50 protein-coding genes (2 of these 50 running past the window's edge) are annotated in these 57,671 nt (G+C 59.7%); 30 read left to right on the top strand and 20 right to left on the bottom strand.

Going from position 1 to position 57,671, the window contains the following annotated elements:
* Both HU743_RS10800 and HU743_RS10795 read right to left on the bottom strand, forming a co-directional pair.
* A protein-coding gene (locus HU743_RS10800; protein WP_186648592.1) for a DUF6543 domain-containing protein crosses the window boundary here: on the bottom strand, nucleotides 1-23 show its 5' portion. The gene continues 7,288 nt to the left of window position 1, outside the view; 23 of the gene's 7,311 nt are visible here — the first part of the coding sequence; it begins with the start codon at nucleotides 21-23; its stop codon lies beyond the left edge, outside the window.
* A gap of 159 nt (nucleotides 24-182) precedes the next feature.
* Entirely contained in the window at nucleotides 183-7,382 is a 7,200-nt protein-coding gene (locus HU743_RS10795) for an NEL-type E3 ubiquitin ligase domain-containing protein (RefSeq protein ID WP_186648591.1), read from the bottom strand.
* Between the two features lie 169 nt (nucleotides 7,383-7,551).
* Between HU743_RS10795 and HU743_RS10790 the strand changes: the two genes are divergently transcribed.
* Nucleotides 7,552-7,770, top strand: coding sequence for a DUF2970 domain-containing protein (locus tag HU743_RS10790; RefSeq protein WP_186546439.1), 219 nt, complete (start codon nucleotides 7,552-7,554; stop codon nucleotides 7,768-7,770).
* 6 nt (nucleotides 7,771-7,776) lie between these two features.
* Here the strand turns inward: HU743_RS10790 and HU743_RS10785 are convergent, their stop codons facing one another.
* Nucleotides 7,777-8,850, bottom strand: coding sequence for an ABC transporter substrate-binding protein (locus tag HU743_RS10785; protein ID WP_186648590.1), 1,074 nt, complete (start codon nucleotides 8,848-8,850; stop codon nucleotides 7,777-7,779).
* 522 nt (nucleotides 8,851-9,372) lie between these two features.
* Between HU743_RS10785 and HU743_RS10780 the strand changes: the two genes are divergently transcribed.
* Complete coding sequence (locus HU743_RS10780; RefSeq protein ID WP_186546441.1) at nucleotides 9,373-11,031, top strand: nitrite/sulfite reductase; 1,659 nt, start codon at nucleotides 9,373-9,375, stop codon at nucleotides 11,029-11,031.
* The gene (locus HU743_RS10775) at nucleotides 11,015-11,509 is read left to right on the top strand and encodes a DUF934 domain-containing protein (protein ID WP_186623387.1); all 495 of its coding nucleotides are present in this window, start codon (nucleotides 11,015-11,017) and stop codon (nucleotides 11,507-11,509) included. The genes HU743_RS10780 and HU743_RS10775 overlap by 17 nt, the downstream gene beginning before the upstream one ends.
* A gap of 69 nt (nucleotides 11,510-11,578) precedes the next feature.
* On the opposite strand, the gene sohB is transcribed toward HU743_RS10775, so the two are convergent.
* A complete protein-coding gene (gene sohB / locus HU743_RS10770; protein WP_186648589.1) occupies nucleotides 11,579-12,610 on the bottom strand; it encodes a protease SohB in 1,032 nt (343 codons plus the stop codon).
* A gap of 204 nt (nucleotides 12,611-12,814) precedes the next feature.
* Here sohB and HU743_RS10765 point away from each other — a divergent pair, with 204 nt between their 5' ends.
* On the top strand, nucleotides 12,815-13,525 hold the full coding sequence (locus HU743_RS10765; protein ID WP_186648588.1) for a histidine phosphatase family protein: 711 nt from the start codon (nucleotides 12,815-12,817) through the stop codon (nucleotides 13,523-13,525).
* Nucleotides 13,526-13,588: 63 nt separating this feature from the next.
* Nucleotides 13,589-13,906 carry an SCP2 sterol-binding domain-containing protein gene (locus HU743_RS10760; protein WP_016774477.1) on the top strand — a complete coding sequence of 106 codons (318 nt, stop codon included), beginning with the start codon at nucleotides 13,589-13,591 and terminating at the stop codon, nucleotides 13,904-13,906.
* A 102-nt stretch (nucleotides 13,907-14,008) separates the two neighbouring features.
* On the opposite strand, the gene HU743_RS10755 is transcribed toward HU743_RS10760, so the two are convergent.
* Nucleotides 14,009-14,503 carry an RES family NAD+ phosphorylase gene (locus HU743_RS10755; protein ID WP_186546445.1) on the bottom strand — a complete coding sequence of 165 codons (495 nt, stop codon included), beginning with the start codon at nucleotides 14,501-14,503 and terminating at the stop codon, nucleotides 14,009-14,011.
* Nucleotides 14,500-14,976: an antitoxin Xre/MbcA/ParS toxin-binding domain-containing protein gene (locus tag HU743_RS10750; protein ID WP_186648587.1), complete on the bottom strand. Its 477-nt coding sequence runs from the start codon at nucleotides 14,974-14,976 to the stop codon at nucleotides 14,500-14,502. Before HU743_RS10750 ends, HU743_RS10755 begins: the two co-directional genes overlap by 4 nt.
* 409 nt (nucleotides 14,977-15,385) lie before the next feature.
* On the opposite strand from HU743_RS10750, the gene HU743_RS10745 reads away from it, so the two are divergent.
* The 4 genes from HU743_RS10745 (at nucleotide 15,386) to HU743_RS10730 (ending at nucleotide 20,391) form a co-directional block, all read left to right on the top strand.
* The gene (locus tag HU743_RS10745) at nucleotides 15,386-17,119 is read left to right on the top strand and encodes a hydrogenase maturation protein (protein WP_186648585.1); all 1,734 of its coding nucleotides are present in this window, start codon (nucleotides 15,386-15,388) and stop codon (nucleotides 17,117-17,119) included.
* 77 nt (nucleotides 17,120-17,196) lie between these two features.
* On the top strand, nucleotides 17,197-18,060 hold the full coding sequence (locus HU743_RS10740; protein ID WP_186546697.1) for a LysR family transcriptional regulator: 864 nt from the start codon (nucleotides 17,197-17,199) through the stop codon (nucleotides 18,058-18,060).
* A gap of 112 nt (nucleotides 18,061-18,172) precedes the next feature.
* Entirely contained in the window at nucleotides 18,173-19,318 is a 1,146-nt protein-coding gene (locus HU743_RS10735) for an SRPBCC family protein (protein WP_186648583.1), read from the top strand.
* Nucleotides 19,315-20,391: an SMP-30/gluconolactonase/LRE family protein gene (locus HU743_RS10730; RefSeq protein ID WP_186648581.1), complete on the top strand. Its 1,077-nt coding sequence runs from the start codon at nucleotides 19,315-19,317 to the stop codon at nucleotides 20,389-20,391. Before HU743_RS10735 ends, HU743_RS10730 begins: the two co-directional genes overlap by 4 nt.
* A 101-nt stretch (nucleotides 20,392-20,492) precedes the next feature.
* Here the strand turns inward: HU743_RS10730 and HU743_RS10725 are convergent, their stop codons facing one another.
* Both HU743_RS10725 and HU743_RS10720 read right to left on the bottom strand, forming a co-directional pair.
* Entirely contained in the window at nucleotides 20,493-20,657 is a 165-nt protein-coding gene (locus HU743_RS10725; RefSeq protein ID WP_186546450.1) for a hypothetical protein, read from the bottom strand.
* A gap of 98 nt (nucleotides 20,658-20,755) precedes the next feature.
* Nucleotides 20,756-21,004, bottom strand: coding sequence for a hypothetical protein (locus HU743_RS10720; RefSeq protein ID WP_186648579.1), 249 nt, complete (start codon nucleotides 21,002-21,004; stop codon nucleotides 20,756-20,758).
* A gap of 203 nt (nucleotides 21,005-21,207) precedes the next feature.
* Between HU743_RS10720 and HU743_RS10715 the strand changes: the two genes are divergently transcribed.
* A complete protein-coding gene (locus tag HU743_RS10715) occupies nucleotides 21,208-21,729 on the top strand; it encodes a DUF4142 domain-containing protein (RefSeq protein ID WP_186546452.1) in 522 nt (173 codons plus the stop codon).
* A 58-nt stretch (nucleotides 21,730-21,787) separates the two neighbouring features.
* On the opposite strand, the gene HU743_RS10710 is transcribed toward HU743_RS10715, so the two are convergent.
* Nucleotides 21,788-22,051, bottom strand: a complete 264-nt coding sequence (locus HU743_RS10710) for a hypothetical protein (protein ID WP_186636306.1) — start codon at nucleotides 22,049-22,051, stop codon at nucleotides 21,788-21,790.
* Nucleotides 22,052-22,239: 188 nt separating this feature from the next.
* Here HU743_RS10710 and HU743_RS10705 point away from each other — a divergent pair, with 188 nt between their 5' ends.
* Complete coding sequence (locus HU743_RS10705) at nucleotides 22,240-22,695, top strand: VOC family protein (protein ID WP_186648577.1); 456 nt, start codon at nucleotides 22,240-22,242, stop codon at nucleotides 22,693-22,695.
* 96 nt (nucleotides 22,696-22,791) lie between these two features.
* Here the strand turns inward: HU743_RS10705 and HU743_RS10700 are convergent, their stop codons facing one another.
* On the bottom strand, nucleotides 22,792-24,684 hold the full coding sequence (locus HU743_RS10700; protein ID WP_186648575.1) for a sigma-54-dependent Fis family transcriptional regulator: 1,893 nt from the start codon (nucleotides 24,682-24,684) through the stop codon (nucleotides 22,792-22,794).
* 246 nt (nucleotides 24,685-24,930) lie between these two features.
* Here HU743_RS10700 and HU743_RS10695 point away from each other — a divergent pair, with 246 nt between their 5' ends.
* The 5 genes from HU743_RS10695 to HU743_RS10675 all read left to right on the top strand — a co-directional run bounded on the left by HU743_RS10695 (nucleotide 24,931) and on the right by HU743_RS10675 (nucleotide 30,123).
* Nucleotides 24,931-26,754 (top strand): NAD(P)/FAD-dependent oxidoreductase, encoded by a 1,824-nt coding sequence (locus HU743_RS10695; protein ID WP_186648573.1) that lies wholly within the window; start codon nucleotides 24,931-24,933, stop codon nucleotides 26,752-26,754.
* A gap of 150 nt (nucleotides 26,755-26,904) precedes the next feature.
* Nucleotides 26,905-27,471, top strand: coding sequence for a GNAT family N-acetyltransferase (locus HU743_RS10690; protein ID WP_186648599.1), 567 nt, complete (start codon nucleotides 26,905-26,907; stop codon nucleotides 27,469-27,471).
* An 85-nt stretch (nucleotides 27,472-27,556) separates the two neighbouring features.
* Complete coding sequence (locus HU743_RS10685; RefSeq protein ID WP_186546457.1) at nucleotides 27,557-28,465, top strand: LysR family transcriptional regulator; 909 nt, start codon at nucleotides 27,557-27,559, stop codon at nucleotides 28,463-28,465.
* Nucleotides 28,466-28,636: 171 nt separating this feature from the next.
* Nucleotides 28,637-29,560 (top strand): NADP-dependent oxidoreductase, encoded by a 924-nt coding sequence (locus tag HU743_RS10680; RefSeq protein ID WP_186648572.1) that lies wholly within the window; start codon nucleotides 28,637-28,639, stop codon nucleotides 29,558-29,560.
* A 230-nt stretch (nucleotides 29,561-29,790) separates the two neighbouring features.
* Nucleotides 29,791-30,123 (top strand): hypothetical protein, encoded by a 333-nt coding sequence (locus tag HU743_RS10675; RefSeq protein WP_186648570.1) that lies wholly within the window; start codon nucleotides 29,791-29,793, stop codon nucleotides 30,121-30,123.
* Between the two features lie 496 nt (nucleotides 30,124-30,619).
* On the opposite strand, the gene HU743_RS10670 is transcribed toward HU743_RS10675, so the two are convergent.
* Together HU743_RS10670 and HU743_RS10665 are read right to left on the bottom strand one after the other, a co-directional pair.
* Nucleotides 30,620-33,709 carry an efflux RND transporter permease subunit gene (locus HU743_RS10670; RefSeq protein WP_186648568.1) on the bottom strand — a complete coding sequence of 1,030 codons (3,090 nt, stop codon included), beginning with the start codon at nucleotides 33,707-33,709 and terminating at the stop codon, nucleotides 30,620-30,622.
* A complete protein-coding gene (locus HU743_RS10665) occupies nucleotides 33,706-34,815 on the bottom strand; it encodes an efflux RND transporter periplasmic adaptor subunit (RefSeq protein ID WP_186648566.1) in 1,110 nt (369 codons plus the stop codon). Before HU743_RS10665 ends, HU743_RS10670 begins: the two co-directional genes overlap by 4 nt.
* 127 nt (nucleotides 34,816-34,942) lie before the next feature.
* Between HU743_RS10665 and HU743_RS10660 the strand changes: the two genes are divergently transcribed.
* Nucleotides 34,943-36,400 (top strand): efflux transporter outer membrane subunit, encoded by a 1,458-nt coding sequence (locus HU743_RS10660; protein ID WP_186648564.1) that lies wholly within the window; start codon nucleotides 34,943-34,945, stop codon nucleotides 36,398-36,400.
* A 65-nt stretch (nucleotides 36,401-36,465) separates the two neighbouring features.
* Here the strand turns inward: HU743_RS10660 and HU743_RS10655 are convergent, their stop codons facing one another.
* The 3 genes from HU743_RS10655 to HU743_RS10645 form a co-directional block, all read right to left on the bottom strand.
* Complete coding sequence (locus HU743_RS10655) at nucleotides 36,466-37,737, bottom strand: outer membrane protein transport protein (protein ID WP_186648562.1); 1,272 nt, start codon at nucleotides 37,735-37,737, stop codon at nucleotides 36,466-36,468.
* 181 nt (nucleotides 37,738-37,918) lie between these two features.
* Complete coding sequence (locus tag HU743_RS10650) at nucleotides 37,919-38,545, bottom strand: TetR/AcrR family transcriptional regulator (protein WP_186648560.1); 627 nt, start codon at nucleotides 38,543-38,545, stop codon at nucleotides 37,919-37,921.
* 132 nt (nucleotides 38,546-38,677) lie between these two features.
* Nucleotides 38,678-40,000: an APC family permease gene (locus HU743_RS10645; RefSeq protein ID WP_186648558.1), complete on the bottom strand. Its 1,323-nt coding sequence runs from the start codon at nucleotides 39,998-40,000 to the stop codon at nucleotides 38,678-38,680.
* Between the two features lie 175 nt (nucleotides 40,001-40,175).
* Here HU743_RS10645 and HU743_RS10640 point away from each other — a divergent pair, with 175 nt between their 5' ends.
* Nucleotides 40,176-41,120 (top strand): chromate resistance protein ChrB domain-containing protein, encoded by a 945-nt coding sequence (locus HU743_RS10640; protein WP_186648556.1) that lies wholly within the window; start codon nucleotides 40,176-40,178, stop codon nucleotides 41,118-41,120.
* Complete coding sequence (gene chrA / locus HU743_RS10635; protein WP_186648554.1) at nucleotides 41,113-42,471, top strand: chromate efflux transporter; 1,359 nt, start codon at nucleotides 41,113-41,115, stop codon at nucleotides 42,469-42,471. Before HU743_RS10640 ends, chrA begins: the two co-directional genes overlap by 8 nt.
* 147 nt (nucleotides 42,472-42,618) lie before the next feature.
* On the opposite strand, the gene HU743_RS10630 is transcribed toward chrA, so the two are convergent.
* Entirely contained in the window at nucleotides 42,619-43,767 is a 1,149-nt protein-coding gene (locus HU743_RS10630; protein WP_186648552.1) for a nickel/cobalt efflux transporter, read from the bottom strand.
* A gap of 7 nt (nucleotides 43,768-43,774) precedes the next feature.
* Entirely contained in the window at nucleotides 43,775-44,080 is a 306-nt protein-coding gene (locus HU743_RS10625; protein ID WP_186546469.1) for a metal-sensing transcriptional repressor, read from the bottom strand.
* Between the two features lie 107 nt (nucleotides 44,081-44,187).
* Here HU743_RS10625 and HU743_RS10620 point away from each other — a divergent pair, with 107 nt between their 5' ends.
* The 5 genes from HU743_RS10620 (at nucleotide 44,188) to HU743_RS10600 (ending at nucleotide 48,366) form a co-directional block, all read left to right on the top strand.
* The gene (locus tag HU743_RS10620) at nucleotides 44,188-44,547 is read left to right on the top strand and encodes a hypothetical protein (protein ID WP_186648550.1); all 360 of its coding nucleotides are present in this window, start codon (nucleotides 44,188-44,190) and stop codon (nucleotides 44,545-44,547) included.
* A gap of 47 nt (nucleotides 44,548-44,594) precedes the next feature.
* Nucleotides 44,595-45,332: a HupE/UreJ family protein gene (locus HU743_RS10615; RefSeq protein WP_186648548.1), complete on the top strand. Its 738-nt coding sequence runs from the start codon at nucleotides 44,595-44,597 to the stop codon at nucleotides 45,330-45,332.
* A 12-nt stretch (nucleotides 45,333-45,344) separates the two neighbouring features.
* The gene (locus HU743_RS10610) at nucleotides 45,345-46,022 is read left to right on the top strand and encodes a transmembrane anchor protein (RefSeq protein ID WP_186648546.1); all 678 of its coding nucleotides are present in this window, start codon (nucleotides 45,345-45,347) and stop codon (nucleotides 46,020-46,022) included.
* Between the two features lie 898 nt (nucleotides 46,023-46,920).
* Nucleotides 46,921-47,433, top strand: coding sequence for a nuclear transport factor 2 family protein (locus HU743_RS10605; protein ID WP_186648544.1), 513 nt, complete (start codon nucleotides 46,921-46,923; stop codon nucleotides 47,431-47,433).
* A gap of 465 nt (nucleotides 47,434-47,898) precedes the next feature.
* Nucleotides 47,899-48,366, top strand: a complete 468-nt coding sequence (locus tag HU743_RS10600; RefSeq protein ID WP_186648542.1) for a metallophosphoesterase family protein — start codon at nucleotides 47,899-47,901, stop codon at nucleotides 48,364-48,366.
* A 228-nt stretch (nucleotides 48,367-48,594) separates the two neighbouring features.
* Here the strand turns inward: HU743_RS10600 and HU743_RS10595 are convergent, their stop codons facing one another.
* The 3 genes from HU743_RS10595 to HU743_RS10585 form a co-directional block, all read right to left on the bottom strand.
* Entirely contained in the window at nucleotides 48,595-48,831 is a 237-nt protein-coding gene (locus HU743_RS10595; RefSeq protein ID WP_238351723.1) for a hypothetical protein, read from the bottom strand.
* Between the two features lie 254 nt (nucleotides 48,832-49,085).
* Entirely contained in the window at nucleotides 49,086-49,910 is an 825-nt protein-coding gene (locus HU743_RS27455) for a PDZ domain-containing protein (RefSeq protein WP_186648540.1), read from the bottom strand.
* Nucleotides 49,911-50,251: 341 nt separating this feature from the next.
* Nucleotides 50,252-51,184 carry a LysR family transcriptional regulator gene (locus HU743_RS10585; protein WP_186648539.1) on the bottom strand — a complete coding sequence of 311 codons (933 nt, stop codon included), beginning with the start codon at nucleotides 51,182-51,184 and terminating at the stop codon, nucleotides 50,252-50,254.
* 145 nt (nucleotides 51,185-51,329) lie between these two features.
* On the opposite strand from HU743_RS10585, the gene HU743_RS10580 reads away from it, so the two are divergent.
* The 6 genes from HU743_RS10580 to HU743_RS10555 form a co-directional block, all read left to right on the top strand.
* Nucleotides 51,330-52,376: an oxidoreductase gene (locus tag HU743_RS10580; RefSeq protein WP_186648538.1), complete on the top strand. Its 1,047-nt coding sequence runs from the start codon at nucleotides 51,330-51,332 to the stop codon at nucleotides 52,374-52,376.
* Nucleotides 52,377-52,434: 58 nt separating this feature from the next.
* Entirely contained in the window at nucleotides 52,435-53,745 is a 1,311-nt protein-coding gene (locus tag HU743_RS10575; RefSeq protein WP_186648537.1) for an MFS transporter, read from the top strand.
* Nucleotides 53,746-53,887: 142 nt separating this feature from the next.
* Nucleotides 53,888-54,790 (top strand): bestrophin family ion channel, encoded by a 903-nt coding sequence (locus tag HU743_RS10570; protein ID WP_186619125.1) that lies wholly within the window; start codon nucleotides 53,888-53,890, stop codon nucleotides 54,788-54,790.
* A gap of 33 nt (nucleotides 54,791-54,823) precedes the next feature.
* Nucleotides 54,824-55,435, top strand: coding sequence for a transferase (locus HU743_RS10565; protein ID WP_186648536.1), 612 nt, complete (start codon nucleotides 54,824-54,826; stop codon nucleotides 55,433-55,435).
* A 206-nt stretch (nucleotides 55,436-55,641) separates the two neighbouring features.
* Nucleotides 55,642-56,769 carry a mechanosensitive ion channel family protein gene (locus HU743_RS10560; protein WP_186648535.1) on the top strand — a complete coding sequence of 376 codons (1,128 nt, stop codon included), beginning with the start codon at nucleotides 55,642-55,644 and terminating at the stop codon, nucleotides 56,767-56,769.
* A gap of 96 nt (nucleotides 56,770-56,865) precedes the next feature.
* Nucleotides 56,866-57,671 carry the 5' portion of a methyltransferase regulatory domain-containing protein gene (locus HU743_RS10555; protein WP_186648534.1) on the top strand. The gene runs 736 nt beyond the window's last position, so only the first 806 of its 1,542 coding nucleotides appear in the window; it begins with the start codon at nucleotides 56,866-56,868; its stop codon lies off the right edge, out of view.

Here is a 57,671-nt window from a genome sequence, read left to right as displayed (position 1 = left end):
GGGTTGGGTGGGATAGCGTCCATGATCACTCCTTTTTCAATGGAGCGACCAGCAGACCATCTCAGGACACGACGACTGCGGTATCCAGATATCGCATGATCGGGAGTAGGTAACAGGGTGTGTGCCCGCACCGCGGCGAGGAGGAAAGCCGCCTCGCCGCAGATGCCCCTCATGTCAGAGCTTTACGGCCGCCATGAAGGGCCCGGCTGCGGTGAATCACGACCCGGATGCTCCGCGACAAGGCCCTGCAGGTCGTTGACCACTCGACGGGTCAGCTCAATAAGGCTCTGTATGCGTTGGGACTCAATCGTAAAGCTCGCCTGAACCAGCTGCCGCTCGTATTGATCGTTGTCGATCTCCCCGCTTTCCAGCCGATCCTGTGTCTCGCTCAAGAGCTGATAGCCCTGCTCAGCGACGGCGGCATCGATTGCGTCCATTTCCGGCTGATAGTTTTCTTGCAAATAGGTGAGCCAGTAATCGCGCGACAGCATGCTCTCCAACAGTGCATCGGTTTGCTCCGCTGCCATGATCGAAGCCCGGGTTGTCGCCTGAAGCTCGCCACTGATCGGACGGTCGAAAGACATATGCGAGGGTTGTCCCGGCAACTCGATGCCGTCGTCCCAGCCGCGGGTCATCCCGATGCGATAACTCAGGCGCACTTCCGCAGGATCACTGCCCGGCTTCGCGGCTTGCGCCTCGGCCAGTGCCTCAACCCTTTCCAGGCGAAACAACTGCCGCGAGGTCCTTAACAGCGCCTGCCCTCGGCGCACGGGTTGGTTCAGCGGAATGTCGAGCAAGACGCGATAGACAGACACCCGCACTTCCATTTCACTGAACGCGAGTATCCGCCCGTCGATGCAGGTGCCATGGGTCTCGGCCCCCTGGAACAGCAGCTCTCGCAGCTCGGTGTTTTCACTCGCCGCTTGCATGACATCCCATAGTCGATGTGTGAGGTCGGCCGGTATCTGCCGGAACTCCTCGGTTAACCGCAGGAACCGGATCAACTGAAAAAAACGCTCATGGCCCGGCTCTTGCGCCAACTGCGTCCAAATCGCGCGGCGCGTCGCAATCAAGTGGGCAGGTGTGTCAGCCAGCCATGGCTCAAGTGCCCTGGGCGAGACATCGTAGACGGGTGACAAAACGTCTTCGGCAGGCAAGACGATTGCGCCAATGTCAACGTTGTCGGGTTCTGGAGAACTCTCGCCGCTGCCATAGATGCGCTCATCGACCATCGCGTCAATTTCGGTGCGAGAAACGCCCAGCGCATAGTTCGACTGATTCATTCGGGTGTGGTGCCGAAGGCGCTGCAGTGCGGTCAGTGACAGGTTGGGGTTCCCGGACAGGTCAGTACCGACAACCAGGTTCGGGTATTGGCCACGAAAGAGATTCGGCGGAATTTCCGCGATGCGATTGCCACTCAGAATCAACGTGTGCAAGCGCGGAGCTTGCAAGACTGCCGCAGGCCACTCGCCCAAGCGGTTATCGCTTAAATCAAGGGTATCAAGGACGCCCAAGTCAGGCGCGGTGAACGCGGTTAACTGGTTATTGCCCAGATAAAGTCTTTGCAGCCGGTTGCTCAGCAGAGGATGAAGACGCGTCGCGCTGGCAAGGTTGCAGCGCTGCATGTGCAGCGCGACCAACTGATCCATCTGCAGCACCGCATCAGGTATCAGCGCCAGCTCATTGTCGCTGAGGTTCAGCACTTCAAGGTTGGCGAATGCAGCGAGAAACCCGTTAGCGCCCTGCCCGGTCATTCCCACGCCCCTCAGATTCAGCGTCACGACTCTGGGTAGCGGCGTTACCAGCACCGGCAGATCGCCGATTGGCAAATTTTCCAGCTGCAGCTCCACATAGGACCTGCCGGGAGGGATCGTCAGCCCGGTGAGCCAGGCTTCCCTGATGCGCTGCGCTGCAATCTGCCGACCTTGCGCCGTGACGCGGCGTGTGCCGATGCCCCTCTCACGGGTATACAGCCAGTCGTTCAACTGGCGTGTCAGCGCCTCGAAATTGTGCTGCCACTCGCTGATGTGCACATCGATTTGTTCAATGCTCATCCCCGCCGCTCGCCACTCTCGCACATTGCGCTCAGCCAGCGCTTGCGTCACGAGCGGGTCCAGACGCTTCAAGCGCGTGACAAATCCAGCCTCGTCCACAGCGATGGGGCCTGGTTCGGGAAGCGGCAACAGCCGTTCAGCCAGGGAGGCGCCTGTTTCCCCCGGCGGAAATTGCGCCGGCAACGGTTCTGCGGCGAAACGCGCCAACGTGCCACGGCGCAGCCCCTGTGCCTGCTCGATGCGCTGCATCGCCGCTGCGAAGGCTGCCTGACCCGCTGCGTTGAAAGGGTTACCGCTGAAATGGCTCCTGAGCAGAAGATCCGGGTCACTCAGTACGTGCTGCGGTAACTCGGCAATCTGGTTGTCGCGCAGGTCGAGCCAGGCCAACCGCGGCAGGTTTTCGGCGCCTGTGGGCCAGGCGTGCAACGACGTTGCCCTCAGGCTCAGCGCTTGCAGTTCGGGCAAGCCACTGACGTCCAGCGTGTGCAGACGGTTATTGCTCAGATTCAGGTATCTGATGTGCTGCAATCGGTCGATTTGCGCTTGCACTTCCGGGCCGAGGCGATTGCGCGAGGCATCCAGTCGCGTCAGCTCAGGCAGTTCATCGCTGGCAAACGGCAACTCAGTAAAACCGTTGCCGCTGATTTCAAGGGTTTCAGTAGCGCTGAACGCACGGATAAAACGGCGCGCCTGGGCCGCAGGCACGTCCAGCCCCCCCAGGCGCAACGTGCGCACGTGGGGAAAACTGCCGGCTGGCAGCGACGCCAGCGCCCTGATGGGTTCGACACCTGCGCCCAATGAGAGATTGATTCCCCTCTCAGGCCACTCAAACGTAGCAACATCGGCGGTCAGGCCATAACGTTGACGAACCGCGCCCAGCCAGCTGTTGTTAAGGGCACGTAACATTTCGGCGTTGCCGCCTCTGACCGCTGGCACCCGCGGCGTTGTGGTGCGCCAGCCATCTGCCTGGACGGGTGGGTAAAACAGCTCAAAAATCTCCTCATGCTCCGCTCTGATCTGTCTGATCGCCGCGAGTCGCTCTTGCGCAGATGGCCAAGCGGCACTGAGTGCTTCGGGCAAGGCCGCCACCGACTCCGGCTCAAGGGCCATGGCGTCGAGTTCTGCAAGGCAATACTGGCTGACCATCTGGTCCACATCGACCAGATGCCCCAAGGGACCGGAGTAGCTGCTCACATACTCGTACGCGCGCATGAATGCTGCCGGGGAGATGTGTGACCAGTCCAGCGACAGCCCGGACCAAAGCCGCTCATGCCCACTGTACATCGACTCCGGTATTGAACTGATTGCGGTGCGCGAGAGGTCCAGCCATTTAAGTTGCTCAAGTTGCTCAACGTAACCAGGCCATTGCCATAAGGCATTGGGGGCGTCTATTCGCAACCGTCGCAACCCGGTCAGTGGCGTCAGGTCCAGTGACTGCAAGCGGGTTGAATCCAAGCCTGAATAATCGATGTGCAGTTCTTCCAGCGTCGTGAGTGCGCGCAGTCTGGGTGCAAAATCCGCAGACAGCGAGGGCGCGTGGCTGGTGAAGCGCAGACGGGTAAGCCCGGATAAGCGGGTGACTGCTTCGGGCAAGGTGGTGAGCGGCGCGTGGTTAACGATCGGCTGGCCTGCGCCGTGCTCAAGATCGCCAATCGATAGATCCGTGACGCCGGGAAACTGCGTTAGAAACCCATCGGCATTGGCGTCTGTCATGCCGGTGCCGCGCACCGAGAGCTCACGCACATGGGCAAGGGACTGGGTCAGCCGCGGCAGCGGCGTATCACACACCAGCGACAGGCGTGTCGCTTCGGCGGCTTGTGCACTTTGTGCGGCCTGTGCGGCCAACGGAGCATTGCGCCAGGCAGCCCTGATTTGCCGGGAAAACTGCACGCGCTGCTGTTCCGCCCGCTGCCCCATCGGCTCAGCCTGCCAGTGTTCAAGCGTGTGATTAAGCGCATTCCACTCACTGCGGCGTTCAGCCAGCACGGCGAGAACGTCCCTTTCGCTGAGACCAGCTTGTTCGATAAGGAACGCCTGTGCTTGTCCAGGTCCCGGATAAAGTGCCAATACGCGCCTGCCCAGATGAGGATTCAGACCTGGACCGCGGCCACTCGCGTAGTAGCCGGTGAGTTTCGCGTTCAGCCGCACCGGCGGCTTGAACCATTTGGCCCGCGGTGCCAGCAGCGACGCGGCGTCACGCCGATAAATCTGCGCAGCGTCGATGATGTTCCGTTGCAGTACATGGCTGGCACTGACCTCGGGCACGCCGAGGGCGGTACGTGCATCATCGGGCAGCGCGTGCATGATCGCGCTGTAGAAGTTGTCGCCCTCGCCGGGGACGCTGCCGAGTGCTTGCCCGCCGTCATCGAAGGCCTGAAAGACAGGCCCGTTTTTCACCAGATAGCGTTTGATCGGCGCGTTGGGTTGCCCGATGTGGTCAAGCAACGCACCATTCGGACTGCCTTCGCGCACCTCCAGACGCAACGTCGGTGGCCAGCCCGGCAAGCGCTCCAGTGCATGCAAGGCCAGGCGCCGGCTGTCCGCCGAGGCCAGATGATCGCTGCGCAATCCGGCAAATGCGCGCATCCGGCGCCCCTGACGCGCGTGCCAGCGAGCCTCTTCAAGTATGTTCAAGGGCGTTCGCCCCGTCGCATCCAGACGAGCCAGTTCTGCCGACGAGGCGTGTTCGAGTACCTCCTGCGCAGCCACATCGCTGAGGCCCGGGCACTCACGCTGAACCGCACGGGCGCGGGCACTCACCGCTTCCGTGCCCTTGTAAAGGCTGTCGAAAACAGCTGATTGTCGCGAGTAGGCAAAATCAGCGAGTTGCTGGCGGAAGGCCTCTGCCCTGGCGGTGCCCCTCGGTGAAACAACATCGCCGAGCAGTTGGCGAATTTCGCTTTCCTCCAACGACTCGAGAATTCGCGCGGGCATTTCACCGTTTAGCACTTGCTCCCGACTGAGCCGGATTGCAGGCTTGGCGAGGTGTGGGGGCAGTCGCTTCTGCTCGCCGTATCGGATGAAAGGTCCCGACGGCTGCGTGCCTTCAAAAACCTCCAGCGCCCGCCCGGTCGGCCAGCGTGGCATCTCGGTGACCAACGGCAAGCCATACTGATAATGATGGTCAATCGGTGCGGCGCCACGTAATTGCTCGATCATTTGGCGGGCCCCGGCCTCCGCCTTGAACAGACGCAAAGCATCAAGCAACTCGGGAGGCGGCGGCGCGTGGTCCAGGTGCATCTTGCGCAGGGTGCTTTCGCTGACCCCGCTGATGTCGGCCAGCATCAACAGCTTGCTTGCGGGAACACCATCAGTGACATGCCCCATGCGCCGCAGCAGTGTCAGGCGGTCCCAGGTCATCGGGTGCTCCAGGCTCTGGCGCCAGGCGCCGCGGCCATTATGCTCGATCACAGGCTGGTAAGCGTTGGGTTCGATGGGGTGCCTGATCCGCCACTGCCCCGTCGATTCATCAACGATCTGCTGGTAAAAATGGCCGCCCTGGCGCAGGTAAGTTTTGTCACCAACCTTGTATTGTCCCTGCTCATTTGGCCTGATCTCACCGCCGAGCGAGACATCGCACTCATAGCCACTCAGGTCGGGTTTCCACAGACGCGTTTCGCCGTTGGGCAAGGTTACCGGACTTAACCCTTCGATCACCGGTTCGGGCGCGACAGCGGTGAGTTTTTTAAAACCGGCCCCTGCACCGGCCATCAGTGCTATCAGCGCGAGGTTTTCGGCGACATCCACCAGATGCGCCTTGGCGGCGTGCTTGTCACCATCGCTCCACTCCACCACGCTCTCAACGGTTTCGGACAACAATTGCGCGGCCATGATCCCCATCATGACTTCCCCCAGCCCCGGGACAAAGGCAGCCAAGACATTCAGCCCCAGCATGCCAATCTCCAGCAGCGCTGCAAGCTTGGCATCGCGGACCTTGATATCGACATCGCGGGTGGGAACTGCATGACTGCGGGCGTCGGCCAGCACCTTATTTCGATGCTGATCATAGAGATAAGCCCACAGGTCGGTGTTTTCATCCCATAGGCTCTTGTCTTCACGTGGCAGGAGCGAGACAGCGGTGTAAGGTTCCGGCTCGGGCTCGTATTCCGTACGCTCAGGTGGCCGTTCATCAATCTTGAACAAAGGACCGAAAGGGTTGGTGATTTCGACGAGCTTCAGCCATGGCGTAGTCAGCAACCCGGACGGAGCGTCGTCACGCGGCCGAACGAACTGGCTGAAATAGTAAGGCTGCTTTTCATAAGGCATGAACTGGCTGAAAAAACGCTGATACGGCGTCGGATTGGCGCTCTGCGGCTGACTTGGGTCGCGCGCGCTCAGCAGGCGCTTGAGCGTGTCGCTCATTTGCGTGCCGGTATAGCGTTTCAGCGGATGTTCGGGGTCATTGGGCACATAAAGAATCAAGGCGTCGATCGGCTGGTTTTTTTCACAGACCGTGAAAAGCACACAGCCCACCAGCCTTTCGTGCATCAGGCCCAAGTCGTGAAACCAGACCTGTTTACCGCCCACCCGAGGGTTTACTTCGCCGTTGGCGACCGAAAGAATCATCGCGTGATCTTGCGGCCCTATATCGTTCTCCAGTAATGCTCGTTCGGCCGCTGCCCGTAGCGCGGTTTTTTGCGCGGTAATGAAATGCTCGCGCAGGGACGTTTGCGCTGCGGGATCCGTGGGGTAGAAAAATCGGTTGAGATAGGTCTGGTACTTGCCGCCGATATTCAGTTTGCGACATAGCCGCATAAAATCGTGAGCTTTCAGGTTCTTTTTCACCGGCTTGTAAACACCGGGCGTGGCTGTTTCGCGGATAAAGCCGGAAGACCTGTGATAGGCGCCGGGCACGCATTCACGAGCCTCGAAATTGTGCAGCGCCGCCTGCAGCAGCGGCAGTTTCAGGACGTCGAACGAATCTATTTCAATATTGAAGATACCCAAGGTTAACGGGCGCACGAGGCATAGCAGCGTGGTGTCGACATCAGCGTGAACGTTGTGGTGCTTCTTCAGCGCTCTGGTCAGTATTGGCCGGGCGAACGCGTCGATGTCCTTTAATCCAGACAGGGTTTTGTCCAGTCGCACCTGCGCCGCCATACTCTCCTTGAAAGCAGCATCCACTGCCTTGCGTTGTTGCGGTGAGGCTCGCGTGTACCACTGCGGCAGACTGGTCCCGGCCTGCCGGAGCGCCTGTTTTCGCTGCGCAGAAGCATTGATGAGCCATTCTGGTACCGCCGCTTCAAGGTATGGCGCGTGAAGACTGTCGGTGGCGTGAGGGATTGCCGTGAGCGGTGGGTCGGTCGGGGTGACGGAATTGAGGGACATACATCGCTCCTGTAAATGGAGCTACAGCACACCATCGCGCTGGTCCTGCGCAGCGATACATAGTTATAGGCCCGAGGCGAAGTTGTAACGATATGCCCTTGTCAGCCGGGGCAGGCATTTGCCGGCGGCTTGACTATGCTTGTCGTGCACGACTTTCGAAGAGGGATATATGGACGATCCAGTCGATAACAAACCGCCGACCTTCTGGCAGATGCTGCACAGCGTCATGGCGGCGGCATTCGGGGTGCAGAGCGGCAAGAATCGGGCGCGGGACTTTACCCATGGCAAACCCAGCCATTTTGTGCTGCTGGGTATTCTGTTCACCGCGGTGTTTGCCCTGGTGCTGTTTGCGGTGGTCAAGCTGGTGCTGCATTTCGCCGGGGTCTGACCGGGTTCAGCGCATCAGCGTTTGCAGCGAAAACGGATAGCGGTACGCCGGCGGGCGCCCCTTGGCCGACAGTGTGTGGAAACGCACGCCGTAATCGGGCGTTGCGCCCTGTGCCAGCATCTGCTGCGCGTGCGCCTTGTCGATCAGTTGCAACAGAGGAACCTGTCGATCGCGCCCGCCGTACTGGTTGAGGTCGACGCCTTGATCATGGTCGTGTATCGCAACCAGTGCCCAGCCGCCCAAGGTGAAATGGCCGCCGACCAGCGCGCTGACGCGCCCGTCGATCAACGCCTGCAACGCCGCCGGTGAGGTGTTTACCGCACTGAACAACACATCTTTGCCGGCGACTTTGCCCTGTTCGGCAAAAGCCTGCATGGCGCCGAAGGCCATTTCGTCATTGGCCGACCAGACCAGCGAAACGTTCGGATAACGGCCCAGCAACAGTTTTGCCTGTTCATAAGCGCGCTGGCGATTCCAGCCGCTGTTGACCAATTGCCGCAGGCGCACCTGCGGGTGTTCGGCCAACGCGCGCTGCATGCCGCGTTCGCGCAGTTGCGCCGATGGAGTGATTTTCAGCCCGGAGAACGCCAGCAGCTCGATTTGTTCGCCGCGCGCCACGGGCGGATGTCGGCGGATCAACTCCTTCATCATCAGGTAACCGCCCTCCTCGTCGTTCGGCACCAGGCTGCCGATCCGGTCCGGGTGTTCGCCCGACAGGGCTTGCTGATCCGCCGTGAGCGCGGCATTGACCATGAACAGCTTGACGCCGCTGTCATGCGCCAGGCGCAGAATCTGCGGAGCGACGTATTGTTCGTTGACGAACACCAGGTAGTCGGGACGCTGCGGCCCCTGCAACGCGATGCGCGCCTGCGCCACGGTCAGTTCGGGCTGGCGCTGGGCATAGAGAATCTGCAGATCGATCCCCAGGTCCCGGGCAGCGGCCTGCATGAATTGCGAATAGCTGAGCCAGAAAGCTTCCGTGGTCGAACCCGGATTGAGAAACAGCACCGATTCGGCCCGCGCGCAGGTGTGCAGCAGCACGCCCGACAGCAGCAGGCAGATGTGGAGAAACTTGAACATGAAGCATCCGGGCCCCGGAAAAAATGGCCGCGCATTATAGCCATCGAACCAAGGGCTATTGACGCCTGATTCCGTTTTTGTCCGACAATCGTCGCGCGCAGACCCGGATGGGTCGTTTATTGATGGCTGACCCAGAACACCGCGGTTCCCACCACCAGAATGATCAGGAACAAAATGGCCCATGCATCAACGCTGCTATCACTTTTCCTTGCTTTGGTCGGGTTGCTCATTGCATCGCCTCTTATCGGTTTTATCGGTGATTGCACAAAGACTCGTCCACAGTTAAGACGATGATTGTCCGCACGACAAATGTGGATTAGCGAATAACCTTTCTGGTTAGGCGATTTGGTTCTTTACATATACTCAAACATCACTTTTGCGCATAACTGCAAACGGGTATATTGCCCCGGCTCCGTCAGGGAGTGCGCGGCCGTGCGCGCAGAATTGCAGAGGCACAATCGGACTCCAGCAAGCGAAAACGCAGCGTTTTCCGAGTAGCCCAAGCCTGAGAACAGGACTTATATGTACGTATACGACGAGTACGATCAGCGGATCATCGAGGACCGCGTCAAGCAGTTCCGTGATCAGACCCGACGCTATCTGGCAGGTGAACTGAGCGAAGAAGAATTCCGCCCCCTGCGCCTGCAAAATGGCCTGTACATCCAGCGCTTTGCGCCGATGCTGCGCGTGGCCGTGCCTTACGGCCAACTGACCTCGCGTCAGGTGCGCATGATGGCCAAGATTGCCCGCGACTACGACAAGGGCTACGCCCACATCAGTACGCGGCAGAACGTGCAGTTCAACTGGCCGGCGGTGGAAGACATCCCGGATATTCTGGCTGAGCTGGCGACCGTGCAGATGCACGCGATCCAGACCAGCGGCAACTGCCTGCGAAACGTCACCACCGACCAGTTCGCCGGTGTCGCCGCCGACGAAGTGATCGATCCGCGCCCATGGTGCGAGATCGTCCGCCAGTGGACGACGTTCCACCCGGAATTCGCCTACCTGCCGCGTAAATTCAAGATCGCCGTCAACGGCTCGACCGCTGACCGCGCCGCCATCGAAGTCCACGACATCGGTCTGGAACCGGTCTATAACGCCGCTGGCGAGTTGGGTTTCCGCGTGCTGGTCGGCGGTGGTCTGGGTCGTACGCCGGTCGTGGGCGCGTTCATCAACGAGTTTCTGCCGTGGCAGGACCTGTTGAGCTACCTCGACGCCATCCTGCGGGTCTACAACCGCTACGGCCGTCGTGACAACAAATACAAGGCGCGGATCAAGATCCTCGTCAAAGCCCTCACGCCAGAAGTGTTCGCACAGAAAGTCGAAGCGGAAATGGAGCACCTGCGCGGTGGCCAAACCACGCTGACCGAAGCCGAACTGCAGCGTGTCGCCAAGCACTTCGTCGATCCCGACTATAAGGTCCTCGACAACCAGACCGCGCAACTGGCCGAGCTCGACAAAGAACACCCGGGCTTCGCCCGCTGGCGTACGCGCAACACCCTGGCGCACAAGAAGCCGGGCTATGTCGCCGTGACCCTGTCGCTGAAACCGACCGGCGTTGCGCCGGGCGACATCACCGACAAACAGCTTGATGCCGTCGCCGATCTGGCCGACCGCTACAGCTTCGGGCAACTGCGCACCTCCCACGAGCAGAACATCATTCTGGCCGACGTCGAGCAGAGCCAGTTGTTCACCCTGTGGGGCGAGCTGCGCGAGCAAGGTTTCGCGACCCCGAACATCGGCCTGCTGACCGACATCATCTGCTGCCCGGGCGGTGACTTCTGCTCGCTGGCCAACGCCAAGTCGATCCCGATTGCCGAATCGATCCAGCGCCGCTTCGACGATCTGGACTACTTGTTCGACATCGGCGAGCTGGACCTGAACATTTCTGGCTGCATGAACGCCTGCGGCCACCACCACGTCGGCCACATCGGCATCCTCGGGGTGGACAAGAAAGGTGAGGAGTTCTATCAGGTGTCCCTCGGTGGCAGCGCCAGCCGCGATGCCAGCCTGGGCAAGATCCTCGGTCCGTCCTTCGCTCAGGAAGCCATGCCGGATGTCATTTCGAAGCTGATTGACGTGTACGTCGAACAACGTACCGAAGACGAGCGCTTCATTGACACCTATCAGCGTATTGGCATCGACCTCTTCAAGGAACGCGTCTATGCAGCGAATCATTAAAAACAACGAAGTCGTCGACGAAACCTGGCACCTGCTGCCAAAGGACGCGACCTTCGACGGCATTTCCAACTGCGACGACCTGATCGTGCCGCTGTCGCTGTGGCGCGATCATGGCCACGCCCTGAAAGCCCGCGATGGCGGTCTGGGCGTGTGGCTGGATGCGGACGAGGAAGCCGAGGAAATCGGTGAAGACGTCAATTGCTTTCAAGTCATCGCTCTGAACTTCCCGGCGTTCACCGACGGTCGCAACTACTCCAACGCGCGTCTGCTGCGTGATCGTTACGGGTTCAAAGGCGAGCTGCGGGCAATCGGCGATGTGCTGCGTGATCAGTTGTTCTACATGCGCCGCTGCGGTTTCGATGCGTTTGCCGTGCGTCCCGACAAAGACCCTTACGAAGCCCTCGAAGGCCTCAAGGACTTTTCGGTGACTTATCAGGCCGCCACTGACGAGCCGTTGCCGCTGTTCCGCCGCCGCTAGGCCTTCGGCTAAAGCTGCGGACATAAAAACGCCGGTCATGTGACCGGCGTTTTTTTTATGCCTGGAGATTTACCAGAAGCGTTGTTGAGTCAGGCGACTCCACCAGTTCAGCAGTACGCGGTCGACCGAACCGCTGGCAGCCATGCCGATACGTTCTTGCAGGCTTTTGCGCTCGGCGTAATGCAGATGGTAAACCTCGGCTTTCTTCGCCCGGTCGGCCAGATATTCATCGCTGGTCTTGAGTTCGTCCACCAATTGCTTGTCGAGCGCCGCAATGCCTAGCCAGACTTCGCCCGTGGCGACTTCGTCGATCGCCAGTTGCGGACGGTAACGGGCAACGAAGTTCTTGAACAACTGATGGGTGATGTCCAGGTCTTCCTGAAACTTCTCCCGGCCTTTTTCGGTGTTTTCGCCAAACACGGTCAGGGTGCGTTTGTATTCGCCGGCGGTCAGCACTTCGAAATCGATATCGTGCTTTTTCAGCAGGCGGTTGACGTTGGGCAACTGGGCAACCACGCCGATGGAACCGAGGATGGCGAACGGCGCGCTGATGATCCTCTCGCCGATGCACGCCATCATGTAGCCGCCGCTGGCCGCGACCTTGTCGATGCACACGGTCAGCGGCACACCGGCCTCGCGGATCCGCGCCAGTTGCGAGGAGGCCAGGCCATAGCTGTGCACCATTCCGCCGCCGCTTTCCAGGCGCAGGACCACTTCGTCTTTCGGCGTCGCCAGGGTCAGCAATGCAGTGATTTCGTGGCGCAGGCTTTCAGTGGCCGAGGCTTTGATGTCGCCATCGAAGTCGAGCACAAAGACCCGTGGCCGGGTTTGAGGTTTGTTCTTCTGCTTCTTCTCGCTTTTCTCGGTTTTCGCTTCGCCCTTGCGCAAGGCCTTGAGCTGGTCCTTGTCGAGCAACGTCTGCTCCAGGCGCTCGCGCAAGCCTTTGTAGAAATCGTTGAGCTTGCTGACCTGCAACTGCCCCGCCGACTTGCGCCGGCCCTTGCTGCGCAACGCGGCAAAACTGGCAAGCACCACCAGGATGGCAATCACCAGGGTGACGGTCTTGGCCAGGAAACTGGCGTATTCGGTGAAAAAATCCACAGAGACTCCTCAAAACAATGCGTGAAAGTGAAACACACGCGGGATGGTCCAAGCATACCCATGCGCTGACCGGTCGGCCAGCCGTGAAACCTCTGGCAACAGGCCTGTAACGGGCATTTCAAACAAGCGTATGTTTTTTCATTGACAGCTCACCGCCATCCTCATAACCTCGCCAAACCTTCAACGTACCGGGATGACGCGGACGTGGGCAGCATTTACTTGATTCGACATGGCCAGGCCTCCTTCGGTGCAGACGATTATGACGTCCTGTCGGCGACCGGCGTACGGCAGGCAGAAATCCTCGGCCAGCACCTTGCCGAGCTGGGGATCCGCTTCGATCGCTGCCTCGCCGGCGACCTGCGCCGTCAGCAACACACCGCCACCAGCGCCTTGGATCAGTTCAGCGCCAAAGGCCTGCCGGTGCCGGTCCTGGAAACCGACTCCGCGTTCAACGAATTCGATGCCGACGCGGTGATTCGCGCCCTGCTCCCGGCCATGCTGCCGGATGAGCCCGAAGCCCTCGACATCCTGCGCAACGCCGCCCAGAACCGTGCCGAGTTCCAACGCATCTTCGCCTTGATCGTCGAACGCTGGCTGGCTGGCACCTACGACACGCCCGGCCTGGAGAGCTGGCTGGGGTTCGTCGAGCGGGTTCAGGCCGGACTGCACCGCATCCTCGATCTGGCGCAAAAAAACCAGACCATCGCGGTATTCACCTCTGGCGGCACCATCACCGCCCTGCTCCACCTCATTACCCAAATGCCTGCCCGACAGGCCTTTGAACTGAACTGGCAGATCGTCAACACCTCGCTCAACCAACTGAAATTTCGTGGTCGCGAGGTGGCTCTGGCTTCCTTCAACAGTCACGCACACCTGCAACTGCTGAAGGCTCCGGAACTCATCACTTTCCGCTGAGTCCGGCTTACTGTGACCCTAGCTGTATTCACCCAGCTCCTATTACCAAGAAAGGATCGAACCATGACCTCCGTAGCTGATGCCGTAAAAGCAATGCAAGCCAAGTTCAACCCAGCCGCCGCTGCCGGTCTGGATCTGGTCTTCGGTTTCAACATCACCGACGAAGACAAGCAGTACGCGCTGATCGTCAAGGATGGCACTTGCGACATCCAGGAAGGCGAAAACCCGGACGCCAACTGCACGCTGGTGCTGGATAGCCAGACCTTGAAAGACATCGTCAGCGGCGAAACCGACGGCATGCAGGCATTCATGGGCGGCAAACTGCGCGTTGAAGGCGATATGATGCTGTCGATGAAACTGTCCGAGCTGTTCCCTTCGTAAGAAGCCGTTCGGTCAAACAAATCCCGTCGTCTGGCGGGATTTGTCATTTAAGCAGCCGAAAAAGTGAAGAGTCGGCTTCGCCCTCCGCTTGCTCAAGCACGCTCAGACCTCTTGCAATAACCGCGTGTCCAGCCCAAATCGTTCTTGCGAAACCATTCGGAACTGACCTTCCGCCAGGTCGCAACTCACCAGCAGATTCCAGGAGTGTCTGGTTGCCACCGAGGGCACCAGTATGAATGGGTGCTCAGCCAACAGCGCGTCGGCAAACTTTCGCTGGTTGGGTGACGCTCTTATCGGGTTGAGCCAATGCGGATTGGGCACGTCTTCCGGTTGGACAATTCTGACGCTGGCTTCATGGATGATTTCAAAACAGGTCAACACATAGGGTTCCTGATCGAGCGCATCGAAACTGCCATGGGCGGCTACCTCCAAAATGGCCGTGGAGGGATCGACTGACGCGTAAACGACTCTGCGTCCGGGTGTATTCCATCGGCCGCCGTCCCGTTTCGAGCCCAGGCCGCTGCTCCAGGTATCGCTGTACACCTCGCGATCCAGTCGCCAGGCGTACCAACGATCATCCCATGGCAAGGGATTCATTGATAAACCCCGTATTTGATCTGGTTCAGATACTCCTCCACCATCCTGAATCCCAATGCATGTCCAACCAGATCGAGCGGCACGTGATCATAGAAGTAGGTAGAGCGTTGTTGTAGCCAGGACTCCGCCTTCGCCTGACGCCCGAACACCTCAGTGGCCAGCTCCAGAGCCGAGGCGTATTGGTAGGCGATGATGCTTTGCTGCGTGTCCAGACGCACCGGTATGGCTTCCTTGAGCAGGCGCCGCACCGTTCTGACAGGCTTGCCGGTGATACGCTTGACCAGATCGCCTTGCTGATAGAGCTCGCAGGTGGCGAGCATGTTGACGACATCGAGCAGTTCAAACCCTTCGCTGGTGCAACGGAGAATGAGCATCGGGTCGTCGCCTGTGTCCTGCCCGCGCAGTAACAACTCCAGAGGCTTGCCTTCGAGCCTCTTCAATCCCGTTAGCCGGGGCACTTTGGCGGTGGGCATGGCGACGGCCTCCGAGGGGCATCTGGCGCGATCGTCGCGCCAGTAATGGCGTGGGGAGTAAGCAGGGGTATGGCTTTCAATCAGTGGGATTCGCATATTCCATCCTTTGTCCGGGCTCCGAGCGATCAGTGCGCTCGCTGACTTCAATGTCTGGAGCTGATGCTATAGATCCAGCGTCCGACAACCAACCTGAAAGAGTCGTCAGAAATATCCCTTCATCTGATCGAAACGGTCACGCTTGCGTAGGACTTAAACGGAAATTCAGCGACTGAACTGAAGCCTTCGTCTGACACAACGTTGACCCCGGTCACCTGTGGCCATGCAATCACTGATTATTCTCCCCGCTCATCTAAGGCCAAGGACGGCTCACCGGGAGCCTGCGGCCGATTCCGTTCAAGGAAGAAACCTCATGCGAGCACTCAATATCATTCTGCTGTCCTCCGCGTTCAACGGCTTGACCCAGCGTGCCTGGCTGGAGCTGCGTCAGGCCGGGCACTCCCCCAGCGTCGTGGTGTTTACCGACGAAGACGCTGTATGCGAACAGATCGAACACAGCGGCGCCGATCTGGTGATTTGCCCGTTTCTCAAGGACCGCGTGCCGCAAGCGCTGTGGCGTAACCGCCAGCGGCCGGTGGTGATCATTCACCCGGGCATCGTCGGCGACCGTGGCGCCAGCGCGCTGGACTGGGCGATTACCCACGAGTTGTCGCGCTGGGGCGTTACCGCTCTGCAAGCCGTGGAAGAGATGGATGCCGGCCCGGTGTGGGCCACCTGTGAATTCAATCTGCCGGCGGGCCTGCGCAAATCCGAGCTGTACAACGGTCGGGTCAGCGACGCGGCGATGGTGTGCATTCGCGAAGTGGTAGAAAAATTCGTCGAAGGCTATGTGCCGGTTGAACTGGACTATGCCGATCCGAACGTTCGCGGTCGTTTGCAGGCGAACATGAAACAGGCCGATCGCAGCTTCAGCTGGCACGATTGCGCGCGTTTTATCAAACGCTGCATCGACGCGGCGGACGGACAGCCCGGCGTGCTGGCCAGCCTGGCGGGCGGTCAGTATTACCTGTTTGATGCGCACCTTGACGCGCGCAGCGGCGTGCCGGGCGAACTGCTCGCAGTGCGTGACGATGCGGTGCTGGTGGCGACCGGCGATCAGAGCCTGTGGATCGGCTCGCTGCGGCGCAAACCGCAACCCGGCGAAGAAACCTTCAAGCAACCGGCGCGGCATGTGCTGGCCGGGCAGTTGGCGGATGTCCCGGTGCTGGACGCGGCGTTTGCCACTCAGGCGTTCAGCACCGAAGCCTATCAACCGCTGCGGTATCGCGAGTGCGGACACGTCGGCGAGCTGACGTTCGAGTTTTATAACGGCGCCATGAGCACCGAGCAGTGCCAGCGCATGGTCGCGGCGCTGCGTTGGGCCAAGGCCCGCGACACCCAAGTGCTGCTGATCAAGGGTGGCCGTGGCAGTTTTTCCAACGGCGTGCACCTGAATGTGATTCAGGCCGCACAGGATCCGGGCGCTGAAGCCTGGGCGAACATTCAGGCCATCGACGATGTCTGCGAGGAGCTGCTCAGCGCCCGGCAACTGGTGGTCAGCGGCGTGACGGGCAATGCCGGCGCCGGTGGCGTGATGCTTGCGCTGGCCGCCGACATCGTGTTTGCCCGCGCCGGGATCGTGCTTAACCCGCACTACAAGAGCATGGGTCTGTACGGCTCGGAATTCTGGACCTACAGCCTGCCCCGTGCGGTCGGCCCAGCGATGGCCGAGCAGTTGACCCAGGCCTGTCTGCCGGTGAGCGCCAGCGAGGCCTGGCAATTGGGCATGGTTCAGGAAATCGGCCCGCGCTGCCCGGACGAATTTGCACTGTGGTTGCTGCAGCGGGCCAACAGCGTGCTGAGCGACCCGACGTACGCGGCGGTGCGTGAGCGCAAGTCGCAGGTTGATCACGCGCTTATCCGCCAATGCCGCGAGGCCGAGTTGCGGCAGATGCAGCAGGACATGTGCTTGAACCGCCACGGGTTCGCCGAAAAGTGCCGCCACTTCGTGTACAAGCGCAAAGCTTGCGGCACACCGGCGCGGTTGGTCGAAGCATGGGCGCAGCCGGGTGAAGTGGAAGTGACCGAGTATCCCGTGCAGGCGTGAGTCTGCTCGGGGATTGAACGATGACGGGGCTGCCGTGGGCACTTACAATGCGCCCACTCTCCAACACCGGCCCGCCCATGGACATCGATCTCGCCCGCACTTTTCTGGAAATCGTTCGTCACGGCAGCCTCGCCGCGGCGGCGCAGAAGCTGTTCGTCACGCAAACGGCGATCACCGCCCGGGTGCAGAAACTTGAAAGCCAGTTGGGCAGCACGCTGTTCGTGCGTAACCGCGCCGGGGCCAGGCTGACGCCCAACGGCGAAGCCTTCGTGGTCTACGCCAATCAACTGGTGCAGACCTGGGAGGCTGCGCGCCGCGATCTGCCGCTGCCGGAGGGCTATCACAACGTGCTGCACATCGGCGGCGAGGTCAGCCTGTGCAATCCGCTGATGCTCAGTTGGGCCGCCGAACTGCGCGAGCACATTCCCAGCCATGCCCTGCGCATGGAAATCCGCGACGGCGAAAACCTGCTGCGCCAACTGGAGCTGGGCGTGCTCGATGCCGCGCTGGTCTATCAGCCGGAGTACTGGCCGGGCCTGCAGGTCGAGCAGGTGCTGGAGGAAAAACTGATTCTGGTGCGCGCACCCGAGCGGCCCGATCCCTATGTCTACATCGATTGGGGCCCGGATTTCCGCCGTCAGCACGATGCCGCCCTGCCAGAAAAAGCCAAGGCTGCGCTGAGTTTCAACCTCGGCCCGCTGGCCCTGCAATACATCCTCGAACACGGCGGCAGCGGCTACTTTCGTACCCGTGTGGTGCGCACTTATCTGGAAAACGGTGCGCTGGAGATCGTGACCAAGGCGCCGGAGTTCGGCTATCCGACCTATCTCGTGTACTCCCGCGATCGCGACTCGACGACCCTGCAACACGCGTTCGATCTGCTGCGCGAAGTGATTCGCACCGATGACGACTGGTCGCAGCGCTGGAACCCGTTGAGCTGAGACGGCGGCTTCACTCCAGTGCATGGCGCATGTGGCCTCAAGGTTGGCCCGGCACGCGGCCATGGATCGGCTAATCTGCCCGGTATAACAACAATACCCGCAGGTGAGCGCAGTGAGGCAAACCACCGAGGCATTCCGCAGCCGTTACCGGGCGGCCATTCATCCGCTGTATAACCCGTGGCTGCACGGTGCTTTTGTGCTGCTGTTCGGCGTGCTGGCCATCGGCGCTTTCTGGAGTACCGTGCAACAGGTCAGTTGGCAGCAATGGCTGACCGTCCCGCTGACGTTGCTGTTGTTCAATTTCGGCGTGTACATGGTTCATCGTCATCTCGGCCACCATAAAAAGCCCTTTGCCAGGATGTTCTATGCCCGGCATGCCGGCGATCATCACAGCTTTTTCACCCCCGGCCACATGACCTACGACAGCGCCCGTGACTGGCGGGTGATCCTGTTTCCGGCGTGGCTTATCGTGCTGCATACATTGCTCATCACCCTGCCGCTGTGGTGGTTGCTCGCACAGATCGACGCCAACGTTGCCGGGCTGTTCGGCGGCTGCATGGTGCTCGGCTATCTGACCTACGAGGTGTTTCACGCCTGTGAACACCTGCCAGCGGGCCATCCGCTCGCGCGCTTGCCGTGGATCCGCCTGATGCGCCATCTGCACGCACTGCACCACCGCCGCGAGTGCATGCAGGTGCGCAACTTCAATATTGTCCTGCCGTTGATGGACACCCTGTTCGGCACCCTTTACCGGGAGCCGGAACCCGCCCCTTTGAGCGCTTCGACAATGCCCATGACCCGCCTGCAGCACTCGATCGATATCACTGGCGAACCCGTTGCCGTACTCGCCTATGCCGCCAGCGCCAGCCGTTGGCCGCAGTGGCATCCGTCGTCGTTGAAGATCGACGGCCCGCAGGGTCCGCTGCATGCCGGCGCGCGTTTTGAAGAGGACATCCATGCCGGCGGACGTGCCGGGCATTTGCGCTGGGAAGTCACGGAATATTTGCCGGGCCGACGCTGGTGTGCGCTTGCGCAAGGTGATCAGGGGCTGTCGTTGCGGCTGACTTACGAGTGTTCGGCTGAAGGTGACGGCACGCGTTTTGTGCGCACGCTGGAATATCGCTTTGACGGTCTCATCATGCGCATCGCCAATCGCCTGCTGCTCAAACGGCGCATCGAACGTGAGTCTGCCGCCTCGCTGCTGGCGTTGCGCGACAGGGCCGCGCAGGACATCGCGTCGGCGAGGGCCAGCGCGTGAGACTACGTCATGGGCTGTGGTTGCTGCTCATTCTGGTCGGCGGATTTTTATTGTTGATGCCCACCCGCGTCGAACCGGTGGCCTGGACACCGCCACCGGCGCCTTCGCTGACAGCCGGGCTTTACGCCGAGAACCAGCGCCTCAAAGGTGTGGCGAAAATCGGGCCGAGCGACATCGATGGCCCCGAGGCGTTGTTGCTGGAGGACGACTATCTGATCACTGGCCTGCGTGACGGCCGGCTGATCCGCAGTAGCCTCGATGGCAGCCAGCGCAAGGTGCTGGCCGACACTGGCGGCAGGCCTCTGGGGCTGGCCCGCCATCCCAGCGGTTTGCTGGTGATTGCCGACGCGGTCAAGGGCTTGCTGTCCCTCGACGCCCAGGGACGGGTGATTGCCTTGACCACCGAAGCCAATGGCTTGGCGTTCGGTTTTACCGATGATGTGGCAATCGACAAGTCTGGGCATTACGCCTACTTCAGCGATGCCTCGAGTCGCTGGGGCTATGGCCATGACGGTGAGGCGATCATCGAGCATGGCGGTGACGGACGCCTGCTGCGCTACGACTTTCAGACCGGTAAGACCAGCCTGTTGCTGGACAAACTGGAGTTCGCCAACGGCGTGACCCTCGGCCCGGACGAGGCCTACGTGCTGGTCAATGAAACCGGGGCTTACCGCATCAGCCGCTACTGGCTGAAGGGTCCCAATGCCGGCACGCACGACTTGTTCATCGAGAATCTGCCGGGACTGCCGGACAATCTTTCGTTCAATGGCAGCGACCGGTTCTGGGTGGCCTTGTATGCGCCACGCAACGCCCTGCTCGACGGCACCGCCGGGCACCCGTTTGTGCGCAAGATGATTGTCCGGGCGCTCACGGTGCTGCCAAAACCGGTGGAGAAGCGCGGGTTTGTGCTGGGGCTGGATGTGGACGGCAAGGTGATTGCCAATCTGCAGGACGCCAGCAGCGGAAATTACTCGCCGATCACCACGGTGCGCGAGTATGGGCAGTGGTTGTATTTCGGTTCGCTGAAGGCGACACACATGGGGCGGTTGGCGCTGGACGCGGCGTTAAAGTGAGGGCTTTGTACAGAACGAACTGACGCCTTCGCGAACAGGCTCGCTCCCACAGGGAGAATGCATTTCCTTGTGGGAGTGAGCCTGCTCGCGATAGCGGTCTGTCAGTTACTGGACCTATCAAACTTGTCGGGATCATCGTCCGGTGGGAGTTCCTCGACAGGCTCTTCGGGTTGGGTGGTGGTATGCGCCGGGCTGTTCGGTTCGGGCCGGGTGGGAATCGGGTCGAAACCGCCCTGCTCTTCGCTGGGAAACCTGGGATCATTCATGAGGCACCTCGCAACGAGTCCATGATGTACAGACTCTGCACATTGGAGGTGCCGTTTGCTGTCGCCGTTCCCTCACATGGCCGCCACGGGTCAGGCGTTTACTCGCCGCTCAGAGGCTGACCGGCCAACCGGGCGACGATATCGTTCTTGACGATCACGCGCTTCTCTTTGAGTTCTTTCAACGCGTCATCGCCGAGCGATTGCGCATCCTCGGCCTCGACCACTCTTTTATCTGCGTCAAAATACTTGTTGAGCAACGAATCCAGTTTCGGATCCTTGGAGCGTTTTTGCTCGATCTCTTCCTTTTTGCAGCCCAGGTCCTGATACAGATCATGTGAAACCGGCATGAAACACCTCCATCGGTTGATCGATAACCAACGCGACCGATGCGCTGGTTCTTTACCAGCATGGCCTTGGTCGGACGCATCTGTCGACTCCCTGTCAGACCAGCGGTGTCCGTTCGTCGCCCTGTCGCAAATGCGATAAAACCTTTGCCGCTTGCGCTCGCTCCATTGGATACCGCTCACAAAAACCTGCGTGGAGATACCCAATGGACGGATTCAATTTGCGTCATCTCGCTCTGGCTGTTGCACTGAGTGCTGGCATGGGCTCGGCCTTTGCTGCCACTTCCAACGACTTTGTCGACAACGCTGCCGCCAGCGGCATCGCCGAAATCGAGACCAGTCGCCTGGCTCTGGAAAAAAGCCAGTCGGCCGACATCAAGGCGTTCGCCAACCAGATGATCACCGATCACGGCAAGGCCAACGATGAGCTGGCGGCGATTGCCAAGGCCAACGACATCGAAGTGCCGGACACCACCACGTTGACCAAGCAGGCCAAGGCCAAGATTCTCGACATGCGCGACGAATCGTTCGATGCGGCCTACGCCAACAACCAGGTCATGGCCCACGAAGAAACCATCAAGCTGTTCAAGGAACAAGCCAATACCGTGACCGATGACAAGGCCAAAGGCGCCACGGAACTGAAAGCGTTTGCGCAGAAAATGCTGCCGGCGCTGGAAAAACACCTCAGTCACGCCAAAGAACTGCAAGCTAAACATCCGAGCAAGTAACCGACGGGCACTAAAAAGGCCGCATCCTTCGATGCGGCCTTTTTGCGTTGCGTGTCGATCAACCGCCGTCGGTATCGATATCGGCATCCGTATCCTCACCCGGTGCGGGCCGCTCCGGTTCGGGCTTGAAGCCGGGGCTGAATTCGTTGCTGTTATCGCTGTGGTGCTGCTTCTGATCCACCTCGCTGGACGCACTGTCCGCCTGGCCTTTTTCAGCGGGCGCCGGGGTATTTTGCCCGGGTGCGTGCGGGTCGATGGCCGGATCGTTGCGGTTGACCGATTCAGGGGACTGATTTTGCGTTTGCAGCACTGGCTCGTTCATATCCACCTCATTGATAGTCCTGCGTCCTTCTCTTGTGGCCAGCTGGAACACACCGGCCATGCAGATTCGAAGCCCGACGCCACGGATTCGTTCAAAATAATCCGCACCCGGGCTGTCGCCTCAGGGAACCCACCTATTTCTGCGCGTGGCGGGTATAACATGGCGACCGCTCAACAGGGAAAACTGCAATGGATCTGAAGTTCAGTCACGTGGACGTACTGGTTAATGACTTGGAAGAAGCCTGTGCTTACTACGCACAGATACTGAATGCCAGGATCTCGAAAACCCTCGTTTGGGAGCGAGGCGTTCTGCACGTGCGCTACGCCATTGCGCTGATCGGTGAGGAGCGTTTCATGTTGGTACAGCCGTTGGCGGGCAATCTGAAGACCCTGTTGGACGCCTCGGGCGAAGGGATGATTTATCGCCATTGCTACTCGACGCCGGACATCGAGAAAGCCTACGACGAACTGATCGCCGCCGGTGTTCAGCCAGAAGACGAAAACGGCAAGCCACTGGCCCGCGCAGATCTGCAATCTCCGTCCGGCACACGCATTATCTGGTTGCCCAAGCGCTTCGGGCACTTCTCGATCGAAATCCTTGAACACAAGACGCTAGAGGCGTTCGTGGCAGCGGCATTTTCCTGAAGGGGGCGGCGCTGGATATCGGCTCTCGGCAGTTCGGTTGGCTACTGGAAGATCAGCGGCGAGGTTCCTGGGTCAATGCGCGTTCGCCCAGCACCTTCATTCCGGTCGCGAAATCCCGTGCTGTCGCAGTTTGCGATAGAGGGTATTGCGACTGATGCCCAGGCGCGCGGCAACGCGGGCGACATGCCAGTGTTGCGCCTCCATCAAGCGCAACAACGTCTGCCGTTCGCTGATGCCCAGCGGGTCTTCGGCTGGCTCGGCGTTCGCGGGCGCCGGCAACAGCTCTTCCAGGTCGTGCAGCGTGACGCGCCCCTCCACCGCCAGCGCCACCAGGGTGCGCAAACACGTGCGCAGCTGCCGGACGTTGCCCGGCCAGGGCTGGGCCAGCAAACGCGCCCTGACACCCGCCTCCAGTCGCACCTTGGCGCCTGCTGCTTCTTCACGCAGCAACAGGTCGAGCAGACGGCCCTTGTCGGAGCGCTCACGCAATGGCGGCAGCTCAACGGTGAAACCGGCGATGCGATAAAACAGGTCTTCGCGCAAGCGCCCCTCGGCCACGCAGGCCTGCAAATTCTGGTGGCTGGCACTGATCAGACGGACGTCGAGCGCACGCGCAGTGGCACTGCCCAGCGGCACCACCTGACGCTCCTCGAGCACGCGCAGCAGGCGCGTCTGCAGTGCGAGTGGCATATCACCGATTTCATCGAGGAACAGAATGCCGCCGTGGGCCTGCTCCAGTTTGCCGACCATGCCGTCCTTGCGTGCACCGGTGAAACTACCACCGCGGTAGCCGAACAGCTCGCTTTCGATCAGCGTCTCGGGAATGGCCGCGCAGTTGATCGCAACGAACGGCTGGCCAGCTCTGGAACTGGCGCGGTGCAGCGCCGCCGCGAACGCCTCTTTGCCGGTGCCGGTTTCGCCCTGCAGAAACACCGGCACATCGCGCTCCAGCACGCGCAGCGCCCGAGCGTATCCGCGTTGCAGACGCGGGTCTTCGAGGCAGACGCGCTCGTCATGAAGATTAGGGACAGGCCCCAGGGTCAGCGGCGCCGGGCGAATCGGCTCACGCAACTGGCCATAGAACAGGCGTCCGTCGACCAGGCGCATCGGCCAGCAGACGTTCGGCTGCAAGCTGGCCTGACTCATGAGCTGCTCCATTGGGGTTTCCAGGAGCATCGTCAGTGACTGCCCGACCATTTGCTCCCGGGCCAGGCCCAACAGCTCCAGCGCCGCCTCGTTGACCGAACAGATGCGCGCGCTCTCGTCGAAACTGATCAGGCCTTCACCCAGCAGCCCGACAAACCCTGCGTCCGGATGAAAACGCAGCAGATAGCGCTGCGGCTCGTGCCCGAGGAAATAGCAGCTCTCGATCAGCTTGGCCGACAGGTTGGTCAGCGCCATGGCTTTGAAGCGTTGCTCAAGGCTGTTTTCCTCGCGCACGGAAGACAGGTTGAGGACCGCGAGCAACTCACCGCTTGCGTCGAATATCGGGCTGGCCGAACAGGTCAGGCCAACGTGCTTGCCGCGAAAATGCTCATCACGGCGAATGGTCACATGCTGGCGCTCGACCAGGCAGGTGCCGACACCGTTGGTGCCCTCATGCTCCTCGCTCCAGACCGAGCCCAGCCACAGCCCGGAGCGCTGGAATTCGGCGCGCTCGGACTCGTTGAACACACTGTCGATCGCCACACCCCGGGCATCGGTGAGCAGCACGACATGGCCGTCGCGCCCCAGTTGCTGGTGCAGGCTGTTCATCTGCCAATGCGCCACGGCAATGATGTGTTCCAGCGGCGCGCGGTGTTCGCGCAAGCGCGCCTGTTCCAGCACATCCGGTGCGCGGGGGCTGGCAGGATCGAGCTGATATTGATCGAGGCAACGCCGCCATGAGCGGGTGATTGCCAGATCTGCCGCCGCACTGTGACTGGCAACACTGCCCTGCACGGCTTGCATCACCTGGCGCGCATGGGCGTTGATCGAGGCCGGTTTCATTATTGTTGTACTCCGCTTCGGTGAAGACACGGGTGTGACCGCAGCTTAGATGAAAAGCCTGCCGCGAGGGAACTTTGCGCCGCGTGACACAGTGTCATGCATCATTCCCAAATTCGTGACATGGCGCCCTTTGCGGCCTTGCCAAATAGCGCATCAGCCCGTCTGCATCGTGGCTTTCAACGAGATGGCCCAAGCCTTGCTCTGGTGTCAGGGCTTACCCACAAAAACAAGATCGGGAGTGGCCCCATGAACATCGCTATCGATACAGCTTTGCAATCGCCAACGGCGCAACTCGCCGCCTGGGTCGAACGCCTCGGCGAGCGGCTCGCGCAACGAGATGTGGACGGCACGCTGGAGTTGTTCGCCGACGAATGTCACTGGCGTGACTTGCTGCTGTTCAGTTGGAACCTCGTCACGCTGGAAGGCAAATCCGCGATTCGCGACCTGCTCGAAACACGCCTGGAGCAGACCCGGCCCGAGCGCTGGAAACTCGAAGGTGAAGCCACGCTCACCGACGGTGTGCTCGAAGGCTGGATGAGCCTGGAAACCGACGCGGCCCGCGGCAAAGGCTACGTGCGCCTGAAGGACGGTTTGTGCTGGACGCTGCTGACGACCATGCGCGAACTCAAGGGCTTCGAAGAACCCAGCGGGCGCCGCCGGCCGATGGGCGCCAGCCACGGCCAAGCCCACGCCGACAAACGCAACTGGCTCGAACGCCGTCGCGATGAAGAGGCAGCGCTGGGCCTCACCGCGCAGCCGTACTGCCTGATCGTCGGTGGCGGCCAGGGCGGCCTCGGCCTCGGTGCACGGCTCAAGCGCCTGGGCGTACCGACGCTGATCATCGACAAAGCCGAGCGTCCTGGCGATCAGTGGCGTGGTCGCTACAAATCGCTGTGCCTGCACGATCCGGTCTGGTACGACCACATGCCTTACCTGCCCTTCCCCGACCACTGGCCGGTATTCACACCGAAAGACCAGATCGGCGACTGGCTGGAGATGTACAGCAAAGTCATGGAACTCAATTACTGGCCGCGCACTGAATGCCTCGGTGCCCGGTTCGATGAACAAAGCGCTCGCTGGATGGTCGACGTGCTGCGCAATGGCGAGCGGATCACCCTGCAACCGACGCAGCTGATCCTCGCCACCGGCATGTCGGGCGTACCCAACGTGCCCGTATATCCGGGCGCCGAAGACTTCAAGGGCCAGCAGCATCACTCTAGCCGCCATCCCGGCGGCGACGCCTGGAAAGGCAAGCGCGCGGTCGTCATCGGCGCGAACAATTCGGCCCACGACATCTGCGCCGACCTGGTGGAAAACGGCACCGAAGTCACCATGGTGCAACGCTCCAGCACGCACATCGTACGCTCGGACAGCTTGATGGAACTGGTCTTCGGCGGACTCTATTCCGAAGACGCGCTGGAGTCAGGCTTGACCACGGACAAGGCCGACCTGCTGTTCGCCTCGATTCCGTACAAGGTCATGCCGCAGTTTCATCGGCCGATCTTTGACGCTATCAAAGAGCGCGACAAGGCATTCTACGAACGCCTGAGCCGGGCTGGTTTCATGCTCGACTTTGGCGACGACGAATCGGGCCTGTTTATGAAATACGTGCGCCGTGGCTCGGGTTATTACATCGACGTCGGCGCCTCGGAACTGATCGCCAATGGCACGATCAAGCTCAAAAGCGCCCCCGGCCTGGGCGTCGAGCGTATTGAGGCAGACGCCGTGTTGCTCACCGACGGCAGTCGGTTGCCGGCTGACCTGATCGTCTATGCCACTGGTTACGGCTCAATGAACGGCTGGGCGGCGAAACTGATCTCCCAGGAAGTCGCCGACAAGGTCGGTCGCTGCTGGGGCCTGGGTTCCGGCACCACCAACGACCCCGGTCCTTACGAGGGCGAACTGCGCAATATGTGGAAGCCGACCCAGCAGCAAAACCTGTGGTTCCACGGCGGCAACCTGCATCAGTCACGGCACTATTCGCTTTATCTGGCGTTGCAGTTGAAAGCCCGTTTCGAAGGGCTCGACACTGATGTTTATCGCCTTGCAGAGCGGCATCATCTGGGCTGAGCCAACAGGCGCCTGACCTCGGTTGGGCGCCTTTTTTGTGCATGACATCCGCCTCTCGCAGGGCCACCTCGCAGCGACAGCTCGACACCTCATCTGATCGTCTGAGAAAGTACCGACCCTGCCCGCTACAGCTCGCAAGGATTTATGGCCATGGATTGCATTCCCACGCTTTATACCCGCCGCTTGATACTGACGCCGCTGCAAGTAAGCGACGCAGCAGCGGTGCAACGACTGTTTCCACAATGGGAGATCGTTCGTTATCTGGACAGCCGTGTCCCTTGGCCGTATCCGGACGATGGCGGGCTTGTTTACGTCCGCGATGTCGCGTTGCCCGCGATGGCTGCCGGAAAAGAATGGCACTGGATGATCCGCACGCGCGCAGAGCCTGAGAACTGCATCGGCAGTATCAGCCTGTTCGACCAGCCGGGTAACCATCGAGGCTTATGGCTCGCCCCTCAGTTTCAGGGCAACGGCTATATGCGCGAGGCCTGCAAGGTCATCAACACCTATTGGTTCGAAACATTGGCGCGCCCGGTCATGCAGGTGCCCAAGGCCGCCGCCAACCACGCCTCGCGCAAGATTTCCGAAGATGAAGGCATGCGCCTGACCGGCACACAGGACGGACACTTTGTGTCGGGGCTGATGCCGGTGCAAGTGTGGGAAATCACTCGCAGCGAATGGCTTGCTGCACAAACAAATACGTCGATTGAACGTTAGAACCGATCTGGCGTTCAGTCCTGCGTATAGGCTGCTGTCTGCGAAAACAGAATAAATAGTCCTCAAACGTTCGAGACAGTCGAAAATGATCTCCGATCCCGGAACACCAACGCTTGATCAACTCAAAGTATTCCTGACGGTTGTGGAAGTGGGCAGTTTTGCCGCGGCGGCCAGAAAACTGCATCGCGCCACCTCGGTGGTGAGCTACTCGATTTCCAATCTGGAGATGCAGCTTGGGGTTTCGCTGTTTGATCGAAAAACAACGCGCAAACCGCAGCTGACGGAGGCAGGTCGAACCGTTCTTGCTGAAGCACGCACTATTAGCAACGGCGTAAACGGGCTTCGCGCAAAAGTCTCCGGTTTGCTGCATGGACTTGAAGCAGAAGTTCACCTCGCGCTCGATGTGATGCTCCCTGCCGAGCGAGTAGTCGATGCACTAAAAACCTTCAGGGAAGTATTCCCTACGGTCACCCTGCACTTGCATATGGAAGCCTTGGGGGCCGTGACTCAGCTGGTTATGGACAAGAAAGCGGGAGTCGGCATCAGCGGTCCGCTGGATATTAGTCTCGACGGCATTGAACGCATCAGCGTAGGCAGCGTTCAGTTGATACCGGTTGCCGCGCCTGGACATCCGCTTGCAGCCGAATGCCGCAAGTTGCCCGGCGCTGCCCGAGAGTTTGTGCAATTGGTGTTATCGGATCGCTCAACGCTTACAGGCGATAAAGACTTTGCCGTCGTCAGCACGCGCACTTGGCGGCTGGCAGATCTGGGCGCCAAACACATGCTGCTCAAAGAAGGGATCGGGTGGGGGAACATGCCCGTTCCCATGGTTCAGTCTGATCTTGCAGAAGGGCGCCTGGTGGAACTTGATATGCCCGACTGTAAAGGTGGCACCTACACCTTCGACGCGATTTATCGAACCGACTCGCCACCCGGTCCGGCTGGGCGGTGGCTGATTGAGCGCTTCGGCGAACAGCGTGTTGCAACCCGATAGAAAGCCTCTTTTGCCGGCGCGAAGGATGTTCTCTTATTTGATCTATATTTCTATTTTCTCGAACCTGATCATCGAAACTTATCGGCTATTAAGCAAAGTTGAGCAGTGACATCATCTTTCCCACCACGGCGCTTCATGGTGAAGCGCCTTGACCTTCAACGGAGAGAGAACATGAAAGCTGTCCAAGTAGCGCAATACGGCCAGGCAGAAGCGTTGGAACTCAAGGAACTTCCAGACTTGGTACCCAACGAGGATCAAGTGTTGATCAACGTTGCCGGCAGTGGGGTCAATCCCATCGACTGGAAAATCCTGTCCGGTGCCATGCAGCAATTCATTCCCCTTCCACTGCCTTACACGCCTGGCGTAGAAGTCGCAGGGACAATCGCCGCGGTCGGCAACAACGTCACAAACTTCGCGGTGGGCGACAAGGTGTTCGGCTTTATCGGCATTGTCGGCGGTTATGCGACCCAAGTCCTTTCAACGCCCGATCGACTTGCTCACACTCCGCCAACGTTATCGTTGCAAGAGGCAGGCGGCGTACCTGCTGCGGCACTGACAGCCTGGCAAGCCTTGCATGAACACGCCGCCATCCAGACCGGCCAAAAGGTCCTTATCCACGGCGGCGCAGGTGGCGTTGGCAGCTTCGCCATCCAGCTCGCCCACCTTGCCGGTGCATACGTAATCGCAACCAGCTCTGCGAAAAATCACGACTATCTTCGCTCGCTCGGCGCTGACGAGGTCATTGACTACACCTCGGTAAAATTCGAAGACAGCGTTGCGAATGTCGATGCCGTCATTGATCTGGTCGGCGGAGAAACTCAGACTCGCTCCTGGAGCGTGATTAAACGCGGGGGCGTTCTGGTTTCACCCGTCAGCGCACCCGCAGCACAAACAGCACGCGAACACGGCGTCAGCGGCAAAAATTTCGCTACCCGCTCCGATGGCAGCCAACTGGCAGAGATCGCCGCGCTCTTCTCAACCGGCAAGCTGAGACTTGAAGCTCAAGTGGTACCGCTTACGGAAGTTGTCGATGCGATAAAACAGAACTGGGCCGGGCACACTCGCGGAAAGATCGTGCTCGACGTCAACCGTTGATAGCTGATGGAAGGTATCCTGGCCCGTATAGGGCCAGTTGGCTGAGCAGGTACGCTCAAGGCAGACTTGCAACCAAGCAGAATCAGGCAAATCGAGGACAGTATTGGCCTAACCTCGCCACCGTCCTCACCCCTAATCTGAACCCATGCAGAACACACCACTGCAACGGGTTAACCAGATGCTGATCTGAACGACCCGGACCTCAATCAACTTTGACCGGAGTCACCGCCATGAAAACTGTAAGCCAACTGATCGCCGTCGCCACTTTCGCTCTGAGCGCCAGCGCCTTTGCCGTACCGAGCAATCAGGAAGATCGCTTTTTTACCCAAGTCAGCGAACCACAGCAGACCCTCGCTGCCGATGGTTCAGAGCGCACGCCACAGGGCCAGAGCCTCGCAGAAAATGGTCGCAACCGTCTCGACGAAAACGGCTTGGCAGAAGACGGCTCCGACCGCACGCCGCAAGGGCAGGCACTGGCTGCCGACGGTACAGATCGCACCCCGCTGGGTCAGGCGCTCGCCGCGGATGGCGCGGATCGCACACTGGGTCAACGCGCGGTATAGATTCGTGATACTGAAAGAAAAAGAGCCCTGCAGGGTTTGAATCTGCAGGGCTCTTCTGTTTGCGCACGCGGTGGTTCAGACACCACAAGGGACTTTGTGGGGCTGCCCCGAATCTGAGTCTCACCCGAAATCCTGTGGGAGCGGGCTTGCTCGCGAAGGCGTCAGGTCAGGCGATTCATCTGTGGCTGACACACCGCTTTCGCGAGCAGGCTCACTCCTACACGGGGTTTTGTGGGCTGCCCCTAACCTGAGTCTCACCCGAAAACCTGTGGGAGCGGGCTTGCCCGCGAAGGCGTCAGGTCGGGCGATTCACCTGTGGCTGACACACCGCTTTCGCGAGCAGGCTCGCTCCCACAAGGGTTTTGTGGGCTGCCGCGAATCTGAGTCTCTCCCACAATGGGGTCTGTGGGCTGCCCCGAACCTGAGTCTCACCGGAAAACCTGTGGGAGCGAGCTTGCTCGCGAATGCGCCCGCCCAGACACCACAACCCACCTGTTTAAAGCGTTTTTACTGTTTCACTAGATCCTTCGCTCTGAGGACGGATCTTGAACCAGATCGCATACATCGCCGGCAGAAACACCAGGGTAATAATGGTGCCAACAAACGTCCCGCCGATCAGCGTATACGCCAACGTCCCCCAGAACACCGAATGCGTCAGCGGGATGAACGCCAGAATCGCCGCCAGTGCAGTCAACAACACCGGGCGCGCCCGTTGCACGGTCGCTTCGACCACGGCATGAAACGGCTCCAGCCCTTCTTGCTCGTTGTGGTGAATCTGACCGATCAGGATCAGCGTGTTGCGCATCAAAATCCCCGACAGCGCAATCAACCCGACCAGCGCATTGATGCCAAACGGCTGGTTGAAAATCAGCAACGTCGGCACCACACCAATCAAGCCCAACGGCGAGGTCAGGAAGACCATGATCATGGCCGAGATCGAACGGACCTGCACGATAATGATGAGCAGCGTCATGGCGATCATGATCGGCAGCAACGGCAAAATCGCTTTGCCCGCCTTGCCGGATTCTTCAATGGCGCCCGCCTGTTCAATCCGGTAACCGGAAGGCAGTGCCTCAATGATCGGCTGCAACTGCTGGATGATCACACCCGAGACGTCCGGCGGTTGCAAGCCTTCGGCGATGTCGCCACGCACGGTGATTGTGGGCGTGCGATCACGGCGGCGCAGGATCGGATCTTCCATGCGCACCTCGACCTGCCCGATCTGCGATAACGGGATTCGCTGGCCCGCCGCACCGACTAATGTGAAGCCTTCGATCTGCGCCGGGTCCAGGCGGATGTTGCCCGCTGCACGGCCCACGACCTGCACTGAGCGAATATCCTCACGAACCGCCGTGACAGGGACGCCAGTCAGCAAGAACTGCAACTGCTGGGCTACCGCATTCGAAGTCAGCCCCACCGCCTGCAAACGGTCCTGATCCAGATTGAAATGCAACGTCGGCGTGAGCGGTCCCCAATCGGTATTGACGGTTCTCATCATTGGGCTGTCCTGCATCACGCCCCTGACCTGCTCGGCGATGTTACGTAATTTCGCCGGATCAGGCCCCATCACCCGATACGCCACCGGGAAGGGTGAATACGGGCCGAAGACAATTTGCGTGGCCCGAACTCGCGCCTCCGGGGCAAGCCCTTCGGCCACCGCTTCGCGCAAACGAAACTTGAGGGTTTCGCGGGCCTCCTGGCTTTCAGTCAGCACAACGATTTTTGCGAACGATGGATCCGGCAGCTCGGGTGCCATCGCCAGGAAAAAACGCGGCGCACCCTGCCCGATATAGGCAGTGACTATCTTGGCCTCGTCCTGCTTTTGCAGCCAGGCCTCGACTTTGGCCGCAGTGGCACTGGTCTGCTCGATCGAAGTTCCGTAAGGCATCTGTACTTCGATCATCACTTCGGGACGGTCGGAGGTCGGGAAGAACTGTTTCTTCACCAGCCCCATGCCTGGAATCGCCACGACGAACAGCGCGACAACCGTGCCGGCCACCAGCCATTTGCGCGTAATCACCCACGCCAGAATCCGGCGAAAACGGTTGTAGCGCGGCGTGTCGTAGATCGCCGCATGCCCGCCTTCGACTTTTTTGATGTCTGGCAACAGCTTCACGCCCAGATAAGGCGTGAAAGCCACCGCGACGACCCACGAAGCGATCAGCGCGATGCCGACAATCCAGAACATGTTGCTGGTGTATTCGCCGGCGGTTGACTGAGCGAAACCGTTCGGCAAAAAGCCTATCGCCGTCACCAGCGTGCCGGCCAGCATCGGCGCCGCCGTGTGGCTCCAGGCATAGGCCGACGCCTTGATACGGTCGTAGCCCTCCTCCATTTTCACCACCATCATTTCAATAGCGATGATGGCGTCATCGACCAGCAGCCCGAGCGCCAGAATCAGCGAGCCCAACGTAATCCGGTCGAAGTTCTTGCCGGTGGCCGCCATCACCACAAACACGATCGCCAGCGTCAACGGCACTGCCGCGGCGACCACCACGCCAACCCGCCAGCCCATGCTCAGGAAACACACGAGCATCACAACCAGCAGCGCGACAAAAAACTTGACCATGAACTCGCCGACAGCCGAGTCGATATTCACCGCCTGATCGGTGACCTTTGCCAAGGTCATGCCCAAGGGCATTTCTTCATTGATCCTGGCGGTCTCGGCATCCAGCGCCTTGCCCAGATCCAGACCGTTCCAGCCCTCGCGCATCACCACGCCGAGCAATAAAGCTTCCTCGCCGTTGTTGCGCACCAGAAAGGTCGCCGGGTCTTCGTAGCCACGCTCGACCGTGGCCACGTCAGAGAGCTTGAGTGTCCGCCCTTGCGCAGCGACCGGCGTGTCACGGATTTTCTGCAACGTGTCGAATGCACCGTCGACCCGCAGAAAAACTTCCGGTCCCTTGGTTTCGACCGATCCAGCGGGCGTCAGCACGTTCTGACTATTCAGTGCGGCGAAGATGTCCTGCGGCGACAAGCCCAGCGTCGCCAGTCGGTCATGGGAAAACGAGACGAATATCCGTTCGGCTTGCTCGCCGATGATGTTGACCTTTTTCACCCCTGGCACGTGCAACAGGCGCTGGCGTAACGTCTCCGCATCCCTCACCAGCCTTCGCTGCGGCTCGCCCTTGGCTTTCAAGGCGAACAGCGCGAACGTCACGTCGGAAAATTCATCGTTGACCATCGGCCCGATGACGCCCGCTGGCAGCTTGATCGCTTCATCGTCGAGTTTTTTACGCGCCTGATAAAACTCTTCCTGCACCTGCGCAGGCGGTGTGCTGTCGAGCAACGAGAGCATGGTGAACGCCAGTCCCGGACGGGTGTAGGTTTCCGAGCGGTCGTACCACTTGAGTTCCTGAAGACGTTTTTCAAGGGGTTCGGCGACCTGGTCCTGCATCTCCTGCGCAGTCGCTCCGGGCCACGCGGTGATGACCGTCAGTTGCTTGACCGTAAACGGCGGATCCTCCGCGCGCCCCAATTTGAAGAACGCCAAAACACCTGCAACGGCAATCAAAAAAATCAGGAACACCGTAATCGCCCGTTGGCGAACAGCAATGGCAGAGAGGTTGAACCGGCCCTCGCTCATGGACGACCCCCGGCCATCTGAGCGTCGTCACGCGTAAGCACGCGCACTTCCTCGCCTTCGCGTAGCAGATGGGCACCCAGCGCAACAATGTGTTCGCCAACGTTGAGCTCGCCAGCGATGCGGGCCGCATCATCGCTCAAGCCCAACACCTCGACTGGACGCCAGGTGACTTTTGCGGGTGTCCCGGCGATTGTCCACACGCCGGGGCCTTTGCCGGGGTTGTAGACGGCAGCGATGGGCACCTGCAATGCCGGTTTTGGCGCGGAGCCTTGTGCAATCTCAACGGTGACCGTCGAGCCAATCGGTGCATTGGCCAATTTGCCTTCGAGCACATAACGCGCCTCGAAAGTGCGTGTCGTGCGGTCGGCCGAGTCGGAAAGCAGGCGCAGTTTTGCGGTCACGGCCCCCGCTGTGTCGCCATACAGTTTTGCTTGGGCGGTGGAGCCTGGCGCAGGACGTAGCGTCTCTGGCAGATGGACGACGGCTTCACGCTGGCCCGCGCGCGCCAGTCGAACCACCGGTTGCCCCGGGCTGACGACTTGCCCAGGCTCGGCGAGGGTTTCCACCACCACGCCGTCAGCGTCCGCCACCAGAACCGCATAACCGGAAGCGTTACGCGCCACATCGGCTTGCGCGACGGCGGCGCTGAGTTGTGCCCTGGCGGTGTCGGCAGCGGCCTTGATCTGGTCGTAGGCCGATGCCGAGATCGCGCCGGCGGCGACGAGGTCACGATTGCGCGCCTCGTCATCGGCTGTCTGTTTGGCCCGGGCGCGAGCGGCGGTGACCGCCTCTTGCTGTGCTCGCGCCTGAAGCCCGAGGTCGATCGGGTCAAGACGCATCAGTGGCTGACCGCGCTTGACCGTCTGACCGGTGTCAACCAGACGCTCAAGCACCTTGCCCGAGACGCGAAAACCCAAGTCGCCTTGAACGCGCGCGGCCACGACACCGGTGAAGGAGCGTGAAGCCTCATTGGCGAGCTGCACGGCCGCCGACCTGACAACGGGCGCCTGGGTACGCGGATCTTGTGCGGTGGAAGAATCCCCACATGCCGTCAGGGCCAGGGGCAACAAACATAGCGCGAGGGGGAAAGGTCGGAGCCGGCGCATGGATTTCCTTTACTAAAATAGGATGATCATCATATTCTCAGTCTTGTGACCAATATCGTCAACAGTCACAAACAGCGTAATTTTCCATCCCTCGCTTGAGAGTCACGTAACCCAAACAGGAATCTCCATGCACCTCCTCCGCCCCATCACCCTTTTCCTCAGCGTCGGCTTGATGGCGGGCTGCACGGTTGGCCCGGACTACCAGCGACCGCCCGCCCCGCTGCCGGATCACTTCCAGCGGCAATCGTCCATGGCGGGGTCTGAAGCCACCCCGAGCAGCCTCGTTGCTTGGTGGGAAAGCTTCAATGACCCGGTGTTGACCCACTTCATCACCCAGGCCCTGGCGCAGAATCTCGACCTGGCGCAGGCTTCGGCGCGAGTCACCCAGGCACGCGCCGGACTGGGCACTGCCAATGCCGCGCTATTGCCTTCGGCGGCTGTCAGCGGCCAAGCTGCGCGCGCCTACCAATCCGTCGAAACGCCACTGGGCCAAGTGTTGAATTCGACACCTGGCTACGACCGATATGGCAATACCTACGAGGCCAATCTTGAGGCTGGCTGGGAGCTGGACGTATTTGGCGGATTGCGCCGAGAGCGCGAGGCGGCCGTCGCCGAGTACCAGGCATCCGCAGCGGGATTCACCGCCACACGCTTGGCGATCGCCGCGCAAACCGCGGATATCTACGTCACCCTTCGCGGATTACAGACGCGACTGGAGATTGCCAACCAACAAGTCAAAACCCAGCGCGCATTGCTGGAAAAGGTCCAGTTGCTTTACAGCAAGGGCCTGGCGGCGAGCTATCAGGTTCGGCAGATTGAAGGTGAACTGTCTCAGGTCGAGGCGACTGTGCCGGTGCTGCAAACCGGTGTGGATGCGGCCATGAATGCAATGGATGTGCTGCTCGGCACGCCGCCCGGCACCCATCGAACACAACTGGCAGGCGCGGGACGCATCCCGGTTGCGCCGCAGTTGCAAGCGCTGGGAACGCCGGCCGACTTGCTGCGGCGCCGGCCGGACCTGATCGTCGCCGAGCGCCGGCTGGCGGCCTCCAACGCACGCATCGGGTCAGCCATCGCCGAGTACTACCCGAAATTTTCGCTCGGTGCCTTGGTCGGCAGCGCGACTTCCGTCTCCAGCGGCAACCTGTTTTCCAATGGCGCCAGCCAGGCGGCGGGTGTTTTCGGCTTACGCTGGCGGCTCTTCGATTTTGCGCGGATCAACGCGCAGATCGATCAGGCCAAAGGTCAGGAAGCCGAAGCCCTGGCCGCGTACCGCCAGTCCGTATTGCGCGCAACGGAAGACGTAGAGAACGCGCTGTCGGCACAGGTCAATCGACAAGCCCAGGCCATCACGCTTGGCAACGGCGAAGCGGCGCTGACACAGGCTCGGCAGTCAGCGTTCAGCGCCTATGAGAAAGGCTCGGCCAGCTTGATTGATGTGCTGCGCGCGGATCAGACGTTGCTGCAAACCTCAGATGCCAGAGCGCGAGCGCAAACCGAAACGAGCCGCGCGGCGGTGGCGTTATTCAAGTCGCTCGGGGGTGGCTGGCAACCCGGCGAGGCGCAGTCTGTAGCGGCGCGGTAAGTCGCTGCGACGACTGGAGAACGTGAGCGGGCCGGAAATCACCCGGCCCGCTTTTTAACGCTGAATCAAAAGCGGTAACTGACAGAAGTGCCGAGTCCGCTGGCGCTGTTTTTGTATTGGGCGCTGTACGAACCTTTACCTGCCGAGGTGTGGTTGATGTCGACGCTCTCCTCCCGGAGATAGGAATACGCGACGTCGATGGTGACGTTCTGCGCAGGCGTCCAGCCGGCGCCCAGGCTGAACACCTTGCGATCGCCGGTGGGAATACGCGGCCCACGATTGCTGTTGTTGGCAGGCGATTGATCAACCGAGAACCCGGCACGCAGGACCCATTGGTTGTTCAATTGATACGCCGCGCCGATGGCGTGAGCCCAAGTGTCATGCCAGTTCTGCTCTTCGCTGATCGTGCCCAACTGGCCGCTGAGCAATGGCGGCAAGCCGCTGTTTTCAATGGTCAGCTCTTTGAAGCGACTCCAGCGCGTCCAGGTGCTGCCGGCATACAGCGTCCAGTCGTTGTTTAGTTGATGGGTGACCGAGAAGTCCACCGACTCAGGCGTGTCCACGTCCAGCGATGCGTCATAGCTGCGGCCACTGACGCCCAGCACGTTGAAGATGCCATCGGTGAGTTTGGTTTTCGCATCGAGGTGGTAACTGACCTTGGAGTGATAGGTCAGGCCCAAGCGCATCTGCTCGCTGGCCTGCAGCATGATCCCGGCGTTAAAGCCCAGCGCAGTGTCGTCCCCGGTACTTTTGACTTTGCCGTCATTGCGCCCGGGACTCAGCGGATTGGCAACCATCCCCGACAGCTCACCGCTGATGCGGTTGATGGTTGGGCCAAAGCCGATCGACACTTTATCGTTGAAGGCATAGCTGATGGTCGGCTGGAACGTCAGCGTGGTGACTTCGCTTTTATTGGCGTAGTAACGGCCGGCGAAACCGCTGCCGTAGTCAGTGATCAAACCAAACGGCACGTAAAAGCCGACACCGAAGGCCCAATGTTCATCGATGGGCTTGACGTAATAGCCCATCGGCACGGTGGTAGTCGGCACCATGTCACCGTCTTCTTTCCCGCCGAACGTACTGCGGGTGTGGCTGATGTCGGACTTCGCGAACAGCGTTGCCTGCCCCACGCTCACCTGCTCTGTTTTAAGCCGTGCCATGCCCGCCGGGTTGCCGAAAACGGTACTGGCGTCTTCGGCCGAAGAAGACCGACCGGCAAAACCTGATCCCATCCCGCTGACGCTTTGCTCATTGAGTGCAAAACCGCCCGCCAGGACATTCGAGGAAGCAAGCACGACAGCCAGCCCAACGGGGCGCTTGAGCATTGTTTTTTTCATTGTGTGGACTCTATGGGTGTCTCTGAAAGGGAACATCGAGCATTGCAGCGGCTCATGTTATCCGAGTGACCATATCAGTCAACAGTCACCTTACGTGCAGTCGAATGCTTCCACGGTGCGGGTGCGTCGAGAACAGAAACGGGCGGGGGGCGGCTGATCCGGGATCCGGATCAGCGGAGGATCAAGGCATCAAGCTGCGCAAGACGAGATTTGAGGTCAGCGTCGGTGCCACCTCGATGAAGTCCAGGTTGTGTTGCAGCAGCAGCGGGTTGACGAAGGGGCGCAGCGCCAGGTGGATCGACTCAACGGTTTCGTCCAGCGGCGTCTTGCGCTCGAACTCACCGGCCTCACGCCCTTCTCGCAGGATGTCAGTGATAAAGCGCTTGATCTGGGCATCGTAACGTTGAGCGCTGGGCCAATTCTCGCCGGCGGCAAACGCCGCGATGTCGTAGAGCTTGCGGTCGTTGAAAAACAGGTCCACACCCGTGGCGATCACGGTCTTCACCAGTCGGCGGAAACGCTCGGTGGGCGTCAGGTTTTCCTCGTTGATCGCCTGCTCGACCGCCGCGACGATTTGCGCCAGACAGTTCGCGCAGATGGCTTCGCCGATCGCCTGTTTGGAATCGAAGAATTTGTAGATGTACGCCTTGGAAAAACCGATGGCCTTGGCCAAGTCAGAAACCGTGGTTTTGGCGTAGCCGTACTGGCTGAAATGCTCGTTGGCCGCCGCGACAATCTGATCACGAATGTCGTGATCGACGGGGCCACGCGGGCCGGGAAAGGATGAGGAAGCGGAGGTCTGATTCATCTGGGCAGCTTACTCACCCGACCGCAGACTGACAACGTGTGACTCCTTTTGAATATCACCAACTGTAGGAGTGAGCCTGCTCGCGATGACGCCCGCCCAAACAACACCAATCCCCCACCAAGAACGCTTGCATTAGCCAGCCTTACCGATCGCCGACAAACTGATACGAGAGCAGCCGTGCAGCAACATCCCCACGATGATCAACGCCCCTGCCCGCAACCAGGTCTCCCAACCCTGCTGACTGAGCAACACCAGACACGACACGATCGCGAGCACTGGAACAAGGGTCGGAACGCGAAAGTGATCCTCCTCAACCCTGTCGCGGCGAAGGACGAGCACCGCCACATTGGTACTCAGGAAAACGAACAGCAATAGCAACACTACGGTTTGCGCCAGCGTTGCCAAGGTACCTGTAAGCGTCAGGGCAATAGCCACCACGGTGGTTGCGACGATTGCAGCCCATGGGGTTTTTCGTTTAGGCAGAACCGCGCCCAAACCGCCTGGCAACAGCCCCAGGTTCGCCATCCCGTAAGTCAATCGACTGGCCATGATCATGGTTAACAGCGCACCGTTGGCGACAGCTATCAGGGCAATGAAGGAGAACAGCGCTGGCGGGATTTCGAGCGTCGATGCTCGGACAACTTCGAGCAAAGGAGCCGACGTGGACACCAGTTTTTCGGTAGACAACACCGAAGAAGCTGCCACGCCCACTGCCATGTAAACCACGCCAGCGGTCAGCAGAGCCGCGAACAAGGCACGAGGGTATACCTTGCGAACGTCTTTGATTTCCTCTGCCAGATTTGCAGAAGTTTCAAAGCCTACGAAGGAATAGAAGGCAAGCAAAGCCGCACCCAGCACGGCCAGCATCGGGCTGACGCCAGGCTTGAACGTGAGTGTCCGTCCCAGATCCGCCTCGCCTGTGCGGAAATACCAGACAGCGGCCACGATAACCAGAATCAACCCTGACAGTTCAATCACGGTCATCACCAGGTTTGCCCCGAGCGACTCCTTGATGCCTCGCGCGTTGAGCAGGCCAATAGCCAAAAGGAAAACCAGCGCTGCGATCTGCGGCGATACGTCCACGAAGGCGTTGAGGTAATTACCGGCAAACGCAAGCGATAAGCCCGCCGCACTGGTGACCGCAGCAGACAGCATGCAAAAACCGACGAGGAAAGAAATGAGCGGTGACCTGAAAGCCTTTTCAGCGAAGACCGAAGCAGCGCCGGCGTGGGGATATTTGGTCACCAGCTCTGCGTAGGAGCCCGCCGTCAACATGGCGAAAACAAGTGCAATCAGCAGCGGCACCCATATGGCGCCTCCCACCTCCCCGGCAATCGTTCCGGCAAGTGCATACACGCCCGCGCCCAGAACATCGCCGAGAATAAACAGAAACAGCATCGGGAAAGTGATTGCCCGGCGCAGAGCGGTCTTATGGGTGGAAGCAGCCACGGTCATTCCTTGATTCAGGTGTAGTCGTCAGCTTCGGGGGGCGAAGCTGGAAGGTTGTCACCTCAAACAATGGAAATGGCGTGTAAGGCAAAGTTCAAAATCTGTTTCGAGGCGCGATCTTCCCAATCGACGAGCCCCCCTGTAATGTAATTAACACTACAAATAACTAATCTTTCTCTACATGACCAATTGGCTAGCTCTGATCCTCGGCTTACCCACCGCCAATGCCACTGAACGCATGCGAGCCTGGCGCGCATTGAAAGCTTCCGGGGCCGCGGTGCTGCGCGATGGCGCGTATTTGTTGCCGGATAATGGCCCCTGCCGTGAAGCCCTGACGTCGGTCGAGCGCGATATCCTCGCCATCAATGGCACGGCTTACATTCTGCCGGTCGTCGATCCCGCCGGTGAGCGCTTCGTCAAATTGTTCGACCGCAGCGATGACTACGCAAAGCTCAGTGCGCAGATCGAAGAATGCCGCGGACAACTGAATGCTGAAAATGCGCTGGCAACCAGCAAACACATTCGCAAGCTGCGCAAAGCCTACGATCAACTGGTCAGCATCGATTACTTCCCAGGCAAGCCCAGGCAGCAGATTGACTCGGCATTGCAGGCGCTGGAGACGGCGCTCAGTAGAGCCCTGTCGCCGGATGAACCACACAGCAGCAACCAGCCAATAACCGCACTTGATCTCGACGATTATCAAGGCCGTATCTGGGCAACCCGTAAACGTCCTTGGGTCGACCGGTTGGCCTGTGCCTGGTTAATTCAGCGCTTTATCGATGCCCACGCGCGGATCCTCTGGCTGAACACGCCACAGGAGTGTCCGGTCGATGCGCTGGGTTTTGACTTCGATGACGCGGCCTTCAGTCATGTCGGTAACCGTGTCACCTTCGAAACCCTTCAAGCCAGCTTTGCGCTCCAAGCACCAGGCTTAAGCCGAATTGCCGCATTGGTGCATTACCTTGATGTCGGAGGTATTCAGCCGATGGAAGCTGCCGGCATCGAACGGGTACTGTCCGGGCTGCGAGAAACCATTACCGACGACGATCAACTACTGGCTGCCGCGAGCGCCCTCTTCGATGGGCTGCTCGCCGGGTTTGCGAAAGAGGAGCAACACAATGGATAAGGTCTCGCCACCGGCGGCGGAAGCAGATCTGTCGAGGCCTGAGCAGATCAGCCTGCGGGAGGCATTCTGGTTTTGGCTGAAGCTCGGCTTCATCAGTTTTGGCGGGCCAGCGGGCCAGATCTCGATCATGCACCAGGAGCTGGTTGAGCGGCGGCGCTGGATTTCAGAGCGCCGATTTTTGCATGCGCTGAATTACTGCATGTTGTTGCCTGGACCTGAGGCTCAGCAGTTGGCGACTTACATTGGTTGGCTGATGCATCGAACCTGGGGAGGCGTGATCGCCGGAGCGCTGTTTGTGCTGCCATCCTTGTTCATCTTGATCGCGCTTTCGTGGATGTACATCGCGTTCGGCGACGTGCCTGTGGTGGCCGGGCTGTTTTATGGAATCAAGCCTGCCGTAACGGCCATCGTTGTGCAGGCCGCGCACAGGATCGGCTCTCGGGCATTAAAGAATAATTGGCTGTGGGCGATAGCAGCGGCCTCATTTACCGCGATATTTGCCTTCAATGTCCCGTTCCCTCTGATTGTTTTGGGAGCCGCGCTGATTGGCTATGTCGGCGGGCGGCTGGCGCCTGAAAAATTCACGGCCGGGGGCCATGGCGCCTCCAAAAAATCCTTCGGCCCCGCCTTGATCGATGACGACACCCCCACCCCGGAACATGCGCGCTTCAGCGGGTTGAGACTGGCATCACTGGCCGTGATCGGCGCTGTGTTGTGGGCGTTGCCGATGGGCGTTCTGACCGCACTCTTTGGCTGGGACGGCACCTTGACCCAGATGAGCTGGTTTTTCACCAAGGCGGCACTGCTGACTTTCGGCGGGGCTTACGCCGTGCTGCCCTATGTCTACCAAGGCGCCGTCGGTCACTATGGCTGGCTCACCCCAACGCAGATGATCGACGGGCTTGCACTGGGGGAAACCACACCCGGGCCGCTGATCATGGTGGTGGCTTTCGTTGGTTTCGTCGGTGCGTATGTCTTGCAAGTGTTCGGTGCCGATAACGTATTTCTTGCGGGCGCTGTGGCTGCGGCCCTCGTGACGTGGTTCACCTTCTTGCCTTCGTTTCTGTTCATCCTGGCAGGCGGCCCGCTGGTGGAGTCCACCCACAATGAACTCAAGTTCATCGCACCGCTTACCGCGATCACAGCCGCCGTCGTTGGGGTGATTCTCAATCTGGCGTGTTTCTTCGGCTATCACGTGCTTTGGCCGACAGGCTTCAGCGGTAACCTCGACTGGCCCTCTGCACTGATTGCCATTGCAGCGGCGATAGCTTTGTTCCGCTTCAAGCGCGGCGTCATTCAAGTGCTGTTTGCCTGCGCGCTTGCCGGTTTGGCGGTACATCTGCTGCGCTAGCGTTGACGCGCAGACGTCGGGCAACCGGCCCGGCGGAACACTGCACTGATCCCTTAAGACTAAAGGGACCCGCTCGTACAAAAGCCCAGCCTGACGCTGGGCTATTGCCGTTTAGTGGCACTGGTAGTCGTTGGTCTGAAATCCGGGTTATGCATTCAGGCCGACCCAGCCATGGAAGCCCACATACAGCCCAACGCCAATAATCAGCACGCTGGACAGATAAGGAGCGCGGCGCGCCACGGTGCCCAGCCAAGGCCAGCGACTGGAAGCCTGTTTGGCACCAATCGCGGCGGCAGCGCCGACAGTGACCAAAGTAAGCGCCAGGCCGATGCTGAAACACACCACGAGCATGCCGCCAAGCGCGACTTCTTTAACCTGCAGACAGAGCAACAGAACGGTGATGGCCGCCGGACAAGGAATCAGGCCGCCGGTCAGCCCGAACATGACGATCTGGCCTGTGGTGACTTCGCGGTTGGTGAACCGTTTACGGATGTCGTTGGCATGAGCACGCTCGTGCGCATCCTGATAGCCATCACTTGACAGCTCCAGACCTTCCAGTCCGGAATGCGCATGCCCGTGATCGTGCTCCTGGAACGTCAGGTCGTAATCATGGGAATGCCCAGCGTGCCCGAGGCTCAATCGAGCGCTGAACTCATGCGGCTCTGGAATATCTACCGTCGACGCCAGGAAGCCTTCGCGCTCCACGAAAGCGAACGATTGACTGCTACCGTCCGGCCGCGTCGTGATTACGTGCACATCCGAGGCTGCCCAGGCGTGCCCGCTCAACGTCTTCATGCGCCAGTGCGGTGGCATGCCTTCTTCGAAGATCGAGAGTTCAACACGGCCGTGGCCTGTATCGATCCGGTGAGTCTCTTCGTGATGACCATGATCATGCTCACCGTGGTGGTGATCACCCTGCTCGAACCTACCCTGCTCGAACCTGAACATCTGCTCACCGCGCCAGGTCCGCCACAGCATCCACAGTGCAATGATGATGATTAATGCGGCAGACGCGAGCTGGAAGTATGGCTCGGTGGTTTGCGCATCCAGTCCCTTGCCCAGGTACATGCCGCCAATGGCGACCAACCAGACCACCGCAGTGTGCGACAGTGTCGCGGCCAGCCCCAACAAAACAGCCTGTTTGACCGAGCCACGGATGGCCACGATGAACGCCGCCATCATGGTTTTCGAATGTCCCGGTTCCAGGCCATGCAAAGCACCCAGCAAGATAGCGCTGGGGAAATACAGCCAGGCGTTAGCCCCGCCTTGTTGCAGCAGTTGAGCGAAATCGGGCATGTCGGACCTAGAGGTACTTGGTGATTTGTTTGAACGCTTCCAGCGGTGCGCGCTCGCCATTGCCTAGCGCCGAAACGGTGTCTTCGAGGCAGTGATCAATGTGGTCCTGGATAAGCGTGCGCTTGGCTTGGCAGATCGCTTTCTCAACGGCATGCAGTTGCTGGGCGATGTCTACGCACTCGCGACCCTCTTCGATCATGGTGATGATGCCGCGCAAATGGCCATCCGCTCGCTTGAGGCGCTTGATGATCGCCTCGTGGCTTTGGTGGGTGTGGGGATGGGCGTGGCTGTGTTCGTGGTCGTGCTCACTCATGACTTGAGCCCCAGGCGTCAATGGATTACGCTGGCATCCTATCCCCCCAGGGGGGATCCGGTCAAATCACTTGAAGCCCTTTAAAAACGAGTTGAAACCCTAACGCCATGTTCAGCAAAACACTGACAACGACAGTGGTAATCGCGCTGGCACTCGCCCTGTTTGTGGCCTGGGCCGGGCATACCTATTCGTTGTCAGTGCCGTCGCAACAGCCCGCCTGGGAAATCACTCAAGACGCCCATCACTCCCACGGCGAAGAGGCCTCCTCCAGCCACGCAAGTCTTTCAGAACACTATCACTCGCCACTGACCCCTGATCATCAGCACGAAACGCCGCAACTCACAGCCGCATTGGTACTGGCGACCTCGCCAATGCTATCGATCCGGTTTGATGCGCTTCGACACGCTGTGCCCCCGCCGCCGATTTTCCTGATCGAGCGTCCACCCCGTCCTTCGTTCGCATCCTGACCATGGCCGCAACGCGGCTTACGATCATTGCAACGTAGGATCAATTCATGCATTCGCACTCAATGAACGGTGTTGGCGTATTTTCTGCGCCCGCGCATCGCCCGCTATTGCTGTTGTTTTTATTGATAGCGGCACTTTTTTTCGGCATGCCCGAGGCGATGGCTCACGCCGTTGCGGAAGGTGACAAAGGCTTCATCCAGGAAAGTACCGGCGTCATGTTGTTGCCCTTCATCTACATGGGCGCCAAACACATGATGACCGGCTATGACCACCTGCTGTTTTTGTTCGGGGTGATCTTCTTCCTTTACCGCCTCAAAGACGTGGGTCTCTACGTCACGCTGTTCGCGGCAGGCCACTCGGTCACGCTGCTGCTGGGCGTGCTGACCGAGGTCAGCATCAGCGCTTACATCATCGACGCCATCATCGGTTTCTCGGTGGTTTACAAGGCGCTCGATAACCTCGGCGCGTTCCAGCGCTGGTTCGGTTTCCAACCCAATACCAAAGTGGCCACGCTGATCTTTGGCCTGCTCCACGGTTTCGGTCTGGCGACCAAGATTCAGGAATACGAGATTTCACCCGATGGCCTGATTCCAAACCTGATCGCCTTTAACGTTGGTGTTGAAATCGGCCAGTTGCTGGCCCTCAGCGCGATTCTCATTCTGATGGGGTATTGGCGGCGCACCGGCAGTTTCTGGCGCCACGCCTATACCGCCAACGTCGCCATGATGAGTGCCGGTTTCCTCCTGATGGGTTACCAGATCACCGGCCTGTTTGTCTCCGCGTAAGGAATTCTGACCATGTTCAATACTCCGCTTCCAACTGTTAATGAACTGCCCAGCACCCGCCAACTGCTGCGCTCGACCGTCATCGCAATACTGGTTGCCGCTGGCCTTCTGGTGACCGTCGTAATGCCCTCTGAATACGCTATTGATCCAACCGGTGTAGGCCGAACGCTAGGGCTGACCCAGATGGGCGAACTGAAAATCATCCTTGCTCAGGAAGCGCTGGCAGATGCCGCGCCGCCTCAAGCAGCCGCTCCAGCATCAGCTCCGACTCCGACGCCAACTGCCGCTCCAGCTCCGGTGCAGCAAGTTGCGCAAGTCCGGCCCGTTCAGGAGCCTGTTGCTCTGCCAGTAACGGCACCCTCCCCGGCCCTGAAGTCCAATCAGATGAGCGTAACGCTCAAACCTGGCGAAGGTACGGAAATCAAACTGGAAGTGCTGAAGGGCAAGACTGTCAGTTATGAATGGACAGCCACTGGCGGGCTCGTGAACTACGACACCCACGGTGAGCCCTACAACGGCGAAAAGGGTTACTTCCACAGCTACAACAAGGGCAAGCAGGTCAAAAGCAATAAAGGGGAATTCACCGCCCTATTTGACGGCGCCCATGGCTGGTTCTGGCGGAATCGCAGCAACAACGACGTGACCATCTCGCTGAATGCGACCGGCGATTACTTGGGCGTCAAACAGTAGTCCGAAACAGCCAAGGCTACTCTGCTACCGAAAATCGCTACGCATGGTCACAAGCCGTTTATCTCAACTTTTACTTCAAGAGTCTTGCCATGAAAAACCCGACAACACTGATTCGCTCGATACTCATGATTTGCTTCCTGGGCCTGATAGCGGCCTGCGGCTCTGGTGAGAAAAGTGCAACTTCCGAGAGCGCCGAGCACGGACATTCACACGAGTGATCCACTGGAAACGAGGCCGCAAAAGTGGCCTCGTTTTTTCTGCGCGACGAAAACTGCTGGATTCAAATCCCGCAAATGTCCGTGCGCAGCCGCCAGGCGTCCTTTGCCGGTGGCATTCCGAGCAGACCGGCGAGGCGAACCGCTGCATCCAGCAGTTCTGGAGTCGTATCGCTGAGCGCAATGCCTGCCGGCGGCGCACTGACGCTCTCGTCTCTTAGCGGATGACGCAGCGCAAGTTCACTCGTCCCTGAGCGCCCAGGCAGAGTGTTGGCTCGTACCCCACCGGCATAGGCATCGTGGGCGTAGCCGAGCGAATCAGGCTGACACCCGCAATCGAGGTGCTGTGAATGCCGTCACTTTGGGCGTGACGCCCGATGATATCGACAAGTTCTACCAGTGAATTCAAGAACAACTCCAAATCGTTGAAATGAAGATATTGCCTCGGATGATCAAGCAAGAAATCAGGACGATCCTGTAACAGCCCTCCTCCGCTCGTAGGTCACACTTCAGATGAGGTCGGCGGGTACTTGCCGGCCACTTCATGTCCCGGCAGACGATTCTTCGCCAATGCCCCGTATAGAACAACGGCGTGAGGGAACGCAACTACCGGCTCGTTCAGGTTAGCCACAACGGCCCATAAAAATGGGTAAGTTCTTCCGACAGATACAGGAGCATAGGAAATGACTTTTGTTCGACGCATCTTCACAGCGCTAACACTGGTACTCACGACATTGATTGGAGGACTGGCACCCGCCGTGGCCAGCGAACCGACTACGGAGCGCAACCGCCAATTCATTGCGCAAGCGTTCAACCAGTGGGCTCAGGGCGGCCGGACGTTCTTCACAGATGTGCTGGCGCCCGAGGTGATCTGGACCATCAAGGGGACGAGTCCTTCGGCGGGTACTTATCGGGGCCGAGATGACTTCCTGAAACGGGCAGTCCAGCCCTTCGCAAAACGTCTTGCTTCACCCGTGCGCCCGACGGTGGCGGATATCTGGGCTGAAGGCGATGACGTGGTTGTGCACTGGGACGGCATCGCCACCGCAGCCGATGGCGCGCCTTATCGCAACAGCTACGTATGGATTATGCGCATGCACAATTTGCGGGCAGTGGAAGTCATTGCTTTCCTCGACCTGGTGCCTTACGACGATGTTCTCAGGCGAATTCAGCTTGAAGCAGGCGATGGGGAATAAATAAGCCCGCGCTGATCGACTGGAGGATCTGCTCGCGAGACGCTGCAGGATATTACGTAGGTGGACATGTCGCCGAATGTCGGCTTTCGGCCAGAAGCGGACGTAATGACGTTTGTGTAGTATCTGCCTCTCTTCCCACCAATATGAGATGCCGATGTCTAGCCGGCACTCCCCATCCCCTACAAGAGCTGTCCTAGACCTGCAAAACGCACGTTCGCTCTTGGGAAAACGGCTGAGCGTGCTGCTGCACGACCAGTACTATTTCAACGACGAGAAAGATCAGAGTTACGTTCGAGACCGGTGACTCATTGATCTACCTTAACCAGGGTGACGATGCCATCGTATTGATTAATGCACTACCGCCAGTATGTGTAGGCCTCGAAACCTGCTTCGTTACCTCAATTTAATGACAGCTATGGGTCGAAATGGTCACTCCTACCCGAAACGTCCACGGAGAATTGGCCCATGAAAACCGCCGTAATATCCGACACTCACAATCTCCTCCGCTCCGAAGCCATCGGCGCGCTCCAAGGCTGTGACCTGATCATCCACGCCGGCGATATCGGCAACCCGGACATCCTCACCCAATTGTCCAAAATTGCTCCCGTCCACGCCGTGCGCGGCAACAATGATCTCAGCAGCCCATGGGCCAAAGACCTCCCCGACCTTCTGACCTGCACTCTCAACGGCTGGCACACTCTCCTTATCCATGACATCGCCGACGTCCCCGCCGATCTAGATCCAGACATAAAGCTCATCATCACCGGCCATTCCCACAAACCGCGCATAGAATGGCGCGGCGATCGTCTATACGTGAACCCTGGTAGCGCCGGCCCTCGGCGTTTCAAATTGCCGGTCACGCTGGCAATTCTCGAGATACAACCCGACAGCATCGAGCCGCGCCTGATTTCCCTGCTGGCCCCCCCCGCCTGAAATCGCTACGGTTACCGCGATCGAGAACAGGGAATCCATGCATGATCTGCAGCGCCAACAGTTGCCGCAGCGTTTTGTAGGAAGCGGTGTTCAACCACCTGGCGCCACCCGGTTACGAAGCGGTCAGGGGCACAAAAGGGAACTCATTTATTTCTCAGAGGAAATGAGCGTTGGCCGAAGCTGCTGGGTGACTGTCAGCTATCGGCCAAAAGCTGCCTGTCACGAAGGCTACTGTGAACGCTTTATCTCGGCAGCGAGCTGGGCAGCCTGGTTGCGCAACTCGCTGAATCTATTGTTCAACTCGAGATGGTTCGGTCTCCACGCAAAGACACCATCGGCAAAGGCCTGTCCAAGAATCAGGTCGTTCAACGAACCCATGTCTCCATAGCTCGACAGCAGGCAAGTGATTCCGGAGTAGTCGGAATCTTCAAGGAGGGTTTTGGCCTTCCGCATCCATTGACTCAAATGCGCATCTCCATCGTTTCAGGCACTTTTGCAAGCTGCTCAAGTACAGAGAGATCAGCTCTTTGGTTTTTGGTCCCATTTCTGCATCAGAAGTTTTATACAGAGGACCTCTTCCTCTCGAGGCAAACGCCACGCGAAATATTCGTGAATGATATAAACTGCAAAGCCCCGAGCAATCAGGGCTTGGTTATATATAACGTGGTGGCGGCTAAGCTTTCCGGACCCGTATTCACCGGACAGGTAAGCCCAATACCTCAGGTTTTACTGTTGAACTGAATACTCTTTGTGATTGTTTTTCCGTTACGACTAAGGGCGACAACAACTTTCTTGCCTACCCTTGTTTCAATCAGGGCGCCCAAGTGATTGCTGTTTTTTATCTTTTCGTTGTCAAGTGTCTCCAGTATGTCCCCAACGAGAATATCTGCATTGTAAGCTGGAGAGTCATCAGCGACCATGGTTGCTTTTACGCCATAATTTGACTGCCGCTCCTGGCGTTCCTTGTCCGTCAGGTCCGCTGTGCGAACTCCAAATACGACTGTCTGCTTTATAAAGTAAACGGCCGCGTAATCTGCCCGATGCTCTGTTGTCGGAACGTAATCGGTGGTTGTAGTGAGCGTCGTCCCCGTCCCTTTGACAATGGCATTGGTGTGGCCAGAAGCGCCCATCAGTAGCGCCGATCCTTCTGTTGTACTGATCGTGGGCTTTACGACCGCTGTCGAAGTTGCATAACTGCCCGTGTATTGAGGGCTCCTGATGACAATCAGATCGGCCTTAACGGCTCTTGCTTGCTCGACTGCAAATTTTTCAGGAATGGATTGGGGGCTGTTGAACGATGACTTGCCAATAGCGATATAACCTCTGCGAGCCCACATATCCAGCCGTTCTTGACCTTGCTCAGGACTAACGTTATCGACCAGTGGGGTTTCTGGTGGAGGGGCAGATCGAGTTTTGGTTATATTTTCGGGAGTGGCTCCGTTCAGGACGGAGTAGTAATTTGTGTACGGGTTGTTGTTTGCACATCCAGATAGTGCGGCATAAAAGAAAGCTAACGCAATAAATTTGGTTGCGTGTTTTTTCACTTTTCTCTTCCCTATACTTGTTTAGATATCCCAGATTCTTAGCAATGGCAATTTAACATGATTTCAGTGCGAAACGTATAGAGCGGCCGCGACGAAGTGGAAAACGCGGCGGACATCTATCACATTCACTAGAGCTTTCCAGGCAGACAGTGGGCATCCTGAACGTCGCTGATTCCTCAGTAGTTAGTAAACCGGCGACGTACGGCCCGCTAGCACGATCCCCTTGGGCAAAGGAAGTTCCAGTGACCGCTTCTGGCCGTAAGCAGCCGCTCAGGAACATCCGCTACTGGCCGATCGCTCCCGTCGCCATGGGCGCCCTGCTGGCAGACCATGTATTGGCCTTACGAAACGGCGCCGAAGACACCTGAGTTCTCCGCAATCTGCCGTTCGGCCCGAAGAAAATCGACAAACGCCCTGAGCGGCGAAGGCAGGTGACGGCGCCCGTGATAGTAAAGAAACGGACCGTCGAAGGCCTGCCACCAGTCCTCGAGAATCGGCACCAATCGACCATCGGACAGCGGCTCGCGCAGAAAATCCTCGAAGGTATAGACGATGCCCAGCCCGTTGATGGCCGAGCGAATTTTCAAATCGTGCGACGATGTCAGCAGTTGCCCCTGAGGTGGGATACGCACAACGCGGCCGTCTCGATGGAACTCGAACACGCCCACTTTGCCGCTCTCAAATCGATGGCCAAGCAGGTCATGGCCCGGCAGTTTTTCGGGCTGAGTGGGCGTACCGCGTTCAGCCAGATAGCGCGGGGCGGCCGCCGCAACGAAGCGCTGGCGACGCGGGCCGATGGGCACGGCGATCATGTCCTTGGCCAGGCTCTCTTCATAGCGCACGCCGGCGTCATACCCGCCAGCGTTGACGTCGACAAAGGTGTTATCCATGACGACTTCGACACTGATCCCTGGATAAAGGCGGAGAAAACGCGCCAGCAGGTCGGGCAACAGAAAGCGTGCCACCGGCACTGGCACATTGAGCTTGAGCGTGCCGACCGGGCGCTGAGCGTCGTCGTCCAGATCGTTGAAAGCGGCGTCGATTTCTTGCAAGGCCGGGCGCAGGCGCTCGAGCAATCGCTCGCCGGCCGCCGTCGGCGTGACGCTGCGCGTGGTTCGATTGAGCAGGCGCACGCCCAGGTCGCTTTCCAGCCGACGCATGCAGTCGCTCAGCGACGAGGCGGACAAACCCCGCTTTTGCGCGGCCGCACGAAATCCCCCCGCCTCGACCACCGCAGCAAATATCGACACATCGGTAAGGTTTGGTTTACGCATGGATGCTTCCTCCGCAGGCGGCTGACTGTACGCCATAGCGTACGGGCCATCCACCAATGCCCGACTTATCCTCGCGCATTCGTACACCGATACTGCTCACTCGCCCCGCCAACCGGGAACCTATTACGCGAATGAGAATTCCCCGATGAGCCATTCACCCGCTACGCCCAGCAATACCGCAACCCAACGCATCCTCAAGGCCGCCCGGACGCTGTTCGCCATTACCGCGATGGCCGGCACACTGGCTGCGCAGGCTACTACTCGAACAGAGCCGAAACCGGACTGGTCAACCCATGACATGCCCAGCCAGGAAGGCCGCATCGTGCTGGTGACCGGAGGGACCAGCGGCATGGGCTATGAAGACGCGCTGGCGCTGACGCGAGCCGGTGCCGAGGTGATCATCGCCGCACGCAACGCCGAGCGCGGCCGCGAAGCGATCGCAAACATCAAGCAAGCCGTGCCCGAGGCGCGCGTGCAATTCGAAACGCTGGATCTTGCCAATCTGCAATCGGTGCGTGACCTCGCCAACCGTCTGCAAGGGCGCCTGCCGAGGCTCGACGTGCTGATCAACAACGCCGCGATCATGTCGCCGCCTGTTCGAGGCGTTTCGGCCGACGGCTACGAGATGCAGCTGGCGACCAATTACCTGGGGCATTTCGCCCTGACCGGCCTGCTGATGCCGCTGCTACGCAAAAGCGACGATGGTCGGGTGGTCAGCCTGTCGAGCATCGCCGCAGGGCGCGCAGTGCTGAACTTCGATGACCTGCAGGCTGAGCGCAATTACGACCCTTTTGCCACCTACAGCCAATCGAAACTGGCGATACTCAAGTGGAGTATCGAGCTGCAGCAGCGCAGCGATGCCGCCGGTTGGGGGATACGCAGCATCGCCGCTCACCCCGGCGTTGCCGTGACCGAGCTGATCGCCCGTGGGCCTGGCCTGGACAGTAAATTCGGCAAACAATGGGCCGTAGAGCGGGACAGGTATCATTCCGCGGCGCAGGGCGCGCTGCCCACGCTGTATGCAGCGACGGCGCTGGAGGCTGTTGGCGGTGCCTACTATGGGCCCACCGGTGATGACGAGAAGCGCGGGCCGCTGGGCTTCGCCAAGATGCCTCCGGCCGCTGCCGATCGCTCGAACTCCGACGCACTGTGGCAACTTTCTGAGCGACTGACCGGCGTCACCTACCGCTGACCCCGCTGGAACGGGCAGGCTCCGTTCCATTGCCTCGCCACTCCCACAGGAGCGCACCATGGATATGTCTCTTCTCGCCCACCGCACGAGCGCCATCATCAATGCCGAGGCTCACGAGCTGCGCCCCGCGCTCAATGGCTTTCTGCTGTTCGTTTGCCTGTTCGCCGGCTACTTCATGCTCCGTCCGATCCGCGAATCGATGGGCATCACCGCCGGCGTCGAGAACCTGCAGTGGCTGTTCACCGCGACCTTCTTCGTCATGCTGGCGGCCGTTCCGCTGTTCGCCTGGCTCAGCGCACGCGTGCCGCGCCTGCATTTCGTGGACTGGGTGTACGGATTTTTCTGCGCCAACCTGCTGTTGTTCGCCGCCTTGTTCCTGGGCGAGGAAAGCCCGTGGCTGGCGCGAGTGTTTTATGTGTGGATATCGGTCTACAACCTGTTTGTCGTATCGGTCGCCTGGAGCCTGATGGCCGATGTATTCGACAGTGCCCAGGCCAAACGCCTGTTCGCTTTCATCGCGGCGGGCGCCAGCGTCGGCGGCCTGAGTGGCCCTGCGCTGAGCGCCTTGCTGATCGGTCCGCTGGGCGAGTCCGGCCTGATGCTGCTGGCTGCTGTTCTGCTGGGCGCTGCGATGTTGTTCAAACGCCAGTTGATGCACTGGCGTGAACAGGGTGGCGCAGGACGCCCCGATGCCGCGCCGAGCGAGAGCCCCCGCAGGCCGTTGCCGGGCAACCCCTTCAGCGGTATGACGGCCGTTTTGAAATCACCCTATCTGCTCGGCATTTGCGGCTTTGTAGTGCTGTTAGCGACAGTCTCCACCTTCCTTTACTTCGAGCAGGCACGTGTCGTCGCCGAACACTTCCCGAACCGCGAGGCGCAGGTGCGCGTGTTCGGCATCATCGACTTTGTCGTGCAGGCGGGCGCCCTGCTCTGCCAGCTGTTGATCACTGGCCGTGTCGCCCAAAAGCTCGGCGTCGGCGTGCTGTTGGCCATGGTGCCGCTGGTCATGTGCGCGGGGTTTATCGGGCTGATCTTCGCCCCCAGCTTTGGCCTTATCGCCGCGCTGATGATCGTGCGCCGCATCGGTGAGTACGCCTTCGTGCGCCCAGGCCGGGAGATGCTGTTTGCCCCGCTCGATGCCGAAAGCAAGTACAAGGCAAAGAACGTCATCGACACCGTGGTCTACCGCGCCGGCGACGCCATCAGCGCCTGGGCGAAAAGCGCGCTGGACGCCCTCGGCCAGGGTGCAGGCATGGCCGCATTGGTCGGCGCGTTGTGTGCACTGCTATGGGGCCTGCTGGGATGGCGGCTCGGCGAACGGGCGGACCGACGATCCAGTGTGTCGGCAGCGCGGCAAACCCCAGCGTAGCGCTCAAGGGGCATTGAGAGAGCGGACGAATAACTTTTGGCTCAGTCGTTCTGACGGTTGACTGCCTCACTACGGAACTGCCGGTCGCAAGCATCGTCCGAGCTTAAGCGTTTAAGCAAACTGCTCGCCACGAGGTTTCCGTTTGAAAGCTGCCATCGTCAAAAAATACCGTCTGATCATCAAAACCTTGGGCTATGTGGGCTGGGCCTTGTTCTGGCTGCTGCTCTGGGACATTGCCGTCACCGTGGACTTCATGCTGTTTCTCAACACCAAGCTCAACCTGCCGCTGATGCCGCTGACCTTGCTCGGCTCGGCGTTGATCGTGCTGATCAGCTTTCGCAACAGCAGCGCCTATAACCGCTGGTGGGAAGCGCGGACGCTGTGGGGGTCGATGATCAACAATTCGCGCAGCTTCGCCCGTCAGGTGCTGACGCTGCTGGACGATGCCGGTAGCGAGGTGAATCCGGTCAAGTCGACCCTGTTGCGCCGCCACGTCGCCTATGTGAATTGCCTTGCCGCGCATCTGCAAGGCCAGCCTTGTCCCGAAGAGGTGCGCGCGTTCATTCCCGCCGACGAGTTCGCCCGCAGTGGCACGACCAATAATTTTGCCAACGATATCCTCACCGGCTCGGCGACTTTGCTTGCTCGGGAATACAAGGCCGGACGCCTGGACAGTATTCGCCTGGCGCGGCTTGAGTCGACACTGGTGGATCTGTCCAACAGTCAGGGCGGCATGGAGCGGATCGCGAACACGCCGCTGCCCTACCCTTACGTGTATTTTCCGCGGCTGTTCATTTCGCTGTTCTGCCTGATTGTGCCGGTGGGGCTGGTGGAATCCCTGGGCTGGTTCACGCCGCTGGCGTCGACCGTGGTGGGGTTTATGCTGCTGGCCATCGAGCGCATCGGCACCGATCTGCAGAGCCCGTTTCGCCACAGCGAACACCAGATTCAGATGGAAGCGCTGTGCGAAACCATCGAGAAGAACTTGCAGTCGATGCAACGTGATTCCATGGGCGATGTGCGCAGGCTTGAAGAGCACGCTTGAGGACATCCACTTTAGTTATTCGGAAGGCTTTTCATGACATTACCCAAAATCGATGATTACATCGCTGGCTGGCCACTGCTGGGCCTGGACTCGACTGCCCCTTGGGCGATGGTCCAGGATTGCGAGAACCGGGTCCTGGCATTGCTCGAAACGCTCGGCACCGGATACCGGCGTCAAGGCAATTGCGCGGTTCACGAAACCGCCATCATCGAGCAAGGCGCTGTGCTCAAGGGCGCGATGATCATTGGCGCGGGCTGTTTCATCGCGGCGGGCGCTTACCTTCGTGGCGGTGTGTATCTTGGGAAAAACTGCATTGTCGGCCCCAGCTGTGAACTGAAAAGTACCTTCATGCTGGATGGCAGTAAGCTGGCTCACTTCAATTTCGTCGGCGATTCATTGATTGGCGAAGCGGTCAATATTGAAGCCGGCGCGATCATCGCGAACTATCGTAACGAACTGGACGGGGCTGATATAAAAATCCGCCACGAAGGCCATGTGATAGAAACAGGCGTTAATAAATTCGGCGCGCTGGTGGGTGACGGCTGCAAGATCGGCGCTAACGCAGTGATCGCTCCGGGCGCTTTACTGCGGCCAAAAATGCGCGTTCCTCGCCTCGGACTGATCGACCAGTTCGCCTACGATTAAGCGTCGGCATCTTCTGTCATTCGTTGTTCCAGGCGTTGACCATTCGATCCGGCGAATCTGCATTTGATTGAACAGCCCGAATCTCAGGGTAACTAACCCCAGACAGGCCACTTGGCGGCACCGCCCGCTCAAGCGGCGCTTACCTGGCTGCGGCCGGCGGTGTGCTTCGGCGCTGGCGTCGTCGCAGGCTTCGCAAGGGGGTTTCAATGACTGAGGATTTCATAGGCTTTTTCACGGCACACATGATTTTAGGGATCTCGTTGGCTAACTGGCTTGTCGCGTTTTTCGCCGCGACGATCAGCTACCTGCTGACCACGACGGCCATTCGTTTCGCTTTTCGCAAGGTCCAGGCCCGGGCCAGCGCCGGCAACGGTCATCTGACGTACATGGCCAGCGAAGTGTTGTCGGCGACCAGTACCACGTTGCTGTTGTTGGCGTCGATTCTGGTCGGGATCAGTTTGCTGGATCTGCCGGAGCGCTGGCTCGGGCGCGTTAGCAGTCTGTGGTTCGTGGTCGCGGCGTTGCAGGTGGGCCTTTGGACCAACCGCGCACTGGCGCTCGGGCTGCATCGTTATTTCTCGCGGCATAGCGCGACCGGCACGTTTCAGGCGAGCGCTCTGGCGACCTTGAGTCTGTGGGGCGTCAGGGTGCTGCTGTGGGCGGTGGTGCTGCTGGCGATGCTGTCGAACCTGGGCGTCAATATCACCGCGTTTGTCGCCAGCCTCGGTGTCGGCGGTATCGCGGTGGCGCTGGCGGTGCAGAATATTTTGGGCGATGTGTTTGCCTCGCTGTCGATTGCCGTCGACAAGCCGTTTGAGGTGGGCGATTTCATCGTGGTCGGCACGCTGGCCGGTACGGTCGAGCACGTTGGCCTGAAGACCACGCGCATCCGCAGTCTGGGCGGCGAGCAGATCGTCATGGCCAACGCCGACATGATCGGCAGCACCATCCAGAACTACAAGCGCTTGCAGGAGCGCCGGATTGTGTTCGAATTTCGTCTGACTTACGAATGCACCAGCGAACAGATTCGGCAGCTCACCCAGCGGGTTGAAGCGATCATCAAGCAGGAAAAACAGGCTCGATTCGACCGCTGCCATTTCCGCAGTTTTGGTGAAAGCGCGCTGGAATTCGAAACCGTCTATATCGTTCTGGACGCCAGCTACAACGTTTACATGGACGTGCAGCAACGAATCAATCTGGCAATCATGGAAGCGGTGGCCGAGCTCGATGCGGCGTTTGCCTTCCCGGCGCGCACGGTGCATGTCGCCTCGTTGCCCGAGTCCGCCGCGCTGCCGGCACGTACACAGCAATCTTCGCGTGCGCAACATGCTTGAGCTGAAGAGTCTGCGAAACCGGTTTTTCTACTTGTCGCGCACAATCACAACCCCTTATAAGACTGCCATTACTTCCGATAACAAGAGGCTGTACCCATGAGCAACGCCTGGAACGAAGGTTATTTCACCGACGAAGGCTACACCTACAGCTATAGCCGGGAGATCAATCCGGTGTTCCTGCGTTACTGCCTGTTGTTGCGCGGTTTCGCCACGCTGGATAGCACCGATGGCGTTCACTGCGAGCTGGGCTTTGGTCAGGGCGTGTCGGTCAACATCCACGCCACGGCCAATCCGGGTGGGTTTGTCGGCACGGATTTCCACCCGGGCATGGCCGCCCATGCCATCGACCTCGCGGCCGCTGCGAATAATGGCGCCCGTCTCTATGACGACAGCTTCGAGCAGCTATTGGCGCGTACCGATTTGCCGCAGTTTGACAGCATCAGCCTGCACGGCATCTGGACCTGGGTCAGCCGCGACAACCAGAAACTGATTGTCGAATTCGCCCGCCGCTACCTCAAGCCGGGCGGCATGCTCTACGTCAGCTATAACTGCTTCCCGGGCTGGTCGCCCTCGGCGCCGCTGCGCAATCTGTTCAGCCTGCACGACCGGTTCGCCAACGCCTCGTCGCGCTCCGATCAGCGCATCGACGCCGCGCTGCAATTTTCCGAAGCGCTGCTGGCGGCCAATCCCAAATACGCCGCCGCGGCGCCGAGTCTCGGCGCGCGCTTGCAGAGCATCAAAGGCCAGGACCGTCACTACGTCGCCCACGAATATTTCAATCGCGACTGGAACTGCATGTATTTCGCCGACATGGTCGACGCGCTGGCCCCGGCCAAGCTTGATTACGCCACCACGGCCGTGCCACTGGATTCAGTCGACCCGCTGAACCTGAGCGCCGAAGG

This window comes from Pseudomonas sp. SWRI99 (assembly GCF_014270125.1).
GTDB classification, from domain to species: Bacteria; Pseudomonadota; Gammaproteobacteria; order Pseudomonadales; family Pseudomonadaceae; genus Aquipseudomonas; species Aquipseudomonas hamedanensis.
This window is presented reverse-complemented; position numbering and strand designations above follow the sequence as displayed.

Coding starts and splice junctions, on each gene's coding strand:
- HU743_RS10795 (WP_186648591.1), bottom strand. CDS start 7,382: ATGTCCCTCAATTCCGTCACCCCGACCGACCCACCGCTCACGGCAATC.
- HU743_RS10790 (WP_186546439.1), top strand. CDS start 7,552: ATGGACGATCCAGTCGATAACAAACCGCCGACCTTCTGGCAGATGCTG.
- HU743_RS10785 (WP_186648590.1), bottom strand. CDS start 8,850: ATGTTCAAGTTTCTCCACATCTGCCTGCTGCTGTCGGGCGTGCTGCTG.
- HU743_RS10780 (WP_186546441.1), top strand. CDS start 9,373: ATGTACGTATACGACGAGTACGATCAGCGGATCATCGAGGACCGCGTC.
- HU743_RS10775 (WP_186623387.1), top strand. CDS start 11,015: ATGCAGCGAATCATTAAAAACAACGAAGTCGTCGACGAAACCTGGCAC.
- HU743_RS10760 (WP_016774477.1), top strand. CDS start 13,589: ATGACCTCCGTAGCTGATGCCGTAAAAGCAATGCAAGCCAAGTTCAAC.
- HU743_RS10755 (WP_186546445.1), bottom strand. CDS start 14,503: ATGAATCCCTTGCCATGGGATGATCGTTGGTACGCCTGGCGACTGGAT.
- HU743_RS10750 (WP_186648587.1), bottom strand. CDS start 14,976: ATGCCCACCGCCAAAGTGCCCCGGCTAACGGGATTGAAGAGGCTCGAA.
- HU743_RS10745 (WP_186648585.1), top strand. CDS start 15,386: ATGCGAGCACTCAATATCATTCTGCTGTCCTCCGCGTTCAACGGCTTG.
- HU743_RS10740 (WP_186546697.1), top strand. CDS start 17,197: ATGGACATCGATCTCGCCCGCACTTTTCTGGAAATCGTTCGTCACGGC.
- HU743_RS10725 (WP_186546450.1), bottom strand. CDS start 20,657: ATGAATGATCCCAGGTTTCCCAGCGAAGAGCAGGGCGGTTTCGACCCG.
- HU743_RS10720 (WP_186648579.1), bottom strand. CDS start 21,004: ATGCCGGTTTCACATGATCTGTATCAGGACCTGGGCTGCAAAAAGGAA.
- HU743_RS10715 (WP_186546452.1), top strand. CDS start 21,208: ATGGACGGATTCAATTTGCGTCATCTCGCTCTGGCTGTTGCACTGAGT.
- HU743_RS10710 (WP_186636306.1), bottom strand. CDS start 22,051: ATGAACGAGCCAGTGCTGCAAACGCAAAATCAGTCCCCTGAATCGGTC.
- HU743_RS10705 (WP_186648577.1), top strand. CDS start 22,240: ATGGATCTGAAGTTCAGTCACGTGGACGTACTGGTTAATGACTTGGAA.
- HU743_RS10700 (WP_186648575.1), bottom strand. CDS start 24,684: ATGAAACCGGCCTCGATCAACGCCCATGCGCGCCAGGTGATGCAAGCC.
- HU743_RS10695 (WP_186648573.1), top strand. CDS start 24,931: ATGAACATCGCTATCGATACAGCTTTGCAATCGCCAACGGCGCAACTC.
- HU743_RS10690 (WP_186648599.1), top strand. CDS start 26,905: ATGGATTGCATTCCCACGCTTTATACCCGCCGCTTGATACTGACGCCG.
- HU743_RS10685 (WP_186546457.1), top strand. CDS start 27,557: ATGATCTCCGATCCCGGAACACCAACGCTTGATCAACTCAAAGTATTC.
- HU743_RS10680 (WP_186648572.1), top strand. CDS start 28,637: ATGAAAGCTGTCCAAGTAGCGCAATACGGCCAGGCAGAAGCGTTGGAA.
- HU743_RS10675 (WP_186648570.1), top strand. CDS start 29,791: ATGAAAACTGTAAGCCAACTGATCGCCGTCGCCACTTTCGCTCTGAGC.
- HU743_RS10670 (WP_186648568.1), bottom strand. CDS start 33,709: ATGAGCGAGGGCCGGTTCAACCTCTCTGCCATTGCTGTTCGCCAACGG.
- HU743_RS10665 (WP_186648566.1), bottom strand. CDS start 34,815: ATGCGCCGGCTCCGACCTTTCCCCCTCGCGCTATGTTTGTTGCCCCTG.
- HU743_RS10660 (WP_186648564.1), top strand. CDS start 34,943: ATGCACCTCCTCCGCCCCATCACCCTTTTCCTCAGCGTCGGCTTGATG.
- HU743_RS10655 (WP_186648562.1), bottom strand. CDS start 37,737: ATGAAAAAAACAATGCTCAAGCGCCCCGTTGGGCTGGCTGTCGTGCTT.
- HU743_RS10650 (WP_186648560.1), bottom strand. CDS start 38,545: ATGAATCAGACCTCCGCTTCCTCATCCTTTCCCGGCCCGCGTGGCCCC.
- HU743_RS10645 (WP_186648558.1), bottom strand. CDS start 40,000: ATGACCGTGGCTGCTTCCACCCATAAGACCGCTCTGCGCCGGGCAATC.
- HU743_RS10640 (WP_186648556.1), top strand. CDS start 40,176: ATGACCAATTGGCTAGCTCTGATCCTCGGCTTACCCACCGCCAATGCC.
- chrA (WP_186648554.1), top strand. CDS start 41,113: ATGGATAAGGTCTCGCCACCGGCGGCGGAAGCAGATCTGTCGAGGCCT.
- HU743_RS10630 (WP_186648552.1), bottom strand. CDS start 43,767: ATGCCCGATTTCGCTCAACTGCTGCAACAAGGCGGGGCTAACGCCTGG.
- HU743_RS10625 (WP_186546469.1), bottom strand. CDS start 44,080: ATGAGTGAGCACGACCACGAACACAGCCACGCCCATCCCCACACCCAC.
- HU743_RS10620 (WP_186648550.1), top strand. CDS start 44,188: ATGTTCAGCAAAACACTGACAACGACAGTGGTAATCGCGCTGGCACTC.
- HU743_RS10615 (WP_186648548.1), top strand. CDS start 44,595: ATGCATTCGCACTCAATGAACGGTGTTGGCGTATTTTCTGCGCCCGCG.
- HU743_RS10610 (WP_186648546.1), top strand. CDS start 45,345: ATGTTCAATACTCCGCTTCCAACTGTTAATGAACTGCCCAGCACCCGC.
- HU743_RS10605 (WP_186648544.1), top strand. CDS start 46,921: ATGACTTTTGTTCGACGCATCTTCACAGCGCTAACACTGGTACTCACG.
- HU743_RS10600 (WP_186648542.1), top strand. CDS start 47,899: ATGAAAACCGCCGTAATATCCGACACTCACAATCTCCTCCGCTCCGAA.
- HU743_RS10585 (WP_186648539.1), bottom strand. CDS start 51,184: ATGCGTAAACCAAACCTTACCGATGTGTCGATATTTGCTGCGGTGGTC.
- HU743_RS10580 (WP_186648538.1), top strand. CDS start 51,330: ATGAGCCATTCACCCGCTACGCCCAGCAATACCGCAACCCAACGCATC.
- HU743_RS10575 (WP_186648537.1), top strand. CDS start 52,435: ATGGATATGTCTCTTCTCGCCCACCGCACGAGCGCCATCATCAATGCC.
- HU743_RS10565 (WP_186648536.1), top strand. CDS start 54,824: ATGACATTACCCAAAATCGATGATTACATCGCTGGCTGGCCACTGCTG.
- HU743_RS10560 (WP_186648535.1), top strand. CDS start 55,642: ATGACTGAGGATTTCATAGGCTTTTTCACGGCACACATGATTTTAGGG.